Source organism: Enterococcus sp. AZ156, assembly GCF_051714165.1.
Lineage (GTDB): Bacteria > Bacillota > Bacilli > Lactobacillales > Enterococcaceae > Enterococcus_B > Enterococcus_B pernyi.
This window is the reverse complement of sequence record NZ_JBIORI010000001.1, coordinates 458640-516310: the sequence shown is the minus strand read 5'-3', so window position 1 is coordinate 516310 and position 57671 is coordinate 458640. Positions and strand designations below refer to the sequence as shown.

The window sequence follows — 57671 nt, the reverse complement described above, 5'->3', positions numbered from 1 at the left end:
ACAGTTTGCCAGATACCATTCCAATCTGATAACGGGCGATCTTGGACCTCTGAATCTTCAAAATAACCATTATAAACTGTTTTTTCTTTTTCAGTTTTCAATGTATCTTCTAATGGATTTTCAGTATCCGTAGTTTTTTGGAGCGCTTTTAAGTTTGCTTCCATGATTGAAATGTACGTTTCACCGTTATCCATTTGCTCTTTTGTCAATCCTTCTAAAGGATTCAATACTGCTAACGATACGCCTGCTTCAGTAGCTAAAGTACGAGCGATACTGTCTTTGGCATTCTCTTCAAAATAGATATATTCAATCCCATGGTCTTCAACAAATTCTTTTAACTCGGCAATTCTTGCAGCAGAAGGTTCTTCACTTGAAGAAAGACCGGCAATTGGTACTTGATTAAGACCATATTCTAGAGCTAAATAATTGAACGCAGCGTGTTGGGTCACAAATGATTTTTGTTTTGCTTGACCTAATGTTTCTTTAAAAGTGTTGTGTAGCGTTTCTAATTCTTCTAAATAAGAGGCAGCATTTTCAGTGAATGCTTCTTCTTTTTCAGGATATGCCTCAATCAATTGGTCACGAATCGTTTCTACTTGCTTCATCGCTAGATTAGGAGCTAACCAAACATGTGGATCTAATTCATGTGAATGACCGTTGTCTCCGTGATCGTGATCATGGTCGTGGTCATCCGCATGATCATCGTGATCATGGTCTTCATGATCGTGGTCTTCATCGTCATGATCGTGGTGATGGCAATGACCATCCCCAGGCAATAACAACATTCCTTCTGTTGCTTTGATTGGAAGTACATCGCCCTCTTTTAAAGTATGTTCAATTGCTGGAACCCAAGTTTCCATATTTTCATCATTATAAACAAAAACATCAGCATTTTGGATTTTTGCCATATCTCTTGCAGAAGGTTCGTAGTCATGTGAATCTGTTCCAGCTGGAATCAATAATTCAACATTTCCCTCCTCACCAACTACTTGCTTCGTAAATTCGTACATTGGATAAAATGTCGTCATTACATTCAAGTTTTCATCATTTTGTGCATTTGTATTTGTTGCAGTATCTCCTGTGCCACAACTTGCAAGGATCCCTGTCAACAGTAATCCTCCTACCACCTTGATCCAACGTTTCATTTTATTCGCTCCTTCTCATCTTCTTTCTCTATTTGATTACGATTAATAAATGCAAATCGTAATAGTTACGTTTTAGCAACAGGAATTAATTTAGCATAGAATCAAACCAACCGTCAAGCATTATTACTAAATTTATTTTATTATCGAAATTCGATTGATTTTTCAACTGTATCATTTTCTTTTTATACCCGTTTCAGATTATAATAACTTGGAGTAGGACAAGGTTGTGAAAGAAGCGTTTTGACCTGAGCAGTAAGATGGAAAATCAGAAAATAGCTTTCCATATTTTTTGATTTTTCATCTTACTGTTGAAGGTCAGCTTTTCGAACACCGTTTATTAGGTTGTGAGAAAGATGTTCAGCTCCAAGTAGTAAGACAGAATTTGAGAAAATAGCTTCTCATATTTTTCACCGTTTGGCTGACTATTAAAAAGGCTTCATTCGATCTCAATAGTTGCTTCGTGAGAATAGCCCAACCCAAAAATCAACTACTTATTTCAAGAGAAAGGAGAACTATCGTGGAAAAAAAACCGAAAGAATCTTCCCGACTGATTCGTTTTTTAGGAGGGAAAACTTCGTATTACGTTCTAGGATTACTTGTGATGATCGCGTTGGTCATTTACTTTTTCCAAAAGATTGCTTTTATATTCAAACCACTGGTTGTCATTTTTATCACGACTTTACCACCAGTCCTTTTTGCTTTGGTCTTATATTATTTATTAGAACCTTTGATCAAACGTCTCAGCAAGAAACTCTCACGTAATCTGTCAGTCATTTTAGTTTTTGTTATTATTTTATTGCTGATTGGCTTAGGAGGTGTCTGGCTATTTCCGTTTTTAGAACAGCAAGCAACCACATTGATTCAACAACTACCTGACCTATTCCAAGATTTCCAACAAACGTTGAAGGACTTTTTAGCACAGACACCATTTTCTGACTCGTTCAATCAATTCTTTGCATCGATTGATGATTTCACCGATAACTTTACTTCATTCATCGGTAACTATTGGCAGAGCGGTGCTGAAAGTCTAGGAAATCTATTCTCAGCGGTCACAACGACCTTTATCACTTTATTTACTGGTCCGATCATTGCCTTTTTCCTTTTAAAAGATCCGCACAATTTTTATCAATCGGTCTTAGGTATCGTTCCACCAAAATTTCGCACAGATTTTCGGACTTTGACTAAAATTGCGAACCAACAATTAGGTGCTTTCTTAAAAGGACAAATCATCGCTTCTTTCATTCTAGGCGCCGTTTACTGGGTAACTTTCTTATTGATTGGCTTAGAATTTGCAAGTATTCTGGCTATCGCTGCTGGTTTATTATGTATTATTCCTTATATCGGTCCATTCATCGCTTTCTTTCCGGGACTATTCATTGCTTTTCAAGATTCGACTTTCATGGCTGTAAAATTTGTGATCGTCTGGTTCGTTGTCCAGTTGCTTCACGGAGATCTTGTGGTCCCTCGTGTGATGGGTGATCGGTTACAGATCCACCCCATCACGATTTTGATTGTCTTATTAGTCATGGGAGATCTTCTAGGAATCATGGGCGTCATTTTTGGTATTCCGATCTATACATTGATCAAACTACTCGTTGTTTTTCTCTTTAGAAAATTCAAACAGCGTTACAATAAGTTTTATGGGGATCAAGGAGTTTATCAAAAAGCTGATTTTTCAGAGAAGGATTACTTTAAGTAACAAAAAAGGATAGGCGTGAGACATGAGTCCACTCCTATCTTAAAAAAACTATACGGTATTCATCGAGCAACATTTCAGAGATAAGCAAATCCCATAAATAAGCAGCAAAAGCTATTCATGCTTTTGCTGCTTATTTTTCAAACTATTCGTTTGTCACAGTCTCTACTTTCCTTGCACTAATAGTGCGACTGCTTGATAAGGCTGTAACTTCATTTCTTTTTCAACTGTCGTTGGGTAGTTACTGATCAATACTTCCGCACCTACAAATTCTTCCGGTAATTCCACCGACGTTTCTTTCGCGTAAAAATTGGTCAGAACTAATAATTTTTGATGATCGGTTTGTCTAAGATAACCATAGACTTGTGGATGCTCAGGTGCATAGGCTTTGTAGTCACCATTAGCAATCACTGGATATGTTTTTCTTAGTTGGATCAGTCTTTGGTAATAGGCAAAAATCGACTGTTCTTGCTTTTGCTCGTTTGCTACATTAATTGTTTGGTGCTTCGATGCTAAAGGTAACCAAGGTGTCCCTGACGTGAAGCCAGCTTGTGGTTCATCTGTCCACTGCATCGGTGTGCGTGAGTTATCTCGTGACTTTGCTTTAATTCGTCGAAAGGCTTCTTCTGGCGTGAATCCTTGTTCTTGTAACAGGTTATATGCGTTTAAGCTTTCAATGTCCCGGTAGTCAGAAATCGAATCGAAGTCAGGATCGATCATCCCGATTTCTTCTCCCATATAGATATACGGAGTACCTCGATTTAAATGGATCATCGTGGCCAACATCTCTGCCCCTTGTTTACGGTACTGTTCGACATCGACAAAACGATTTAAGGCACGTGGTTGGTCATGGTTATTCAAAAATAGTGCATTCCAGCCATTTCCTGCGCTCATTTCTTCTCCCCAAGTATGGAACAAACGCTTTAACTCTTCAAAATCAAATGGCGGAGTTGTCCATTTATTGCCATTTTCATAATCGACTTTCAAATGGTGGAAATTAAATACCATTGACAATTCATTTCGTTCAGGTGACGTATATAAAAGACAGTTTTCGATAGTCGTTGAACTCATTTCTCCTACCGTTATGATTTCAGGGTCTTGGCCAAACGTTTCTTTATTTAAGCGTTGTAAATACGTATGAGTAATTGGTTTATCTGTGTACTCGGCTTTCCCTTCATTTTCCGCGTTGTTTTTCAGTTCCTCGTCTTTTCCGATCACGTTGATTACATCAAAACGGAACCCTTTGACACCTTTATCCATCCAAAAACGAACAACTTTGAATAATTCTTGTTGGACTGCTTCATTACGCCAATTCAAATCAGCTTGCGTTTTATCATACAAGTGTAAATAGTACTTCCCTGTTTCGCCGAATGGCGCCCAAGCGTTTCCACCGAATTTTGATACCCAATCTGTTGGTTCATCTCTTAAAATAAAGAAATCTTGATAATACTTATCTCCAGCTAATGCTTTTTGGAACCATTCATGTTCAATAGAGACATGGTTCAATACCATATCTAGCATGATGTCGATCTGATATTTTTTTGCTTCAGCGACTAGCTCTTCAAAATCAGCCATCGTACCGAATAATGGATCGATTGCTTGATAATCAGAGATATCATACCCATTGTCTTTTTGCGGGCTTGGGTAAAAGGGGTTCAACCAAATCATATCAATGCCCAATTCATTTAAATAAGGTAATTTTTCTTTGACTCCTGGTAAATCACCAATCCCATCACCATTCGTGTCACGATATGACTTGGGATAAATCTGATAAATCACTTTTTCTGTAAACGCCATAAGCCTGTACCTCCAGCTGTTTTTTAACTTATATATACAAGTTGATAATCCAATTATATATGAAACGTAAGCGTTTGTAAATCAATGACGCTAGGAAATGTGTGCCATCATTTTCCCAGCAAATATTTTACGTTAAATCGATCATTCACGCCGCGCTCAATTCATTTAACTATTTATTTTTTTACAAATTCCTTTTTCAAGAAAATAAATTCTTTTAGTTATGTTATATTTAAGTATAGGGTCGTGATATAAATCAGCTTGTAGCATCTAAAATCGATTGAACAGTCTTCAAGTAACATGCTTTTTCCATACATACCCTAAACGATAAAAAGCCAAAAAGCGGAGGATCTCTACTATGACTTTTTTAAAACGTTCCAAATTATTTGCAACACTTGTTTTACTTAGCTTGACAGGAATCACTATTTTTATTTTTTCTAAGATCACTTTTATTTTCAGGCCACTCGAAGCGATCATGGCAAGTATCTTCTTGCCAATCTTGATTTCAGTTTTCGTATTTTATATTTTTCTTCCAATATACAATCAACTCCTCAAATATATAAAATCAAGAACGCTTGCGGTCACACTGATGATGCTACTGATTTTGTTAACTGTGTATTTGACCGTACAAGTGATTTTACCGATCATTATTTTGGAAATCAGTAAATTTATCGGTCAGGTTCCTCAAATTCTTTATGTTTTGGCAGAGAATCTAGATGGTTCCTTATTAGAAGAACGCTTGCTCCCATTTATTGATACACTGGAATTGAACCAATTGACACGTTTTGTTTTACAATTTGTTTCAGGTGCCACTTCAAGTTTAGTCAATGTATTCGAAATCGTTTCGCGCTCTGCGATCATTCTCTTTACGATTCCACTCTTACTGATTTATATGTTCAAAGATGGCGACAGGATTCCAGCTATATTGACACGCTACACGCCTAAGAAATTCCATCAGTTAGTCAGAGATTGGTGCCATGATTTCCATTTAGCAGCTTCGACCTATATTAGTGGCAAGCTTTTAGTCTGCACGTATGTAGGTGTGGGGAGTTATCTTGTTTTTAAAGTATTAGGCTTGCCAAATGCGTTATTACTTGCCTTGATTTGTGGATTGATGGATATCATTCCTTATTTTGGTCCGTTTATTGGTGCTGCACCGGCTTTACTGTACGCATTAAGTCAAGACGTTAAAACAGCCTTACTCTTAGTAGCTTTCATCACCTTGATTCAATTTGGTGAATCTTACTTGGTGTCTCCTCTAGTGATGAATAAGATGATTCATATCCATCCAATTGCGACTGTTTTTCTTTTACTTGTCGCTGGGAACTTGTTTGGCTTATTAGGAATGATCCTCGTATTGCCGACGTATACGATCATTCGGGAGATGATCCGTAGCTTTATTCGCTTTAAGAACACTACTGATACAGCTAATTCAACTCATCCAACTGAATAATCCTAGGGATAAACGGGGAAATTTACCGTTTATCCTTTTTTTGCTTTGCCCCGAGGCTCTCTTTATCTATTCTCCTCTATTTTTCAACAAAAAAACCGTTTATTGCGATCTTCTTTTTCAAGAATAAGCAATAAACGGATCAGAACTATCGTTTGATCTATTCTGTTGGTTCATCGATGAAACGTTGGACCTTCATCTTCAACTGATATTTTTTTCGTAATTCAGCAATCTCCACCATCATCTCTGATTTGTGGTGACGATCGATTGCTTCTTGATTTGTCCAGCGATCCACCAATAAGATCGATTCAGCATCTTCTAAAGGAATAAAATACTCATAACGTTCATTTCCTTCTTGCGCACGAATGCGTTCGACGATTCCTCGCTCTGTCATTTCTTGGGCAAATGCTTTTGCATTGCCTTCTTTACCGCTATATAGGATATTCACAGTAATACTCATCTTAGTCCCCCCACTCGTTATTCATTTGATTTCAATGCATCGATCATATCAATATGCTTCAATTTGAAATGAGTGACGATCATCACGATCACCGTGAATAGAATCGTCAAAGCAGCGGATAGTGTATAAGCAACCCAGGTAATAACTAACGGGAAAATCACTGATTCCATTGAAGCTTGGCGTAAGATAAAGTCGGTCAGCACATAACCGATCCCAAATCCTCCAAAAATCCCTAATAAAGTAAAGATGATATTTTCTCGAACGATGTACATCGTGACTTCTTTATCAAAAAAGCCTAATACTTTGATCGTAGAAAGTTCACGTACTCGTTCAGAGATATTGATATTCGTTAAATTGTATAAAACGATAAACGCCAATAAACCAGATAGAACGACGAAAATGATGACCACTGCATCTAAATTTGAAAGAGATTCTTCTTGGTTCTTGATCTGTGTCGAAATAAAAGAGGTATTAGTAACCGCCCCCGTTTTCAATAATTCTTCTGAGAGTGTATCCTCTTCTTCTTTCGACATCTTTTCTGTTTTGAGTAGATACGCATTGGTTGTCATTGGCTGTCCAGAAATCTCTTCATAGTACGTTGGACTCATATAGACAAAATTACCCAAATAATTTTGCAAAATGACTGCCACCGTTCCATGTAATTTTTGTTGATCGTCATCATACATTTCCACCGTATCACCGACAGATAAATCGAATAATTCGGCCGCTTTACGTGTAATCGCAAGCCCATGATCTGGTAGTTCTACCGATTGATCGTCCGTTGTTTTCAGATGGATGAACGTTTCTAATGCTTGTTCATTTTCTGGTACCATCAATGTCAAACTTTGTGATGCTTGGCCTTTTTTACGTAGTTCAATCGTTTGCGAATCAACCGCTAAACGATCAGTGATCTTCGCTTGATCATCCATTGCATCATTGATTTCTTTTTGACTCGTTTCATCAGTTTGATTGGTCGTTACGATCGCTTGATAATCAATGATTGGTCCAAACTGTTTGGCAGAAACCGAGCTAAGCGAATCCTTTAGCCCAACTCCTGCGACCATCAATCCTGCACAACCGGCAATTCCGATGATTGCCATGAACATCCGTGATTTATAACGGAAAAGATTACGATAACTGATTTTTTGGTTGAAGCTTAAACGTGACCAAAGAGGAGTAATGTATTCTAAAAGAATTCTTTTCCCTGGTTTCGGTGCTTTAGGCTGTAACAAAGCAGCTGGTCGTTCGCGTAGATCTTTGAATAGAACTAACATCGCTGCACCAAAAGCAGCAATGAAGAACGCAATAGCTGCTTGGATGATTGGTGGCCAATCATAGAAAATCACCGCACTGCCAATATCATAACGTTCGTTTGAAAGCTCAAAAATGATCCGTGGCAAAAGGTTGGTTCCTAATATCGTTCCTAAAATGATTCCGATACCTGAAGCGAGACAAGCATAAATGGCATATTTTTTGGCAATCTCCAATTTACTGTATCCTAAGGCTTTCAATGTACCGATTTCTCGTCTATTTTCTTCTACCATCCGTGTCATCGTGGTAAAAGTGATCAATGCTGCAATAAAGAAGAAAAAGACTGGAAAGACATTTGCGATGGCTGCGATGCGTTCAGCTAGATCGCCAAATTCCTGAAAGCCGACATTTTCCGATCGTTCTTGGAAAAGATAAGTTGGCTTGGCTAATTCATTGATTTTTTCTTCATTCTCCGCAATAGACGCTTCGGCCTCTGTTAGCTCCGCTTCTTTTGTTGTCAATTGTGCTTCTTGTTCTGATAATTGACTTTCTTGTTCCGCTAAAGCACTCAATGCCGGTGTTCGCTGCGGTTCAGGTAACTGCTCCAAGACTTGACGTTGTTGATCAATCTGCGTTCTCGCTGCTTCTAATTGACTTTTCGCATCAGCCACTTGTGATTTTCCGGCTGCGATTTCTTGTTTTGCAGGGGCTAAAGCATCCTTGCCCTCTTGCTTCAGCTGTTCTAAACGTTGCTGCGGTCGCTCTTCAAACAACCCTTCCAGCTTTTCGATGTTTTTTTCCATCTCTTCTTGGTATTCTTCACTGTACGTATTTAAATCGTCGACATTTGCAAAGTCGAGATATAATACGGATTGGATATCTGTTTTAAAATTATCTTGTGGGACATAGGCAAAGTAATCAATACTCCCGTTCCCTACATTTGCAAAACCTCGTTCTAAATTATTGATGAATAACGGCGAGCGGACAAAACATGTAATCTTGTACGCCGTCTCTTTCAAGTCATCTGATTCAATCGTGTAGGTGTCACCGATGCTGTATCCTTGATTTTTTGCCTTCTCATCTAGTACAAGTTCATCATCCGATTGTGGCAAGCGACCATCGATCACCGTCAACTGATTTTGTTTCATATCTGGAGCGTAAGAGAATACTTGGACAACTTCATTTTTATTGGCATTCGCGTAATATAGTTGTTTGCCCGTTTCAACGGTTACATCTGAGAGTTTTTCTGCTTCTGCAACATCTTCTTTCGTCAATCCTGCTGTCGAAACGATCTGTAGATCAGAGAGTTTACCTGCCCTGACATATTCATCCATCGTTTTTTGCATCACAGGACCAGCTGTCTTGACGCCTACATATAAGAGCGTGCCGAGTAAAATGATCAATATAATCGCGATAAAGCGGCCTTTTGATTGGCGTATTTCACGAAATCCTGCTTTGAGGTAAGTTCTATTTTTCATGGCAAACCTCCTTACCAAACAAGTTCATCGATAGATGAAGGCTGTTCATTCAATTCGACTGCACGGACTTTTGCATCGTTGATATGGATTACTCGGTCAGCGATTGGTGCTAAAGCCGAGTTATGTGTAATGATCAAAACGGTATTGCCATGTTCACGACTAGCATTTTGCAACAATTTCAATACTTGTTTTCCTGTTTCAAAATCCAATGCGCCAGTTGGTTCATCACAAAGTAATAATTTTGGGTTTTTCGCAAGCGCTCGTGCAATCGACACACGTTGTTGTTCGCCCCCTGATAATTGTGATGGGAAATTATTTAACCGGTGCGCAAGCCCAACTTGTGTCAAAACTTCTACAGGATCTAACGCATTTGGCGAAACTTCTGTTGCCAATTCAACATTTTCTTTTGCAGTTAAGTTAGGAACAAGATTATAAAATTGAAAAACAAAGCCAACATCTGTCCGGCGATAAGCCGTTAATTGTTTGTCATTGAATTGAGCAATATCTGTTTCATCAATAATGATCTGTCCCTCATCCGGTGTATCCATCCCACCTAAAATATTCAATACCGTTGATTTCCCTGCTCCACTAGGCCCAAGAATAATCACTAATTCTCCTTTTTCAATGGAGAATGAAATATCGTCATTCGCTGTAATCGTTGTTTCGCCCATCTGGTAACGCTTAAATTCATTTTTTACTTCTACATATTTCATAAAACTTCCACCTTCATTCTCCCGTTTATTTATCTATTTGGTAAATCTCTTATATTTTAACACTGAAATGAAAGGTTGTGAAAAAAACCTTTTCAAAAGAGGTCGTGAAAGGCACGTTCAGCACAGTGGCATAAGAAAGAAAAATAGAAAATGGTTCTTTCATTTTTTATTTTTTGTCTTATGTCCGAAGTGTTGCGCCTTGAACACCGTTTACAAGAGGTCGTGAGAGAAGCGATTAGTACTGAGTAATAAGAGTGGAAAAGCTAAAATGGCTTTTTCATTTTTTGATTTTTTTGGCTTATTTTATTATTGAAGTTTTACTTCTGGAATACCTTTTATTCGGTTCTAGGGTGTGCAAGATGACGAATATCACAGAATCATCATTTACTTCTTTACGTATTCATGGGAAAATGACACTAAGAAAGAGATAGGAGTATAGCAATGGCAAAGAAAAAAGTGACGATCAAAGACGTTGCGAAACATTCAGGCGTATCCATCGCAACTGTCTCACTGATCTTGAATGGCAATGAAGCAAAATTCCATCCAGATACGGTCAAAAAAGTAGTAAAAGCAAGAGACGAATTAGGTTACCAACCCGATTACATTGCACGTCAAATGATCACAAAGAAAACAAAAACCATCGGTGTTCTTGTCCCTGATATCACCAATCCTTTTTTCAATACGTTGATGCAAGGGATCGAAGACTATCTTTACCAACAAAATTTTGTCACGATTCTATGCAATGCAGATTTTGATCATCAAAAAGAAACGGATTATTTACTTGAGTTGACGCAACGTGGTGTCGACGGGTTTATTATTGCCTCTTCGGCTGTCTCAACGAAAGCCCTTCAAGTTTCTTTGAAGAAACAAGGGAAACCATTTATCGTATTAGATCAGAAAAAAGCAGAAGGTTCTAGTGATGCGGTCTTAACAGATGATTATCAAGGTGGGTACTTAGCCGGTGAGCATCTACTAGGCTTAGGTCATCAGGAAGTTGCTTTAGTCTATCCACAACAGACACCTCAAAATGTCCAAAATCGGATAGATGGTTTCTTAGCAGCGTGTAAACATGTGGATCATTCTGAGAAACAGATTCATTGGTTCCCTACTCACTTTTCAAAAAAAGGGGGCTATGAAATCGTTCCTGATTTACTTTCCTCTGCTACTACAGCGATTTTCGCATTGAATGACGAACTAGCTTTTGGTGTATATCGCGGATTAGCGGAGCATGATAAACTCATTCCCGAAGATTATAGCATCATTGGCTATGATAATATTGATATGTGTGAATACATGAAGCCTAAATTAACGACCATTGCTCAACCCATTTTAGAGTTAGGTAAAGCGACTGCTCGTTTACTCTTAGAACGCATCCAACACCCTGATAAATCATGGGAAGAACTTTTATTGCCCGTAGAGTTGATCCAACGTTCCTCAACTCAATCGATCGATCTCTCCGCCCCTCAATAACACGAATATTTGTTGCGAATCAATGATGACTGAACCTGTTATCATTGGTTTTTTAAATAATGCGTTATTTTATATTTTTATTTCTTCCATAAAAAGCCAGCAACCAAGGCTTTTTTTACGTTCGTTATTTAACGAAATGTTTTGAAGAATTGATAAATCTTTGGTAAACTTATAGTAAGTGTACTCATTTCCCCCAAAATTTGTGCCCCCACAAATGAAATAGGGTACATCAAACAATGAATGTTCAAACGAAATGAATAGCTACTTAATACTTTTGTCCAATGTTTATTTGTTTTTTATTCGTGAATCATGATTGAATATATTCACGAAATCAAGCAACTGACAGAACAGATGCAACTTTATTAGTGCAACTGTGGAAAAAGAAAAGGAGTATTTCGTTATGAAGAAAAAAACAGCAATACGCCTACTTGCAGCATCTTGGCTGATTGCTCCAACTTTGTTATCTACACAGCCTGCATTTGCTACAATCAGGCGAACACAGACATCCGAAAGCACGATCGTTGCGGAGTCACCTTCAGCTACGACCGATTCAAGTACTAATGATTCCACGCTATCAAGTTCTTCAACAGATTCTTCCGATAATCCAGAGGAATCAACGGAAGAATCGACCGAAACAGCCACTCGGACGCTATCGATTGCTCGGAATTTACGTGAAAAAATCAAATTGAAGATCGTTGATGAAGAGAAAGAAAAATCTGAGATCAAAACAAGAGAGTACACAGAAGAAGATTTTCTAGAGATTTCTAAGTCTGGCAAAGTCAAAGACTTAAAAGAAGGAACCAAAGTTACATATATGATCACACCTGAAACGAATGAACAATTAGTTTCTGTCAAAATCGAAGGTGCGCAAGAAATCGACTATACCAAACAAATTTTTACAGTCGGCGTGACTGATTTAACGATCTCCGCAAAATTTGAGTCGTCAACTTCCCCTTCTGAACCAACCTCTCCAGAAGAAGAAACGGCGGATTCTTCTGAGCCAACGCCAGTTACTCCAGATATTCCGGATAGTGGTAATAATGGCAATACTGGCAATTCGGGAAATAATGGCAACAACAACGGAAATTCAACTACAGGAAATACGACAAATCCTTCACGACCACCAAGTTCTTCAAATAATAATGGGAATACAAGTGGTTCTACAGGATCAACAAACAATAATGGCTCATCTTCAAACCAGACAACAAACACTAATCGGCCTCAGACGCCCGATCGAATTGAAAACCCAGCTTCAGAATCATCTGATTTTGTTGTAAAAACACCAATCGAAGCAATTTTACCGGCCAACACAACAAGCACCCAACAAGCACTTGTAAAAGAAGCATATCGCCAGCTGGGAAAACCATATGTTTGGGGTGCCAAAGGTCCTACGACTTTCGATTGTTCTGGTTTGACTTATTACATTTATAAAAAAGTAACTGGCCATTCGATTGGAGGTTGGACAGGGGAACAACAATATGCGGGTACACAAATCCCTGTCGAGAATGCTCAACCAGGCGATCTAGTTTTTTGGGGACCTGCTTCGGGTACTACCCATCATGTAGGTATTTATATTGGTAATGGGAATTACATCCATGCCCCTCAACCGGGTGACCATGTGCGGATCACTTCCATCAAGGATTACAGACCCGACTTTGCCTTACGTGTCAATATAGCTGGTTTACCACGAGCGACAAATTCGTTAGCTAGTTCACCGATTTTAGATGGGATCAACGATTCATTCCATTTCGCACAAAATCAAACAACAGATCAGTTTGTTGAAAAAATCGCTGAAGATGCTCGAGAAATTGGGCAAGAAGAAAATATTTATGCTTCTGTTATGATGGCACAAGCTATTCTAGAAAGTGGTTCTGGCAACAGCTTGCTTTCTCGTTCACCGAACTATAATCTTTTTGGGATCAAGGGCGCTTATAAAGGGAGTAGTATTTCCTTCAACACATTGGAACAAACGGCAGCTGGGCAAAACTATCAAATCCGTGCAGCATTTCGTAAATACCCCTCTTACAAAGAAAGCTTAAAAGACTACGCAGATTTGATCAAAAACGGCTTATCTCATAATGCTGATTTTTATAAACCAACGTGGAAATCTGAGACTAAAGATTACCGAGAAGCAACGAAGTATTTAGAAGGGCGCTATGCGACAGATCGACAATATTCTAGGAAATTGAATGCCATCATTGAAGCCTATGACTTGACGCAATACGACGAACCAAAAGAACAAGAAAAACAGGATTCTGAAACAAATGAGCGAATGGATTCCTTTGTCGTTCCTACTCGTTGGCGAAATTCTTCGTCTACTTCATCTAGAATGACCATTTCGTTATTCAATCAAAGAAACCCTTCACTTCTATATCTTTCAGAATTAAGATTTGCTTCTTTCTGGGACCTATGGCATCATTTTTCAGTGAGAGAGATCCCACAGAAACTTTCTGTAACGGTCAGAGAAACCGATCAGCCACTTGCTAGTCGCTTGAACCTTGATCGTGTCTTTCGGATGAAACAATTCTTGAGATAGCAAAAATGGACACTCTATCAAAGAACCAAAACTCAGAAGTTGATGGAATACTTCTGAGTTCTGGTTCTTTTTATGTATCTTACTCCACCTAAATGGGCGCTGGAAAGTTACATTATTGGTTAGAAAAAATATTTGGCAATCTCTGATAACCTTTCTTTCTTTTGAGGATCAATTTGATCAGCCATTTGAAGATTACTGCGTTAAGATCAATCGATGCTTCGGATATCTTGACATAATATCGTTCCTTTGATTGTATACATCGCTGTATCAAAAATTGTTTGAAATGCACCTGAGCGTTGATATTTTTCCTGTAAATATTTTGTTGCACTACTGATTGGCATGACTAAAACGGCATTGAAAATCTTGTTATAGTTGTCATTGCTAATGATGACACACGGTCGTTTTTTTTTTGCTAGTCCGTTCTCTTTTGTTGGAACCAAATCTATAAAAATAATATCCCCTTGTTTTACCATTCGATTTTCTCCTCGCCTACAGCCTCTCCAAAATCAACGATTTCTGTATCATCACTCGCATGTTCTTCCATCACAACCAACTCATTGTTCCAAAAGTCTTCATAAGCCATAATTGTTTTTTCACTAGTCCCTTTAAGTTCATCTTCAGGCGTGAATTCAAAAATAACTTTCTGATTCTCTTTCAAGCCTAATGTTTGACGCACACTCTTAGGGACAGTGATTTGATTTTTAGATGTCATTTTAGCTGAGACTTGCACTTTTTTATCCATAAGTATTCCTCTCCTTTATTTGATATACAAAAAAAGTATGGCATCCCCCACTTTTTTTGTACACATCTGTTCAGATTTTTCATTTATTTCTTTGATACTTCCTGTAACAGTAATAACAAATAAAAGCGAAGATTGGCAGCAGACTAAAAAAATAAAGTGCTTGGTTCAATGATAACTGTTGCGCCAGGACACCGCCAAGTAATGGAGAAATGAAGGAAGAAAGCCCCATATAAACACTTATAGATAGAAGTTGCCCTGAAGAAAAGATATTTTTAGGGGTAATCTCACTGATAATCATTCGACTACCGATAGTAAAAGCTGGAACAGTAAAAAACTGCAAGAAACTGGCAGCAAGCAATACTAACGGCGTTCGTGAAGTTGCATAAATCAAAAATTACAGGACCAAAAAGAAACCAGAAATAAAAATCAATCGCTCATTTTTCCATTTTGTCACCGAATGATTCAATAAAAGATACGCCGGGATTTCACAGAAAGCTTGAATCGCCCACTTTAATCCCACGAACGTATTTCCACTATCCATTAAGAGTAACTTGTCAATCACGATCGTATTATTGGCGACGATCGTTAAATATAAAAGAAAAAATAGGAACGTATAACATAAAAACTCCCCATTCTTGCACAGCTGATACATATCCGAAAGATTAAATCCCTCGTTTTTTTGTTCTTTAGGTTCCTTTGTATCGTGAGGTGTTTGAGGCACTGTTTTTGCGATGTACAAATAACTGATTAGAAAAAAGAGAAAAGGAACGAGCAGCCACTGATAATTATTATTAAAAATGAATACCGGAATACATACACTCATCACACTCCAACCTAAAGAACCTATTGCTTTGATCGACGCAAGGTTGTTTCGCATCTCTGACTCTGATAACACCCAATTATCTAGGACGGTTGCTCCTGTATTGGATAGCCCTCCTGCAATAGCCAGTACGATCAGATGCATTAGCAAGATATCTTTTCCTAACATATAAAAAGTGATTGCAAAGCATACGAATAGTACAGAAACTACCATGGCAACTTTTTTTATCTGCTTGCTTCGGTCAGAATAATAGCCAATAAAGATTTGGAAGATCATCGTGGTCACACTGTAAGAAGCCAAAAACCAGCCTCTCTGGACCGCATCATAGCCTTGTTCGGTCAAAAACGGCACGATCTGTGTCATCAAAGTAGCCATCAACGCATACTGAAAAAAATAGACGAGTTGAAATTTATTCTTTACTGCCATATCTACTTTCAAAATGATCGGCTGAAGAATCTCCTCCAGCCGACCCCTTTCATTTTTATAAGTGATACCTAGTGAAGCTCCGGCCAATAAGGAGCATTGACTTCAATCATTTCATCAAGGATCTCCTTCGCTACTTTTGCACTAGGTATCGTTTTGTTCATGATGAAGGCTTGCCATAATTTTTGATATGATTTTTGTCCCCAAGCATCGACTGCTAACTTCTCAGATGCAATTTGCTGTTCCATTAAACCTTTTTGGAAAGTAGGGATCTCACCAATCGATAGTACTTCATAACCGTCTTTCCCTACGATACAAGGCAATTCGACCATCGCATCGTGATTGAAATTAGAGATGGCACCATTATTCTCAACGATCAGAATCATGCGCTCTTTTGTATTGAATGTCAACGCGCAAGCTAGATCTGTAATAAATGAGGCATGCTCATTAGAGACAAAAAGCGTGTCTTTAGCTGTTTGGTTATTAATAATCCGCTGGCATTCTTCAAAAACGATTTTCTCCCGTCCATCAATGATTTCATTCGCTCTTGTATACTGTTTATCGGCATGAGCAACCGTTTCATCAGCCATCAAATAATATTTTAGATACGTATTGGATAAAAAGGTCGGCTCAATTTCATGTAACTCTTTGGCTGCTAACATGGTTTCCAACCAGCTTGTTTCTTTGTGTTGGCCTTGTTGTGTTTGTTCTGTATAGCCATATTTTTTTACATGGGTGCTTATTTTCGGCAGCAAGTCATTACCGTCATGGTCTTTGATACTTGTCCACCAACCAAAGTGATTCAAGCCAAAATAAGACGTTTCAAAATCTTTTCGATCCCGTAGCCCAATCACTCGAGCCATGATATCTTCTAAACAAACGGGCATGTCACAAATATTGATGATTTTTGAATTGGGACGAAACCTTCTTGTTGCTTCTGCGACCACTGCTGCTGGATTAGAATAATTCAATAACCAAGCATCCGGTGAATACATTTCCATATAGTCGACTAGTTCTAAGACTGGCCCGATCGAGCGCAACCCATAAGCAAGTCCCCCTGGTCCGCATGTTTCTTGACCTACAACATTATGCTTAAATGGAATTTTTTCATCTTGTTCCCTCATGGCATATTTTCCAACTCTTAGTTGTGCCATGACGATATCAACATCTGTAAAAGCCTCTTTAGGATCTGTTGAATAATCAAATTCGATTTCTGGCGCTCGTTCTGCGAGGATGATCGCGCATGCTTTTGCTATAACTGCTTGTCTTTGTTCATCATTATCATAAAATTTAATTTTTCTGACTGGAAATCGTTCTCGGTCTTCTATTAACATCATCACTAATGAAGGTGTATATGTGCTCCCTCCACCGGCGATCAAGATTGAACTTTTTTTCTTATTCATAATTATCCTCCTCTTATTTTACGATCAATTCTTCAAATGATTCTCTCACTCTTGGAACAGTTAACCCAACAATGATTTGGATACCACCATTTCCAGGATTGACAAGTCCTGAAGCCCCAGCTTCCTGAAAATCAATAGGACTGGCTACTTTACTTGTATCTTTCACGGTAAGTCGTAACCGTGTGGCACAATTCGTCACATCCAGTACATTCTCTTTTCCACCTACTAACACTAGATAGGCTTGTGCTTGTCTAGCATGTTTAGGTAGGTTTTTCTCTTGTTCATCTTGTTGTGTCTTCTTTTTGTTTTCGTAATCAGCTTTTGAATAAAGTTGTATCTCTGATACATCCTCTTCACGTCCTGGAGTTTTTAAATTGAATTTTTTGATCATGAAGGTAAATACTAAGAACCAGATCGCAGTAAATGTAAGTCCGATCATGATTTGGGTGAGGTAGGTCGAACCATGAAAATTCCAAAGAGGCAACCAATTTAATCCTAACCAATTGATCAATCCACCACCAAAATCACCAACGACGCCGAAAGCGTAAGAAACCGTAGCAATGGACGCATCTAATAGCGCATGGACACCCCATAAAGCTGGAGCAACAAATAAGAACGTAAACTCAATAGGTTCAGTGATTCCCGTCAAAATCGCAGTTAATGCAGCTGGGGCGATCAATGCAATAACTTTCTTCTTTTTCTCTGGATGAGCGGCTTGAATAATGGCTAAGCTTAAGCCGGCTGTTCCAAATACTTTTGACATACCCGATAAAGAAAAACCCCCAAAAGGATAAAGTTCTTTAAGCGAAAGTGCACTTGTTTGGAATTCGCCGATATTTGATGCCCAATAAGCAGCCATCCCCCCTTCAACTACCGCACTATCATAAGCAAATGGGGCGTACACAAAATGATGTAAGCCAGTTGGAATAAGGATTTTCTGTAAAAATTGATAGATGAATACACCAAAATTTCCTGAATTGATAAAAAATCCTTGCATGCTTCTCATTCCTTCTTGGATGATAGGCCATACGACACACATCAAAAGTGCTAGAGGAATCATAACAAAAAAAGCGATCATCGTAACGAAAACAGAACCACTAAAAATCGTCAACATCTCTGGTAATTCTTTTTCATAAAAGCGATTATGCAAATAAACCACAATACCTGAGATCAACAATGCTCCGATCATGCCCGTATCTAAAGTAATGATTCCAGCAATCGATGTTAACCCAGAACCAACGGCTGTTCCTTGAGATAGATCCACGGCGAAAGTATTTGGCCATAACGTTAAAATTGCATTGACGAAATAATTGAAAGCAATATAGGTCACTAATGCTTCCATCGTTGCTCGAGCTGCATATTTTTTAGCTAAACTGATTGGTAATCCGACCACAAATAAAAGCGGTAATTGAAAAAATGGTGTCCAGCCACCGGCTGCTACAACATTCCAGAACTTATACCAGAGTGTATCAGGCGCAGCAATATCTCCCATGATCGTTTGATTGGAAAGAAGTAAAGAAAAACCAATAACGATACCAAAAAAAGAAAATAGCATGACAGGTGCTAACATTGCTCCACCAAATCTTTGAATTTTTTTCATCATAGTTTTTTAGTCCTTCATATTTTTTAGTAAGCGCTTTACCGATTCTTAGTTTACTATTAAAATGGATTCCTGAAACACTTTAAGATGATTTAAAAATTCCTCACAGGAAAAAGGTTTTTGTCACAAAATTTGTGAATCGTCACATCCTATCTTCGAGAATAAAACCAGAGGTCCGGTAGTAGTTAATCAAATAAACGGTACATGAAGGCGTATCTTAATAGTGAGGTGAGAACAAGAAGGACACACGCAATTGGAAAATCCTCCAAGTAAACCAAAGGGTGAGTGAAGGCAGTCTACCAACCAAAAATTGACTGATAAAGAATTGGTTATTGAGTTAGGTAACAAAGATTTAGCAGTTGTATCACCTTGCAAGGTCTATGAAAATAGCAATAAAACTAACAAGATTGAGAAACGTTTCCGTCGATTACAGCGTGAACTCTCTCAAAAATATCAAATGAAAAAGGGGGAAACTGATTTGTCAAAACCTGTAATATCTATAAATTAGAATCGAACATTCAATCGATCCATCAAAAAAATAACCACTATTCGTCAGATCCATATTCACAGATGACCAAACAAGCGTAGTAGAAACATGGTTCTGAAAACTTTAATGATGAGTTCTAACGATTTATAGATTTTTGGCAATGATGAAAACAGATGTTACAAGACCGAATTACGACGTTTCAGTCAAGGTTGACTGAAAATGATTTTCTTATCTGGTCCTATATCACAAATCACAAAAAAAATTCTTTAACAATGTCTATTAACGAACTGGCGAAACAATGCAACGTTTCTCGCACAACAATCATGCGGTTTTGCCAAAAATTAGGGTTTGATGGTTTCTCAGAATTCAAATATCATCTAAAAAATGAACTTACACAGGAAAATGTGCGTCTATCCGAGTTTGAGGAGGAAATCTTGGAAAATCATATCCAAACAATTGAGAACCTCAAGAAAAAAGATTTCACTGATCTATGTACAATGATGGCTAATGCGAATCGGATTTTCATCTATGGATCAGGTGATATACAAACGCTAGTTTCAAGTTATATGAAATTGCTTTTCGTACACAACGGATTGATACTCTATGACTTCGGTGCCGTTTCGATCAACAAACAGTTTTACCAAATCATTCAGCCAGAAGACTTAGTTCTGTTGATCACGCTAAATGGTGAGTCTCCTGAAGTCGTCAAATTAGCGAAGCAACTGAAGCAACGAAATATCCAGACAATTGGTATCACAAAACTTAGGAACTCAACTGTCTCAAAACTTTGTGATGAAACGATTTTCTTCTTGAATCCAGAACTACAAGATCAAGAAGATATCCTTACACCTTTTGAAACAACTTCAACACTTTTTTTCGTGATCGAATATTTTTTGTTGAAATATGATGCTTGGCAAAAACAAACAAATAAAAGTTCCTAAAAAACGCATCTCTTTCGTGCCAATTTGGCTTTTAAAGAGATGCGCTTTTTATGTATTGGGTTCTGTCTCTCTCACTGCCTTTTGATCGAACCGTCCTTTACTCGATCAAGGTAACGGTAATCGCCGAGGTAGTGCCGTAATATCGCATGATCCAGATAAATACTTTTTAGAATAGCGTTGACTTCCCTCTCTAAGTAATCCTTATCAAATTCAAACTTTGAATAAAGATGATCAAAGATCAAACGTTTATTTTTTTCTTTTCTAGGGATTTATTGCAGTTGCCCATCTTTGAAAAATCTAGCCAGTTCACTCATAACCGATATCCTTCCATCGTATCCAGTAATCTTTTCTCTATTTGATCATGCTTCAAGCAAATTTTATCGAAGGCAACAGAAAAAGCGAGAAGGAGTTTTTTCTACAAACCATCTTCTCGCTCTTTATCAAGCTCAACTTATTCTTTTTTGTTCAAAACGATGCCTGTGTACAGCCAAGTAGTTACAACATAGTAGATAAAGTAGAGAACAAAGAATATTGTAAATGGTATCCATAAGTTGTGATATGGATCATCCATCAAAACAGTAAACATTTGAAGTCCAAATAATACATGGATGGCTCCTAGAATCCCTGGTGCTAAGAAGAGAATACCGATTTCTCGACGAATCGATTGTTTTAACAATGCTTGACGAGCACCGATCTTACCGAGCATCTCGTAACGAACGACATCACTCTTGCTACCTGAGAGGATCTTGAACATCAAGCAACTTGCTAACATTGTCAAGAAGGCGATCCCTAAAAAGAAGCCCATGAATTCAAAGCCTGAGAACATACCATTGATCATTTGGTACGCATCATATTTTTGCGTGAAACTAAACATTCCATCTTTTAATGATTCATTATTTTTATTGTTTTCTGCTACCAGATCACCAATTTGTTCAATACTCTCATGGAAATCTTTTGCTTGGATCAGTTGCATACTGGTTTGTGGAAGATTTAATTGAGCAAATTCTTCTGCTGGCAGTAATTTGATTTCTTTTTCTCGTTGTTCTGGCAATTCGTAATAGCGCAACTCATCTTGATAGTTTAAGTTTGTCGCTAATTCTTCTGCGGTTACTTTTTTCGTTTTGACGTTTCTTTCCCCAGTGTTAGGTGTTTGATTTTCCATGATCAAAAATGGATCTTGTTCAAACTCACTATAGTTATAGTACACTGTTTTTTCGTCTTCTTTTTGTTGATAGACCGCGTTGATCGTTGGTGAAAGTTTCGCCACTTTAGATTGATCGATCAATTCTGATTGATTCAATACTAGATCATAATTCGATACTTCATTCGTCAACTGAGTGATCTGGTTTTTAAAGCCTAGACCGACTGTTAATGCACCTAAAGCTAATGCGAGTAACATCGCAACCATTGAAAGCATTTGTGTGTATTCACGAATACGGAAGCTTAACTGTGATAACGTAAAGTTGTTCAGTTTTTTCATCGAAAGATTTTCTGTTTTCTTCAATAGTTTAAGGAAGAAAATGATGACCGAATGGAAAATAAAATACGTTCCTAAAACGATTGTAACTAACGCGACGGCGATTCCCATCAACTGATAGGTTCCGATATTTGCCATCATATAATAACCGACACCGATAAAAATGATTCCTAAAACTACTTCAAGGAAAAACAAGAATTTATGTTGTTTCATCTGCGCAGGTGTTTGATCCGCACGTAGTAAAGTCAAAATTGGTTTTTTGACAATCGAGAATGCATTGACAAACGCTGCTAATAAGAATAGTACGATGAAAAACAGCAAAGTAATCAATAATCCATTCATATTGAACGGTGTAAAATGAGTAATTTTAATATTTAACTGGGCAACTAATAGTCGATGGACGACGCTTGTTAAACCAATACCTAGCGCTGAACCAACCAAAGTAGCGACTGTTCCTACTATCAAGGTCTCAGAGAAAATCATTTGGGCAATTTTCCGGCCTTTTGCTCCTAGCATCATAAACATCGCATAATCTTTTTGTCGCATCGTCATCAAAAATGAGTTGGCATAAAGAATGTAAACAAATGTGATGATCCCCAATAATACCGACCCAAAGCGAAAGATAAAGACTGTCATCGCTAAAGTGGAATTATTGTTCAAAAAATCGGTGTTGCTGGCCATTGACTCGAACATATAAAAGATGGCTGAAGCCATGACTAAACCGGAAAATAGAACAATATAGTCTCTTAACCGACTCTTGATCCCAGTAAGTGATAATTTCCAAAGCATGTTCAGTTTCCCCCTTACTGTTCTAGATTACCTAGAATCGTTAATATTTGACGATAAAAGTCTGAACGACTTTGTTCTCCGCGTTTAACTTCCTGATGGATCACGCCATCTTTAATAAATAAGATTCGTTGACAGTAACTTGCTGAAAAAGCATCATGTGTCACCAACAGAATCGAAACCTTATCATTTGTATTCAATTCTTCCATCGTATCTAATAGGTCTTTCGCACTTTTTGAATCCAACGCACCAGTTGGTTCATCCCCTAATAGAATCGTTGGTTGCGTAACTAGTGCCCGGGCTGCTGCTACCCGTTGTTTTTGTCCACCTGAGATTTTTGCGGGGTAGCTGTCTAATATGTGACTGATTGATAAGCGTTCAGCCACCGCATTGACTTTTTTCTTGATTTCTTTTGGTTTCACGCCTTGTAAAGAAAGCGGAACTGCAATATTTTCTTGTGCAGTCAAGTTCTCTAAAAGATTGAAATCTTGGAAGATAAAGCCGATTTCTTTTGCTCGAAAATCGGCTAACTGATTTCCTTTCAACTTCGTGACATCTGCTTGGTTGATATGGATCGTGCCACTTGTTGGTTTATCTAATGTTGATAAGATATTCAATAAGGTTGATTTACCTGATCCAGAAGCCCCCATGATACCAATGAATTCGCCTTTTTCCACACTAAAACTGATACCGTTCAATGCTTGTGTCTGTTTCTCATTACTTTTTCCGTAAACTTTTGTTACGTTCTTGATTTCTACGATTTTATCCATTATTGACCGTTCCTTTACTTAATTTTTCTTGTGCTGCTGATGGAATGTCTTTTGCCTGTACTTCCTCATAAGACGTCACGCCTTTATTTTTATTCCAAGTCACTTTCAAAAATGCATCTTTTCTTAATGGTCGTTCTTGAAAACCATTGAAGTCCATTGTTTTTTCTTTACCTTCTTTATTAAACCCAGGTAGTTCATAACGATAACTGATGATTTCTTGTCCACCGTCAGCGTGATCCACCTGTTTCTCACCATCCGTTGTGATTTGAACATAGTAGCTTTCACCACCCATGATCAAATGATCTGCTAAACGGTAGCCACCAAAAGCGATGATGATAAATGCTCCCAACCCAATCAATAATTTTTTCATTGTGACTCCTTCTTTCCTGTTCTGATAAATTAAGTATAGTCAAGTATCCGTGAAAATTCCTTTCTTTTTACTATCAAAACTCTTTCATTATTGTCATATGTCCCATAAAAAAAAAGAATCTGGAGGTGTAAGCCACTCCAAATTCCTTTTTATTGATTCAAACCGATATTCGTTGGAGAAAGCATTCCACTGACGAATGCTTTCCTCATTCAGCTATTTTTCTTTGTTATTACCTGTATTGATCACTGGTTGTGTGCCTTTATCAGTAATGATCGATACAAGTAGATTGTTGATCAACTGGATCTTTCGATCATCGGTAAAGGTGATATCCTGACCTGCTTCGATTTGTTCCAGAGCCATTTGTGTCATCGTCACTGCGCCTTCAACAATGGTTTGACGGGCAGATAAAATGGCTTTGGCTTGTTGCCGTTGTAACATCGCGCTGGCAATTTCTGTTGCATAAGCCAAGTGATTCAATCTCGTCTCTAAAACTTCGACCCCCGCCACCGATAAACGTTCTTGTAATTCCTTTGCCAATTCATCTGAAATCGCAGTGGTATTTCCACGTAAAGTAAGATCATCCTCGTTGAATGTATCATATGGATATTGACTGGCGATATGACGAATGGCGGTTTCACTTTGGATTTCAACAAATTGATGATAGTTTGCTACATCAAAAAGCGCCTTAGCTGTATCTACTACTTTAAAAACGACGACAGCGGAAATCTCGATTGGATTTCCATCTAAGTCATTGACCTTCAACAGCGAACTATTGAAGTTTCGAACTTTTAACGACAAGTTGATTTTTTGTGCAAAAGGAATCGTTAAGAAAAAACCGCTCTCACGAATCGTTCCGATGTATTGCCCAAAAAAGACGATTGCCTTTGCTTGGTTGGGGCTGACTACTGTCAGTCCGCTGATTGCTAAGAAAACGAGCAACCACAAGAAAATCCCAACAATTGAAAATCCAACTAAAAATCGAGCAACCCCTATGAAAAATAATAAGATTCCTACGACAAACATTAGAAGAATAATAAATAGCCCTATATAGCCATTGATAGTGAAAGCCTTTTTTTCTTTCATTTACTCACTCCTAATTTTCTTGGTTCTATTCTGTTTTTTTACGAATCCTTGCCATGGCTCCTTCTAGTTCCAATTCTTTGTCTTCCGTGATATACCAACCGTTTTCGTGTACGCCACCTGATGCTTCTGGCAAATATTCTAATCGTGTACGGACCCACTGTTTTGTTTCAGTAAAATAGTCTTCTACTAAGATCTCTAGGTCCATACCGGCGGATAATTCAAGATTCTCACGAACCGACTTGAAGACAAATCGCTCACTTGTTTGATCGTATTTTAAAATACCCGTATCGATGATTGGCAGTGAATAATAATCTAATTCTTTTTTCACTTTCAGTAGATGTTTGAACATTTCGTTGTACACTTGTTCAAGTTGTCGACCTTCGGAATTATTTGGATATTGGATCGTTACCCTTTCTTTGTCTGTATCATAATACTTGGTACTCAGTTCTGTTAAAAAATGATGCAATTTCCCTAATTCACTTTTCAATTCTTCCCGCTTGATTTCCTCTGTTTTCATTCAATATTCACCCTATTTTCCCCATATATGTACGTTTTTCCCTTTCCTTATTCTACTATATTATTGAATGATAGGCGATGATATTTCATGTAAAATAAATAAAAAAGCGTATAATTCCTTATTCCATAAAGAATTATACGCTTCTTCAACTATTTATTCGTTATTTAGAAAAAGACAGTCTTGACTGTTCAACGATTAATCATACTCGCCGTAATCTTCATCATCCATCGGAGGCTCGTCATAATCTTCATTCGTCAAGTTCACTTGACTATTATGAGCAGTTACTTTGAGATCTTTGTTTCCTTGATTGTACGTCTTGGTTGTCAAAGATTCATAATTTTTGTTGATATAAGAATCCCCTTCTAATGTCACAGCTAATCCTTGCTCTTGGTTGTTATAAAAATCAATACTACTATTATGAAGTGTGACTTCGCCTTTGATTGATTTTTCGTTATCGTTAAAAATGATACTGCCATCACTTGTAGCTAATTTGACTTTATCTATCGAAAACTCCTGTAAATCTAGTGAGCCCATTTGATTTTCAACAGTAAGAAGTTCCCCACTTACTTCATTGATCGACGTCCAAGTATTTGCTAAATTCAAGTTGATTTTCTTACTACTGAATTCATCTAAAAACAATTCATTGTTTTTCCCTTCAATCACTAATTCTTTTAAGAAAATGGTTTTAGGGATCGTGATCTTCAACATCGAACGTGTGTCTGTCATATTGATCATCACTGCCGGTGTTTGACCATCAGCTGAAATATCCAATGTGTGATCTTCCAGATTGATTTTTGGTTTTTGCGTTTTGTCATGAGACGTTTCAACCTCAAAGTTCACGCCTCGTTGGATCATGATATTTTGGTGATCTGCTCGTACAACGATTTTTTCAATTTTTTCAGACGAAAAATCTTTTGTTTCACGAGTCATTTCTATTATTCTTGGACCACCTTCCCAAGTCAGACTCGTTTGGGCACCAGAGGCATAACTTAATCCTGCCGTCAAGCCACCGATGATCATCAGTCCTAAACCTATCCCCAAGATATATTTTAATTTCATTTTTTACACCCCACTATTCGTCGTATGGATCGCTCGTTTCGTAATAAACCGGCGTCCTACCCACTTGACAAAGTTCATCATCATTTGGAATAACCATTTAGTTCCTTTTAACAGTAATGGTGCAAAGAAGACAGCACCTCCTGTGGCAAGTAACCCTAGTCCTACAAAGAACAGCCCACTAGCAATCGATTGTTGCAAGACAGCAACACCTGAAATGATCGAAAATAAACCTGCTCCTAAAATACTGATACATACGACATAGATTCCAATGATCACGCCAATTAAGCCAAGCAGAATACCAAAAATCGCTAGAATAAACGCTAATGCTAAAGGAATCAATAAAGGTGATGCACACAACCCAATGACGATCATCCAAATCAAACGGATTTTCCGTTTAGGACTTTGGCTGTATTCTGATTCATCGTCGTCTTGTTCCGAGTAATAATTGATTTTCAGTTTCAGGGCAAATTGCTTTGGTGAGCCATATTCATCCACGACTTCTTCTACTGTTTTGCCAGAATCCAAGAAGTATTCTTCATAATACTGAATAATATCAAAGCGATCATCTTCAGGTATTTCTTGAAGTTCGTCCAACACATCATCTAAATATTCATTCATTCGTATTCTCCTCCAGTAATCGGTTTAAGGAATCTCGAAACACGATCCATTTATCAATGATTTCTTCTAAATGTTGACGTCCTTTCGGAGTTAAGCGGTAATATCGGCGATTTCTACCTTCGAATGGTTCGTCGTATGTTTCTAAGTATTCTTCTTTTTTTAATCTGCGTAAAACAGGATACATCGTTGATTCACTGACAGATAAACTTTCTTGGACGATCTTCGTTAATGCGTAACCGTACATGTCTTCTCTGCTTAAAGCTGCTAAAACCGTACCATCGAGTAAAACTGTTGGGACTTGGATATGCATTACTTCACCTTCTTTATAGTTTGCAATATTTTATATTTACCAATATTATATCACGTATAATATTGTTTGCAAGTAAAATTCACAATCATACCCACTAATTACTTCAATATTCGCGAAAACAACGCTAAATATCATAAAAATTCTGCTTACAAAAAAGGAACAAAGACCGTAATGATTTCTGGTCTTTGTTCCTTTTGAATACTTTCTTATTATCCTCTTACCTACAACAAAGTAAACACGATAAAACTTAATACAAAACCTAGAAAAACGGCAAGAGAGAAACGGATCACTTCTTTTTTATTCCTACTCAACCACGTTTCATTCATCTTTTGTTCCACTCCATTCTAAAATAGTCAGTTGCTAATTTGGATAAACAGAGGTGACATGATTGTATTGCTGTGCATGTTTATTGGCAGCAGAAACAGCTGTACTAGCAAATAGATGCCACTCACTATTATACCCGCATGTATGGCATTTCCAATAATAACCGATACCACGATCGGTTTGTTTTTCATCCTCTGCACTTGAACTTGCCACAAGTGTACTTAAGACCGAATCCTGTTTCAATAATACTGTGGGAGTACCATGAGAATGAGTTGTTTCCTCTGCAATGGCTATGGGATTGGCTCCGCTCAGTCCAACACTTAACGTCAAAAGTCCGAGCAATAAAACTACTTGTTTTTTCATTTTCTATCATTCCTCCAATAACGGTTATTAGAAAAATATACGAATACTCTCTTATGTACGACATGACTTCGTACACTTTTCCATCTTTATATTACTTGAAAAATACACCTTAGAACGATTAAATCAGAAGTGGCGTTTTTTTCTTTGTTTTTGTTGGTTTATTGCTCCTATAGATCATTAACTGTTCATTTCCCTGGATCTTATTCCACCGGATAAGTTAGCGACGTGTTTTCTTTGTCTAATTGAATGATGACAGTCGTACCTACTTTTGAGATACTGTTATAACTGATTTTTCCATGATGCAACTCAACGATTTTTTTGACTAGTGATAAGCCCAGCCCGTTCCCAGAAAATTGACGGCTGGATTCCCCTTGATAAAATTTCTCAAAGAGTCGTGCTTGTGTTTCTTGATCCATTCCCACGCCAGAATCTGTCACTTCAACGATTACTTGAGTGGCATTTTGTGTTAGGCGAATCTTGATTTTCCCTTGTGGTTGATTGTACTTGATGGCATTGTCCATGAGATTCAGCCAGACTTGATATAGAAATTCTTCATTACCGACAAAGTTGACACTTTCCAGATCGATCTCCAGTTGAAGGTGTTCTTGCTCCCATTTAGGTTGTAAAAAAACAATCACTTCACGAATCTGTTCATCTAAACGAAAAGGGCGCTTTTCTAATTTGATTCGCTGATTTTCTAATTTATTCAATTTCAGTGTGTTCTCTGTCAATTGCGAAAGCTGAGTGATGCTCTCAATGATCCGTTGCAAGAAAACCTGCTTTTCTTCTTCTGAAATGTTAGGCGCCTGCAATAACTGGACGTATCCTTGGATCGTGGCAAGAGGCGTCTTAAATTCATGAGAAACATTGGAAACAAAGTCATTTCGTAACGTTTCGATACTACTCAATTCTTGGACCATCACGTTGAAATCTTTATATAGTTGCTGCACCTCTTCGACTTTTTGTTGCTCATCCATCCGAATCGAAAAATCGCCAGTTGCTACTTTGCTCATATTGGTTCGTAAATCACTGATCGGCAGCAAGATCCGCCGACCGACAAAGATCGAGATCCCTGTGCCCACCATCATACTAAATCCTGCAAAAACGACTAAAGGAAACCATGTCGCTTGTTGCTCTGAAGCAGGGACTGTTTTGTGTGACAGCAAGAAAATAAAACCTAAGAAACACAACAAAGTAACTAAAATGGAAATAAACACAATGCAAGCAAAATAAATCCATAATTGTGAAAAGATTTTTTTACGCATCAAATCACCGCCTTATAGCCTAAGCCACGAACTGTTATGATCTGAAAATCATCATTTTCAATAAAACGCGTGCGTAATCGTTTGATATGCACATCAATCGTCCGTTCTTCCGTATTGGTATCCAACCCCCATATATCATCCATTAATTGTTGTCGTGTAAAAATCTTATTTGGATAAGAAAGTAGTTTGTACAATAATTGAAATTCTTTTTGTGGAAGTAAGATGGCTTGATCCTGCTTGATCACTTCATATGTTTCTTGGTTCAAGCTAGTTTGTCCAATGTTCAATTGATGGCTATGATTGATTTTCGCTCGCCGTAACAAGGCCTCTACCCGCAACACCATTTCATTGACATCTACTGGTTTCGTCATATAGTCATCCGTTCCCAGTTGAAACCCCTTCTTTTTATCTTCAAAATCTGCTTTCGCTGTGATGATCAACACAGGTGTTTCTACGCGACTGCTTCGTAAAGTTTCCAACAGTTCATACCCATCCATCACAGGCATCATAATATCTGTGATGATCACATCCACTTGAGTACTCTCTAATTGCTTCAAAGCTTCGGTCCCATTTGCGACTGCGAAAACCAAAAAACCAGCGCGTTCTAAAACGGATTGATAAAGTTGTTGCAAACGCTCATCATCTTCTACTAGTAATATTCGATTCATCATTTCTCCTCATGTAATTATTTGAAAAATTTCAGTTTTTTTTCTGATTGTTCATATTCAGTTAACATTCATTCATTATACTACGTTCGTTGTTCTGTTATACTTATTAGTATAACGAATATTTCAAACGGAAAGAAGGGTGACAATGTTACAATTAAAAGAGATAAAGAAATATTATAAAGTTGGTGAAACAACGACAAAAGCATTAGACGGCGTATCCGTCGCTTTTAGAAAAAAAGAATTTGTAGCCATTTTAGGCCCAAGTGGATCTGGTAAAACAACCATGTTGAACGTGATCGGCGGCTTGGATAATTATGACTCTGGCGATATGGTCATCAACGGGAAGTCCACAAAAGATTTTAAAGACAGCGATTGGGATGCTTATCGTAATAATTCCATCGGTTTTGTTTTCCAAAGTTATAACTTGATCGGGCATTTAGGAATCATTGAAAATGTTGAACTTGGCATGACATTAAGTGGTGTCTCTAAAGATGAAAAACGGAAAAAAGCGGAGGAATCATTGCGTCGTGTTGGATTGACCGACCACATGCACAAAAAACCCAATCAATTATCTGGTGGACAAATGCAACGTGTCGCAATTGCACGTGCTTTAGCCAATGACCCTGACATCCTTTTATGTGATGAGCCAACCGGTGCTTTAGACACAGAAACAAGTGTCCAAATCATGAAGTTGATTGAAGAACTATCCAATGAGAAACTAGTGATCATGGTCACACATAACCCTGAGTTGGCACATGAATATGCCGATCGGATCATTGAGTTCTCAGATGGAAAAATCGTTTCTGATTCTAATCCACATATCGAACGTCCAAAAGATGATCAATTTAATCTACGTCGGACAAAGATGAGCTTTTGGACCGCATTAAAATTATCTTTCAATAATATTCGCACAAAAAAAGGCCGGACATTTTTGACTTCCTTTGCTTCAAGTATCGGGATTATTGGGATTGCGATCGTATTAGCCCTATCTACAGGATTCCAAAAACAAATTGATCAAACACAGTCAGAAACGATGGCTCGTTTTCCAATTACGATTTCCAAAGTCACCACTAGTCCTCCTTCTGAATCGGATGGCTTGAGTTCCAACACAGCCGAATATCCAGATACAAAAACTGTTACCGCAAAAATCAGCGATGAAGACCGTGCACAACATACGAATAATATTGACCAAGAATATGTTGATTATGTAACGAGTATCGATCCTGATTTAAGTAATAATATTGGTTTTACCCGCACGACTGGTATCAATTTATTAAGAGATGTTGACGGCAAAGTACAGCCTGTTAGCTTTTCGAATCAAAACCCAGATACTGAATCACTGTCCTTCTCAAGTGCGATGTCTTCCATGACTGGCGTAGGTGTTTCTAGTTTCCCAACACAACTAGACGACCAAAAAGACAATTTCTTAGAATCAAATTACTCATTACTTTCTGGTAGTTATCCGACCTCTGCAAATGATGTCGTATTGATCGTGGATGGTAATAACAATACCAACATCAATGCGTTGAAAAATTTAGGCTTTGATGTGAAAGACGGCGAAACGCTTGATTTTGACAAGATCGTCGGAACAACTTTCAAATTAGTGAACAATGATACGTACTATACAAAATTACCGACAGGAAACTTCATTCCTAATACGGATTACCAAGCGATGTACGAAGATGCCTCCAGAGAGGTTAAGATTTCTGGTATTCTACGGGTCAAATCTTCTTCTACGATGAATCTGTTATCTCCGGGTATTGCTTACAGCGACCAATTGACAACAGAAATCGTCAATGAAAACAAAAATTCTGAAATCGTTCAAGCGCAAAAAGACAGCGATATGAACGTATTGACGACCGAAAAAGTAGATGACTCAGCAAAACAAACGCTGATCAGCTATTTAGGTGGAGACAGCTTACCTTCAAGCATCATGATCTATCCAAATAATTTTGGCGATAAAGAAGAGATTCTAAACTATTTAGATGAATTCAACAAAGGAAAATCAGATGAAGATAAAATCATCTATTCTGATTTAGCTGGAACAATGACCGAATTGACTGGTGGATTGATGGATGCCATCACGTATGTCCTGATTGCTTTTGCTGGTATTTCACTTGTAACAAGTATGATCATGATCAGCATCATCACTTATACTTCTGTGATCGAACGGACGAAGGAAATCGGTGTCTTGAAAGCATTAGGTGCGCGTAAGAAAGATATCACGCGGGTATTCGATGCAGAGACTTGTATCTTAGGGATTTCTTCTGGTTTACTAGGGGTCTTGATTGCTTGGCTAGCGACTTTCCCAATCAATAGTCTCTTGTACAATATGACTGATTTAGAAAATGTTGCTCAACTAAATCCTGTACACGCCTTGATTTTGATTGTTGTATCAACGATCTTAACGATGTTAGGCGGACACATCCCAGCTCGTATGGCAGCGAAGAAAGATGCAGCGATTGCTTTAAGAGCAGAATAGTAAAATATAATAGAAAAAAACACAGTTGGTTTTGATATCACTTGTCAAAACCAACTGTGTTTTTGCTTTATTCTTTTGTTCGTACTATGTAGCTCGCGGTTTCTAAAAATGGCCTATATATCTACATATCAAATGAAATAAGTTGATTCTTCCTAAGATAAATTGATTCTCAACCACCCGATCTCTAAATAGGGAAAGAAAAATTTTTAAGAAATCTTTGTGCAATATCAAAAAAAGCTTCTTCCTCTAATGTATCAATGTATTTAACATTTCTTTTAGCTTTTTCGGTATAGTCAAGAGAGAATACTTGAAGCGTATTTACTTTGCTTCTCTTTACTTCATCTAGCTTGAACTTATCGCTTTGAATAGGCACAAGAAATGGTCTATTTTTATCACTTGTAGTAATTGGGCATACGATAATTAAATTCGTTGCTAAATTGTACGCATCCTTACTCATAATTAAAGCCGGTCGTCTCTTCTTAACTTCATAACCTTTTGACGGTTCAAAGTAAAAAAGAACGATATCTCGTTGACGTGGCTTATAGCTCATCTAGTTCTCCTCCATGTGGCATATAATCAACCCCTAATTCTGGTAAATAAAATTCGCCTTCTTTAGCAGATTCAAAAAAAATCTTCAACTTTTGGAATTAAAGCAACCGTGCCATTTTCTTTTTTTATAATATTAAATTCTTCACCTTCTTTTATGCCTAACTTTGCAGGAAGTGTAATCACAAGGGAATTCCCTTGTTTTCTTGTTTTTGTTGAAATCATAAGTCATTCCTCCTTTCTTTTACGAACTTTCTATCCTCTACTCTCTAAATACGTAAAAATCTAATTTTTCTTCATTCCTACTTACATAAAAAAAATAGTGGATAAAGTATGTTGTCGAATACTTCATCCACTATTTTTATCATATTATTAAACTATTTACTTCTTCACTTCTGCGATTAATTTTGCCAATGCTTGTTTTTGATAAGCTGTCGCTAAGTCTTTTGATACTTGTTGTTGTTCTTCTTGAGACATCGCTTGATTTTGGGCAATGGCTTTCATCAAGCCTTCTTTGACAAATTTTTGTGCATCGGCTTCCATCGTGCTTTTTTGTTCTTCGACACGTTTTGCCAACTCAGAAGCTTGGTCAGTACTTAATTCGATCCAATCATTCGGAAGTTTGAACGTATTGACCCGGCGTTCATATTCATGGTTATTATCCGCTAAGTTGAACCAGAATTTGTATTGGTCATTTTTATAAACCCAATAAGTTGTTTCACTGACTTTTTCTGCTTTGCCATCCGTTTGTTGAACCTTATTTGTTTCATTTTTTGTGCCAGTAGCTTTTGGTTCTTTTTGCTTGTCATCTGTTCGATATAAGTAGACTTTTTCTGTCCCATCTCCTAGTGACTGATAAAGCAACATATTTACATCTGACTGATCCGCACTGGAAACGAGCGGAGTCGTTTTTGTTTCTGTCACTTCTTCCATCCCAAAATGATTCGTGATATTTTCTACGATCAGTCCTAACGAGAGAACAAACAGTAAGCCAAAGACGAGTGAAAGAAGTGTTTGCCACATTTTTTTGGCAAACACATTCGTCAAAGCAAAAGCAATGACACTGGCAATCAATACGAAAATAATCATGCGTTATCCCCCACTTCCACCACTACTGGTTCTTTTCTTTTTAAGAAGAAAGCAATCGCAAAGCCGATCAAGCCGAATATGATTGCGACAAAGAAGGCTGCATGGTAACCAGATAAAGTCGCGTTGATTGCTTGATCTTTATAGGCTAAAGGTGTACTTTTCAACACAGCATCCGTTGGTAGATTGTCTTTCGTAACATTTGTCAACACACTGATCAAAATCGCAGTTCCGATTGAACTTGCAATTTGGCGGAAGGTATTGTTCACTGCTGTTCCGTGGCTGATCAAGTTGTTAGGTAAAGCATTCATTCCTGATGTTGTCACCGGCATCATGACCATCGAGATCCCAAACATTCGGATCGCATAAAGAATGACGATATACAAAACAGGTGTCGTTTCAGTCAAGAAGGCAAAAGGTGCTGTAGCTGCTGTTAGGATGAACATCCCAACAATCGCAAGACGTTTTGCCCCGTGTTTATCAAAAATCGCACCAGTGATCGGCATCATGGCACCCATGATCAATGCACCAGGAAGCAACATCAAGCCAGAGTGGAATGCCGATTCTCCACGAATATTTTGAATATACAATGGCACAACCATTTCCGCACCGACCATCGCCATATTCGTTACGCCAGCTAAAATCGCTGCAATCGTAAAGGTTGGTGATTTAAAAACGCGCAACTCTAAGAATGGATGTTCTAAATGTAATTGACGCCAAGCAAATGCGGCGATGAAAAGCACACCAACGATCAAGAAGCTGATTACTTTCGTACTTCCCCAACCGGCGTCTCCTACGCTTGAAAATCCGTATAGCAAACTACCAAATCCAATTGTTGAAAGAATGGCAGAGAAAATATCGATACTTGGATTGGATAAAGGAATCACACTCTTCATCAAAAAGAACGCAAGTACTAAAACAAGAACGACGATGGGAATAACCATTCCAAATAAATCGCGCCAATGATAGTTATCAATGATATAACCAGATAGTGTTGGGCCTAATGCTGGGGCTAATCCGATAACGATCCCAGACATTCCCATAGCAGAACCTCTTTTTTCTGGTGGGAAGATCGATAGCATGATATTTTGCAATAATGGCATAGATACCCCTACACCACACGCTTGGATCAAACGTCCAATCAGTAGCGTACTAAAGTTAGGAGCAGTAAAACAGGTAATCGTTCCAATCAAAAAAATCGTCATAGCTGACAGATATAATTTTCTAGAACTAAATTTATTGATCAACCAAGCAGTAATCGGAATCATGATCCCGTTCACTAGTAAAAAGCCTGTTGTCAACCATTGCACATCAGAAGCTGAAATATCAAAAGCTTTCATCAATGCTGGAAAAGCAGTTGTCAATAAGGTCTGATTCAAGACCGTACAAAATGTCCCAATCAATAACACGACAACTAATAGTGTACGATTATATGGTTTTCCGTAAATATCTACGGGTTGATTCTTACTCATATTTCTCCTTCTTTCTGAATGTTTTCTGAAATCACTAAGATACTTTATTCCTATTTTTAACTTTTGTCAACCTACTTGACATGATAGTCAACAAAAGTATAATTAAGGGAACGACCAACAAAGGAGTGTGACGAATGGTGGGAGCTTCACTTAAACAATTATTGGAAAATGACCATTTATTAGTAGGCATTAGTGAATTGAGTGAGATCGTCGGAGTTTCACCACGACAATTGAGATACTGGGAACAAAAAGGCTTTATCCAATCCGTTACTGCTGACGCGAATTGTTCAAGAAAATACCGATTACCGACAGTGGTCAAAGTTGAGATCATCAAGAAATTTTTAGATGAAGGGTACACGTTGACCAAAGCCGCTGAAAAAGCTCAGGAACGTTTAAACAAAATGCACCATGTCCGAAAAGTTTTCTCAAAGTCCATCAAAGACATCCAATTGATTGATGAACGTTATACACTCCTTTTAATTGGCGACTTCAATGATCTGGAACAGCTATGTATTATTCATGACGAAGAAACGGATGAACTATCTTATAAGATCCTTCCAGCAGATGAAACGATCGATCCTAAAAAAGTACTGGAAAAATAAGAAAAGATCGCAGTTTTTTTTTACTCCATTAGAACTTGTAGCCGACTTGCTACAGTTAAATAAAAAAGCCACCACGAGGTCTAGACAGAAGTGTTCAGCCTCGAGAAATAAGGCGCCATCCACGAAAATTGTTTTTCAAATTTTTGTGGTTGTCGCCTTTTTAAGTTGTTTGTCATAAACTTTCCATTTATTTTCTTATTTCTTGTTCCAATACTTGTGTCAACCAATTGATATATTCGGTTTCTCGATTGATTGCGTGAGACAAGATCAGATAATGACCATAATTTTCATGTTGGTCTTTTTCTGTCGGGAAAATCACTTGTTGTCGGGCGAATAAATGCTGTCTTTTTTCTTCATGAAGCTCCTTTTGCTGTTCAAGAATCTCAATCCATGTTGGATCATTGATATCTTTCACAAAATAAAGTTTCAAGACAAATTCGTCTCGATTGACTGGAAGTTCATTTGGCGAGGTATGGATCCATTCGTTTAACAAAACACGCCCTTCTTCAGTCAACTGATAAATTTTCTTTTCTAGCTTGACTCCAGTGATTCCTACTTCATGTTTGATGATTCCTAGTTCTTCCATTTTGGCCAGTTCAGGATAGATCTGACTATGCTTTGCCTGCCAGAATTCACCGATTTCATTTTTGAATGCTTGATTCAATTCATACCCCGTTTGATTTTTTTTGCTCAGTAATCCCAGTAATATATAGCGTAATGTATTTTTTCTAGCCATCAAAATTTCCTCCTTGACATTCTCTCAAAATCATTCTATCATAATCACGTAATCAAAAACATGTAAATTATTACATGTTTTAATTTAAAGGGAGATGTTTTACATGAAACAATTCAAAAACTTAGAAGATTTTATTGGAACTCACTTTATCTATACGTATGATAATGGTTGGGAATATGAATGGTATGCAAAAAATGACCACACCGTTGACTATCGTATTCATGGCGGAATGGTCAAAGGGCGTTGGGTCAAAGATCAAAAAGCAGATATTGTAAAATTAACAGATGGTGTTTTTAAAATCACTTGGACTGAACCAACTGGTACAGACGTTGCTTTAGACTTTATGCCAAATGAGAAAAAACTCCATGGCACGATTTTCTTCCCTAAATGGGTCGAAGAACATCCAGAGATCACTGTCACTTTCCAAAACGAACATATTGCGGAAATGGAAGCTGCTCGTGAAAAATATGAAACATATCCAAAACTAGTCGTTCCAGAATTTGCGACAATTACTTATATGGGTGATGCGGGTGTTGATAATGAAGATGTAATTAGCGAAGAACCTTATGAAGGAATGCCAAAAGACATTCGTGAAGGTCGTTACTTCGATGAAAACTACCGTCGTATCAATAAATAATCACTCTACCTCACTCGTATAAAATCAAAAGCCACTCCTTCAATTGATGAAGACCAGTGGCTTTTTGATCATTATAAACGGAGGCTTTTGTTTCTACCCTTTATTTTATTGTAAATAAATGTGGTCATTTAACTTTTCCAATTGATTTCTTTATGATTTACATAAATAATTTCATGTTATTTTCAATTTTTTTCTAATTCCTTGCCTCTCTTTTCATTAACCTTTATGATAAGTTTAGTTATTATATGAAAAGGAGCCAAACAGTTGAAAAAATATAGACCATATTTTTTGATTTTTATTTTCGCAATTATTTTCGTATTGCCAAATATATTATCACACAAATTGATCATCGGGGCTGATGCGCCATTTCATTACAATCGTTTTTATGATGCAGCCCAACAAATTATTCACGGAGACTTACACTACTTCCCATCGATGTATGGCTTTCAACAAAGCGGTCGGATCGTCAATGCAATCTACGGTCCCTTATTCTCATACTTTCAAGGGTTGATCGTACTCGTTGCTAGAAGTTGGTATCATTACCAGATTTTATCGAATTTTATCCTCTTCCTTATCGCAGGTTGGTCCATGTTGACTTTGTTGCGTTATGTAAAAGTACGTGAATGGGTAAGTGTACCGGTTTCAGTCCTGTTCATGACGACCTATTCGATCCAATATTGGGCTGTTAATCAAGGTTTTACGAGCTGGGGAACAGTATTTTATCCTTTATGTATGATCCCGCTCGTTGATTTCATCGTGCATAAAAAATTCCCTGTACTTAAAGTAACTGCAGCGATTGCATTGATGACGCAGATCCATCTGCTATCTTCTGTGATGCTAGTATTGATGTATATTCCTTTTTATGGGTATTATTTCTTCACACAAACCAACAAGGGAAAAGCTCTTTTACAATTAGGGAAATCAATTTTGCTTTACTTTATCCTAACGGCAAACATCTGGGTAGGTATGGCGATGGTTTACAGTGGGAATGAGATTCTTCCACCTTTCGTCAATCGACGCATGACAGAGAAATCAATCAATCTTGAGGGAAGTTACTGGTTGAATTATCCGAAAATCCTACCTGTCGTTTTATTTGCTGGATTTTTATGTTTCTTATTGTTCCGAAAAAGAGAAGAACTGTTTCCAAAACTTTTGTTACGCACAAGTGTTGTGTTCTTCTTACTTTCAACCAGCCTGATCCCTTGGAATACATTAGTTGAAAACGAAGTGCCATTTATTAGCTTGATTCAGTTTCCATTTCGTTTCTTTGTCCCATTTACCTTGCTTTTCTTACTTTACTTTGCAATCGTCGCCAATCGTTGGGAAAACAAAACCTGGTTACGGATAGCTGCGACCTTACTGATCCTGATCAGTTCTGTTCAGACCATCCAAAACTTATACCGTCACCTCAATAAATGGGAAGATGAAACCTTCGTCAGTCGTCATACGTATTTGTTCGATACACCTGATGAAGCAAGAAAAACCTTCTACAGTCGTGATATGTCCAAAAGTTTATTTGTTTTCCAGAAAACTACGCCAGATTATTTGCCGATCTATAAACAAACAAAGGCAAATAAATACGATCGATACAATGAAGAAATCCTGGAAAATGAAACAACATTCATTAAATCACATCCTGATGGTCGGTTGAGTATCAAATGGAAAAATACCGGTGAACCGACTGTTCATGTGCCAGTTATCGTGTATGATCGAACCGTCTTGATGCAAAATGGACAGAAATTGACGGATTTTGAATTGACCGATATCGGGACACCGATCGTCAAACAGCATAATGGCATCAACGAGATCATTCTCTATTACGACCTTCCCGTCTATTTCTACTTCGTTGTTGCTGCGACTATTGCCGGTTGGCTATCCTTTTTAGGCATCTATCTTTCACAAAAGTTTAATTTTAGAAAAGAAAAAAATGTGAAAATCAGCTAGGCTATCATTTTTTTAGATTATACGTAACATCTATCATATATGTATAAGAATAAGCGAGGCTATGACAGATTGACTGTCATAGCCTCGCTTATTCTTATAAATTTGAGAGTAGATAATTTATCCTTTCTCAGCAGACATTCTCTTGGTTAATCGTTATATGAAACGTAAGTAAGTGGGTATGAAAAATCCTATGACTTGTCAGCTCTTATTCGTTCGCTTTATCTTGATCAATCCAATCTTTCTCCTCATCAAACTTATTTGAGTGAATCCAACTACGGCAAAAAGCACCTATCTTATAGATCCATTTCTACAGACACTCCAAAATGATCACTAACGACCGGGCCATTCGTCCCATCAAAGACGCGCGTATACGTACTGACTTTACTCTCAGTCGGAACGAAAATATAGTCGATTCGCAGTGCTTCTGTATTGTTTTCCCAGCCATCGATTTTTTTCTCGATCGTGGCTTCTTCAGATTTTTGTTCGGCTAAAACATATGAATCTTTGATGTTCAATTGGTTATCTTCATTAACTAAGCGATACCCTTCCTCACCTACTGGATTATTAAAATCACCCATCAACAAGCAAGGTATTTGATAAGTTAGGAGTTCTTTCTGTAAGAATTGCCACTCGTAGGCAAAGCCCGTTTCTATATCTGACCACCAAGAGAAATGACAGCTTGCGACAACGATTGGTTGATTGTCAATAACTGTTTTGGCAACAAGGACCATGCGGGTACGGTAGTTTTCTTTTTCTTTTGTTTCAGACACTATGTATGCCCGACTATCCAAAGGAGCCTTTGATAAAATAGCGTTTCCTTCTTCATACTTGTCATAACCAATATGACTCATTTCCCAACTCCAAAAATAGGATTCTCCTGCTTCTGCCAGTCGTCGGATCAAGCAATAAGCGAAATTATCTTTGTGGATTGGGGTCTGATTCGTTACTGGACAAAAACCGACTAGCTCTTGTTCATTTACGATCTTTGTTTCAATCAGTTGATTGACCTCTTGCAAAGCAATGACATCATAGCGCTCAGTTAAAATCTTGTCTGCAAGGTCTTGTAGTTTAGTTACTGGTTCTTCTTCCAACCAACTATGTGTATTCAACGTCATTATTTTCATTTTTTTGGAACCTCTTTTCTATTTTTACATAAAAATCAGAGACTGTTACGTCAGCGCTGATTATTGAAGAAATCTCTCCTCAATCGTCTCGCTTTTTCGTCACAATCTCTGATCACTTCTTTTATTTATTATAGCTTGATTTTTCCGATTTCTGTACCCATTTCAACAGAACCAAGTGTAGTGATCGCAATTTCTTTCACTTTATCATCCGTGAAAACAACCATGATCGTTGTATCTTTTCCTTGTTCTTTGACTTTTGCAAGATCCATGCGTGCAATCGGCATGCCTGGTGTGACTTCTTGTCCTTCTTTCACAGATACTTCAAATGCGGGTTGCGCCATTTGGACAGTATCGATTCCCATGTGGATCAGTACTTCTGCGCCTTCAGCTGTTTCCATCCCGATGGCGTGTTTCGTTGGGAATACGCTAACGATTTTACCCGCTACTGGAGCAGTGATCGTATCTGTTTCAGGAATGACTGCAAAACCGTCACCCATCATTTTTTGTGAGAATACTGGATCATTGACCGCTGCTAAAGCAATCACTTCTCCTTTGGCTACTGCGTACAATTCTTTTTCGATCCCTAATGCTGCTGTCGCTGTTTCTTTTTCCATCACGACTTCTTTGATTTGTGGTTCAGGAATATCTGCGCCTGATTGCAACAAATCTTCAATATCTGATTTTAACACATCTGCTTTTGGCCCATAAACTGCTTGGACACCATTGTCTTTGACGATCAAGCCCATTGCGCCAGCACGTTTCCACGCGTCTTCTGAACCAACTCTACCTCGATCTGCCACTGTTACACGTAAACGCGTCATACAAGCATCCACGTCTTTGATATTTTCTTTTCCACCTAATAAATGGATGATTTGGATAATTTGTTGATCCGCCGCTCCTGTTGTCGTGCCAGTTGTTGTTTCTTCACTGTCACTATCATAGTTCCCGTTACGTCCTGGTGTCGCAAAGTTGAATTTCTTGATCAAGAAGTTTGCTAAGAAATAAGTGACTACGCCAAAGAGAATGACACAGATGACGAAGTTGATCAAATCGCCGCCAAGTCCTGCTTTGATCCCTAATGGTGTTCGCGTCAATAATTCGATATTCCCGAAGGAGTGGACACGCAACGGTAAGATATCCGCCATCGCAAAAGCTGCTCCTTGGATCACTGCATAGATTGCATACAGTGGAACTGCCGCAAACATAAACATAAATTCTAGTGGTTCTGTTACCCCTGTTAAAAAGACAGCTAAAGCAGCTGAGAAATACATGGATTTGTATTTTGCTTTTTTGTCTGGATCGACATTGCGATACATCGCAAGCGCCATCCCCATCAAAATACCAGAAGAACCAATCATTTGACCGACTTTGAAACGTGCCGGTGTCCAATTGTTCAAGACGAATTCATACTGTGCCATGTCTCCTGCACCTCGCAGGTTCACTAAGTCAGTTGCCCAAGCTAACCATAGTGGATCTTGACCAAATACTTGTGTACCGGCTTGTGCGCCAGATAAAATCTCATATGTTCCACCTAATTGCGTATAGTTGATTGGAATCGTCAACATGTGGTGTAAACCAAAAGGTAGTAATAACCGTTCTAATGTTCCATATAAAAATGGTGCTAAAATTGGTGCGCTATCTTGCGATTGTGCAATCCATAAACCAAAGTTGTTGATTCCTGCTTGAATAGCTGGCCAAACTGCTGCCAAAATAAGAGCTACGATCGTTGACCAAAGAATCACTACAAAAGGAACAAATCGTTTCCCATTAAAGAAAGAAAGTGCATCTGGTAATTTACGGTAGTTATAGTATTTGTTATAAGCCATCGCACCGACGAACCCAGCGATGATCCCTACGAATACCCCCATGTTCAATGCAGGAGCTTCTAAGACACTCGTAAAGAATCCTTTCACCATGATTCGTGTACCGAACAACGTATGTGTGAAGGCGTCTTCGTTTGCTAACATCTCTGTTGTGACCCCGAAGATTGCTCCTGTGATCCGATTGATCAAAACAAACGAGATTCCGGCAGCGAATGCACCACCTGCTCGTTCTTTTGCCCAACTACCACCTATCGCTAATGCAAATAATAAATGCAAGTTCCCAATAATTGCCCAACCAATACTTTCAAGAACGCCACCCGTAGTGACAAGTGCTGCCATGTTCGGGTTGATCAATGGGATCGATTTCCCGATACTGATCATTAAACCAGCAGCTGGCATAACTGCTACAACGACCATTAAAGCCTTTCCAAATTTCTGCCAAAAATCAAAACTAAACATTTTCTTCAATTTCTATCTCTCCTTTACGCAATCGGTTTCGTTAATCCGTATTATAGAGGTAATTCCTTTTTTTGTAAATGCTTTATTTTTATTTTATTTATTTTTTTATCCAAAAGTATGATACAGCTAATATAATAAGAACTATAAAGAAATATTAGGGCAATGATGCTTTCTATCCCCTTGCGAAGTGTTCGCCAATAAAAAAGATTGAGTATTTATCAGTTTACTATTGACTGACGCAACCGGTTGCGTTTATTATAAACCTAAGAAATGAAACATTTAGGAGGAGAATCATGAAACAAATCAAACGCTTATTCCAGATCGACCCTTGGAAAATCAGCACAACAACATTAGATAAAGAAAACTTACGTTTACAAGAGTCATTGACAAGTATTGGGAACGGCTACATGGGAATGCGTGGAAACTTCGAAGAAACGTACTCTGGCGATCATCACCAAGGCACTTATTTAGCCGGTATCTGGTACCCTGACAAAACTCTTGTAGGTTGGTGGAAAAACGGCTATCCTGAATACTTTGGAAAAGTCATCAATGCAGTCAACTTTATTGCAATGGATATTTACATCAACGACCAATTGATTGACTTAGCTTCACTAGATCCAGAAGATTTCTCTTGGGAATTAGATATGAAAAACGGGGTCTTGTCTCGTCAGTTTACGATTACGACAGCTACAAATAAAGTCCGTTTCTCATTTGAACGTTTCTTGAGTATTGTTAAAAGCGAAGCGGCTTATATTCGTGTAAAGGTTGAATTGATCGCCGGCTCTGCCACTGTAAAATTTGTTTCGAAACTGGATGGAAATGTCCAAAATGAAGATAGTAACTACGATGAGCATTTCTGGAATCAGACCGACCGTGGCATAAAAGACTCGATCGGTTATTTGACAACGAAGACCATTCCTAATGCATTTGACATTGAGCAATTCACCGTCACTGCAGGCATGCGTCATTTTATCAACGGCAAAGAAACAACACCTATATTTGAAGAACAAACATTAGCGTTACAAGGTGTATTCTCGTATGATCTAACACCAAATGATCCTGTGGTCGTGGATAAAGAAGTCTTGGTTTTGACAAGTCGTGATATCCCTGAAGCACAACAAGTGGCAACACTTATGGATGAATTTGATCAGTTAACTACTCATTATGATGAAGCCAAAAAAGAACAAACGACTGCTTGGGCAAAACGTTGGGAATTGGCTGACGTAGTGATCGAAGGCGACGATGAAGCGCAACAAGGCATCCGTTTCAATCTTTTCCAATTGTTCTCTACTTATTACGGAGAAGACGAACGGTTGAACATTGGACCAAAAGGCTTCACTGGCGAAAAATACGGTGGTGCGACATACTGGGACACAGAAGCTTACGCCGTGCCATTATATCTAGCATTAGCTGACCCAGAAGTCACAAAAAATTTATTGAAATACCGTCACAATCAGTTACCACAAGCCATCCACAATGCCCAACAACAAGGATTGAAAGGCGCGCTTTATCCAATGGTGACCTTTACAGGTGTCGAGTGCCACAATGAGTGGGAAATCACCTTTGAAGAGATCCATCGTAACGGTGCGATTGCTTACGCGATCTACAATTATACAAATTATACCGGCGATACCTCTTATCTGAAAAATGAAGGACTTGAAGTATTGGCTGAGATTGCTCGTTTCTGGGCGGATCGTGTCCATTACTCCAAACGTCAAAACAAGTATATGATCCACGGTGTGACTGGTCCGAATGAATACGAAAACAATATCAATAACAATTGGTACACGAACACGATTGCTGCTTGGGTCCTTCGTTATACTCGTGAAAATTATTTAGCGTTCAAAGAAGAAACAACAATTGAAATCAGCGAAGAAGAATTAGCAAAATGGGCAGATATTGTCGAAAACATGTACTACCCGATCGATGAGGAACAAGGAATTTTTGTCCAACATGATACATTCCTAGACAAAGATTTGATGCCAGTTTCGGATTTACCACTTAGCGAATTGCCATTGAACCAAAAATGGTCTTGGGATAAGATCTTGCGTTCTTGCTTCATTAAACAAGCGGATGTGTTACAAGGCATCTATTTCTTCAATGAAGAATTTACCAAAGAAGAAAAACAGCGGAACTTTGATTTCTATGAGCCGATGACCGTTCACGAATCTTCTCTTTCTCCAAGTATCCACGCGATTTTAGCTGCTGAACTTGGCTTGGAAGAAAAAGCGGTCGAAATGTACCAACGTACTGCTCGCTTAGATTTGGATAACTATAACAATGATACGGAAGATGGTTTGCACATCACGTCAATGACAGGTAGTTGGCTAGCGATCGTTCAAGGTTTTGCACAAATGAAAACCGCCCATGGCGAATTATCTTTTGCACCATTTTTACCAAACACATGGAATGCCTATTCTTTCCATATCAATTACCGCGGTCGCTTGATTTTCATCGCTGTTTCTGATGAACAAGTCACCTTTACATTACTGAATGGTGAGGCACTGGAATTGACTGTGTATGGACAAGCACAAGAGCTAACAGATCAATTGACGATTCCATTAAGAAAGGACGATGCACATGTTTAAAGGTGTCCTATTTGATTTAGACGGTGTCATCACCGACACAGCAGAATTCCATTATCGCGCCTGGAAAAAACTTGGTGAAGAAATCGGGATTTCAATCGACCGAAATTTCAACGAACAATTAAAAGGAGTCAGCCGAGAAGATTCATTAACATTGCTTCTTGCTTATGGCAAGAAAGAAAATGACTTTTCAAACGAAGAATTCGCTGCTTTAGCTAAACGTAAAAATGAGTATTATCTAGAAATGATCCAAGAAATCACGCCAACAGACGTATTTCCGGGTATTGTTCCTTTATTAACAGAATTAAAGAAAGCTGGCATCAAGATCGCCTTGGCTTCTGCTAGTAAAAACGGACCATTATTACTAGATAAAATGCAACTAACAGATTACTTTGATGCGATTGCTGATCCTAGCAAAGTAGCAAGTGGCAAACCCGCCCCTGATATCTTTTTATTAGCAGCCAAAGAAATCGGATTCGAGGCGACTGATTGTTTAGGTATTGAAGATGCAAAAGCAGGCATCCAAGCGATCATCGCAAGTGGTGCTTATCCTGTAGGAGTTGGACGCAAGGAAGATCTTGGGGAGGACATTCCGATCGTCGCTGATACGTCTTCGTTAACACTCGACTATCTACAACACGTTTGGCGCAAAGATGTCTGAACCAAGCATCTCTGTCCTCCCCATCAAACAAACAAATCTAAAAAAAATCACATTGAAGAACGACGAGCTAGAAGTCGTTCTTCTCAATTATGGCGCTCGCTTGCATCAAATATTCACAGCAGATAGATTTGGACAAATGGAAAATATCTTACTCTCTTACGACAATCTTCAAGATGTTTTATCTGATTATAGTTTTTTCGGTGCAACGGTTGGTCCAGTGGCAGGTAGGATCAGAAATGGTGAATGGGGCCCTCACCAACTAGAAAAAAATAATGGCAACCATCATATCCACGGCGGAACAAACGGCTGGTCCTTTCAGTTTTGGGAGGTAGAAGTATTCAAATCACCTCAAGCAGTGGGTGTCGTCTTTTATTTAAAAGATACATTTTCAGGTTATCCTGGACCAATCACCGCGACTGTGACCTATCAATTAGAAGGAAATAGACTAGTGATGATCACTAAAGCTAACAGTGTAGTAGAAACGATTTGCAACCCGACAAACCATGCCTATTTCAATCTATCTGGAAATGGAAAACGTGATATTGATTCCCATCAACTCCAGATTCAATTAGATAGCTTGTTACTTTTGGATCATGACAAATTACCTACAGGGGAAACACTAGACAAAGCGGACTTACCCATCAATTTTCAAGAACCAAATACACTGACAGAGATTTTATCCAAGTATCCTTCAGGTCTTGATGACGTTTTTTTATTAAATACGCCTAAACTCACCAAAAATAGCTTAACTTTATCAGAAGAAGCTTCCGGTCGCCAAATGAATATAGCAACTACGAACAAAAGTATGGTATTATTTTCTACAACTGGGTTCGATGCAGATTTACAGATCAACGGTCAAAACATGCATTCTCATTTTGGCTTAGCGATCGAACCACAAGAAATACCAGATATCGTTCATTTCCCGGAGTTTGGCTCGATTACGCTACGCCCTGGACAAGAACGTGTCAGCCAAACAACTTATGAATTTAGTACATTCACTTAACCAGTTTTATTTAACTTGGTTTCAACAAGACGATGGACGATGAAAAAGAAAGGTGATTTAACTTATGGCAATTACAGTGAAAGATGTTGCAAAAAAAGCAGGCGTAGCGACATCTACTGTTTCTCGCGTGATCAACGACCATCCAAGTATTTCCGAAACAACGAAAAAGAAAGTACGAAAAATCATGGATGAACTAGGATATGTCCCCAATATCACAGCGAGAAATCTTGGTAAACGTGTATCAAGCGCTGTAGGTGTCATTCTTCCACCACTCGATTCCAAAGAGCGTCTTGGCAACCCGTTTTATTTAGAAATCATGGAAGCAATCAACGAAGAAGCACGACATCACGGTGTGACAACAGCTATTGCTACCGCAAAAAGTTTCGACGTCTTATTAGAGAACGTTCAGCGGATGCATTTACAAAAACAAGTTGATGGTTTTATCCTAGTCTACTCCGATAGTGACGATCCAGTCATCGATTATCTTTATGAACAACAGATTCCGTTCACACTGATCGGACAACCATACCATCATGAGAACGAAATCATCTACATTGATAACGACAATCAACTGTTAGGAAAGCAAGCCACCGAATTTTTGATCGATAATGGCCATAAAAATATTCTTTTCGTGACCAATACAACACATGAAAGTTTATACTTTGAACGCTATTTCGGTTATCAAAAAGCGATGATGTTAGCAGGACTGAACGCCCATCCAAGTGTGACCTTGGAACAGGCTGAAGATTACTTGGATTTTGACACGATCTTAAAAAAAGCTGAAGCGACAGCGCTAGTTGTTATCGATGATATTTTTGCTTTACGCACGATGCAACTCGCCCAAATGTATGGCTATATCATCCCGGAAACCCTTTCGATGATCAGCTTCAATAACTCGATTTTTTCTACATTGATGCATCCTTACTTAACAAGTATCGACATCGATATCTCTGAGTTAGGTCGAGTCGCGATGCAAAAATTACAAGAACTGATCCATGAAGAAGTTAGCAATGGTGTACGTTTAGTGATCCCCCATCGTTTGATCAAACGCGAAACGGTCGTTCCATTGAAAGAAGAATAGGGCATCCATTCCTAGGCAAAGCAAACAAAAATAGCAAAGCATCTTGTCTTCGGACAAAAGATACTTTGCTATTTATTTTACTAGTAATCAACTGATCCACTAACGATAAGTCCACATTTGTATTTAACTAGAAATAAGCAAAAAAAGAAATCTCTTCTATTCTTTCTAAAAATCTCTTAAAATGTGGTTAAAGAGGCATGCATTAACATGCCCCATGTAGTCCGTTCAAAGCAGATAGCATCGATAGAGCATTAGAGCACGTCTACTTCGCCAAAAGTTGAGACGACTCTATTTTTTGCTCTTGATTTTTTAAGAAAAACAACGAGCCCAGGATATGAGTTATCTTGCATCCCCTAGAACCGAATAAACGGTGTTCCAGAAGTAACTCCTTCAGAAATAAGCGTGAAACCCCAAAAATTTGAAGAACAATTTTCGGGGTTTCACGCTTATTTCTCGGAGCTGAACACTTCTGTCACAACCTCGTTGTTTTATATTCTCTAAGAGGGAGTCCCCCCACTATTCTTTTAAGTCTGCTTCAACTTCAGTCAACCAAGTTGCTTTCTTCACGCGATTGATGATCAGCGGAATAACGAACATCACGATTGCGATGACCGCAACAAGCAATGCATCCGCTAATGTTGAAGTTCCTAACGTTGAAACAACAACGGCGATAATTGCCAACATCAGCATACAGCTAACCAGCCACGCAAAGCCATTTCCTTTTTTACCGATTCGATAAGGACGAGGCAATTCTGGATGGCTATTTCTCATTTTCACTAAAGATATGGCGATCAAGAGATATACGATGCAATAAATCACTGTTGTTGCATTCGTCAATGTAAGAAAGACCGCACTTACATCATCCATGACGCCATAAAGTAACGCAAAGAGGGAAATAACTACTGATTGCGTCAATACCACATTTCTTGAAACACCATATTCATTTTCTTTATGGAAGCCAAATTTTGGTGGCAAGAATCCTTCACGTGCTACTTGGATGATCGTTTTAGAAGGTCCAGTTACCCAAGCAGACAATTGTAATAACACACCAATAAAGACCATAAAGCTGAAGATATTACCGATGATCGTTGGCAATCCTAAAATATCACAATAGATCAATACTGGTTGTGTGATGTTTGCCAATTCCATTCTTCCTTCTGGTACGACATTTGCAACAAACAAGGCGTTGATGACATTCAATAAAACTAGTCCGATCAATGCAATAAAGACCCCTTTAGTATAGTTCTTCGTTGCATCTTTCAAACGAGGCATATACACTGAGCTCATTTCGATTCCCACAAAAATAAATGTGATCCCTGCCAAATATTTCAATGAATCACTGTGTTGTAGATCAGGCAATGCTTTCGACCATGAAAAATCCCCCAAATAGCCGTTTGAAACAAGTCCCACTTTGAAAAACGCTAATATCCCCAAAACAAACATGATCACCACAGGAATATAAACACCCAACCAAACACCAATATTCCCACCAACTTTCGCCATGTCAAACTTCAAGTTGAGCAAGGTAATGATCCAGTAAATGACCAAGATACACCCTAAAACGAAGTAGTGATTGTTGCCAAGAGCGGCGTTCCCAAACGTATTCCCTAACAATGGACCTAAGGTAGAAGCGACCATGACCATTCCTGGGAACATTTGCACCCAAAGCAACCATGCAACGACAAATCCCCATTTACTACCTAGAGCTGTTTTGACCCAAAGTTGCGGGCCTCCTTCTTGCGGCAGCATCGTTGATAATTCACCAGAAATCATTGAAATGGGTCCAGCAAAAAACAAGACGGCAAAAATCGTGTAAAAAATCAATGTCCAACCAACAGCTGACAATGTTGGGATACTACGAACAGTGGCACATAGCGCCATGGTCAAACCAATGAATGTCCCTAGCCCCATTTTACTTACTTGAGCTTTACTCAATTTTGACACTCTCCTTATTAAGAAATAAATAGGCGTGTCTTTGAAACTTTTCATTAACAGCAAATAAAAGCAAACGTATGGTCAACTTGTGCTTTGAGTATTTTTTGCTTGGATCATCAAGCTTCAAAGGCACTCCAACATGAAAGATTTGATAAGAGAAAGGAGGCTCATTCTTTATTCGTTTCGAACGAGAAATGAGCGCTCATTCTACTTGCTTTCTCTTCACTCATCATAATATTTACGTTTATTTTGTTTCGTTTGCCACTAACTGATCTGCATAGATTTTTTCTAATTTACTTTGAAGCGCTGCTTTGATTTTTTCTGCATATTCTTCAAAATGTTCTGCTTTATTCATATACGGCGTCATGACACTGGCACGTAAGACTGTGACTTTTCCAGCACGTTCCCATTCTTCCTCTGTAAATCCTAATTGTTTTACAAATTGAAGTGGGCTATTGCCATAATCTGGAATTGCAAAGTCTGTATGAGATGTCAAGAATTCATTGCCATAGATGCTTCCTTTGACATAAGAAGAATAGTCATACACATCATGGTTCAACTGATTCATCGCTACCAGATCGTCATTCCCTTTTTCTTTGAATACATAATCAACCATATTGAAATCTGGATAAGTCAATGGATGAACTTCGATTTCTTTATCGCCCACTTTGAAGGTTAAATTGTTCAAGAAGTGGAAGAAACGATGTGCGCCTTCAATCGATGCTCCCATCAATTTACCATAACCAGTCACATTAAGCGGTAGTACGTGATGCGCTGCCCAAACACTTGCGGCAGTTGCTCCGGCTTTTGATCCTTCCAAAATATAGGCACCAAGCAATGCTGGGATATCTGCTCCTTTTTCAAATACATAGGTTGCAAAGTAAGAGATCACATCACGCATACGAATGTCTTGGATCACGATACCTCCAGCAGAGTAAGGAACATAGCCCATTTTATGTGGATCAATCGTCACTGATTCTGCTTCTTCAATTGCTTGATATGCACGGTGTACTTCTTCTAAAAGATAATCTTTATTTTCTGTGAAGACATGATGTTTTGCGTGTACTTCTTTTAATTGATCAAATGGGATGAATTCATTGTTCTCATCAAGGAAGATCGCACGTCCGTAACCACCATAAGCTGCATCTACGTGTAGGTAGAAATAAATGCCTTCTTTTTCTAGCTTGCGACGTAATTCAACGATTTTATCGATTTCATCGATTGCCCCTTCTTCAGTAGAACCAACGACACCAACGACACCTAAAACCGGTGTTTGTTCAGCAGCCAATTCACGAATGATTGTTTCAAGTTCCTTGATGTCCATGCGGTAGTTGTGATCCACAGGCACTGGAATCACTTGATCTAGTCCGACACCAATGATGTCTGCTGCTTTCAACCATGAATAGTGTTTTGTTTGTGGGACTAACCATTTACCTAATTGTTGAAGATGTTTTCCACTGCGTGCAGAATGTGCTTTGATCTCATCGATTTTTTCTGGCACTTGATCTAACAGATCAATGATTTCCCGAGTTGAAAGATTCATCAATTCCCAATCTGTTTGACCTGAAACCAATTCAGGTGCCACTTCTTTCATTGCAAGTGGCAATGATTTGATGTTGCGCGCATACCAAAGACCTTCTAAATTTGCTAATGAGCCATCTGCAACGATATGGCCCCAGCCATTTTTGTACCCCATCAATGTAGCAAATTCCATTCCGACTTCTTCTTCCATTTGACTTGTTGCTGGAGAAGATTCATATGCGACGTTATTTCCATTCCATAGCATCGCAAAATTATAGGCTAATAATGATGGCATCAATGTTTCAGAGTTCATATGACCCCAATAACGACCTGCATTATGCCATGGGACAGAGTGTGTACGCATCCGCGTAGAGATTTCAGCTAACACGTCTTTTGTTTTATTGATCGTGTGCGCGAAGCTTTCACTGCTTTTTTCTTCCGGCGTAATGATCGGCATATCTTGTGGCATATAATTTTGACGCCATCCTAAGTGCTCGTCCACTAATTCATTTAACAAAGCTTTATAGATTTGGCCATTCTCTGCTTTGTCTCCAATGAATAGTGCATTCAAATTTAAATCATTTACCTTTGATTCCATTTAGAAACCCTCCTAAAATAATTTTTTAAATTTTGTCGAGGCTTAGATTACACCTGTTTTTTATTTCTGTAAATATCACTTTTCCTATTTTTCTCATTTCATTTTAATGTTTTTAATTGTTTGAATTGTTGGTACAATTGATAAAAATTAAAAAAAGGAGGGAATTTACAAATGTAAATTCTCTCCTCATGATTGTATTAACGACAACCGGCGTAACTATTAGGATAAGTTTCAAAAATTGGAATTTTGTAATGGAATAGACCTTTTACAAGGTAAAAAATTACTAAATTCTAATCAACTACTTTGGCCAAAAAGTAGCGTTTTTTCCCTTTTCTGATCACTACGAATTTACCATCAAATTCTGTAGCTGGATCAATGACAAAATTTAAATCGGTTACGCGATCACCGTTAATACTTATAGCTCCGTTCGACACATCTTCACGCGCTTGACGTTTTGATGGCTCGATTTTTGTGGAAACAAGTAGTTCCACGATATTTTCAGGGATACTTGAAATCTCTACATTCGGCATGTTTCCAAAGCCTTGTTCGATTTCTGACGCATTTAGTTCTTTGATATTTCCAGAGAACAATGCAGCTGTGATTTTTTGCGCTTCTTGTAAGTCTTCTTCGCTGTGGACAAAACGTGTCACTTCTTCTGCCAAACGGCGTTGTGCTTCACGTTTTTCAGGTTCTGTCTCCACTTTTTTCGCTAATTCATTGATTTCTTCTTGTGATAAGAAAGTAAAGAATTTCAAGTATTTCACAACATCCCGATCATCTTGATTCAACCAGAATTGGTAGAATTCGTAAGGGGATGTTTTTTCAGGGTCTAGCCAGATTGCACCACCGGCAGTTTTTCCGAACTTTGTTCCATCTGCTTTTAGCATTAATGGGATCGTCAACCCAAAGGCTTCCGCTTCTGGTCCTTCCAATTTACGGATCAGATCTAAACCAGCAGTGATGTTTCCCCATTGGTCAGCTCCACCGATCTGTAATTGCACATCGTATGTTCTGTGTAAGTGCAAGAAGTCGATCGATTGCAAGATTTGGTAAGTAAATTCGGTAAATGAAATTCCGACTTCCAAACGACTTGCCACGATATCTTTCGCTAACATCGTATTGATGTTGAAGTTTTTTCCGTAGTCTCTTAAAAATTCTAATAAAGAAATATTTGATAACCAGTCATAGTTGTTCACAAATGTAATATTGGCATCTTTCCCAAAAAGTTTGCGCATTTGGTTCGATAATGCATCCACATTATGTTGGACTTGTTCCATCGTTTGTAAAACACGTTCGCTTGTCCGTCCACTTGGATCACCGATCGTTCCAGTTCCTCCACCAATCAGGATGTATGGATGATGCCCTGCTAATTGGAATCTTTTCATCATCATGAACGGGATCAAATGCCCAATATGCATCGAATCTCCTGTTGGATCGACACCACAGTAAAGCGAGATACTCTTTTCTTCAACAAGCTCGCGAAGTCTTTCTTCGTTGGTTTGTTGGTTAATGGCATCACGCCAAGTTAATTCATCAATAATATTCATAACATTTCCCTCCATATCTTTTTTTATGAAAGCAGGTCCCTGCCAGCATGTCATTTATTACCGGGCAGACAACAAAAAAATCCCTTGACAATCAAGTCAAGGGACGAAAATTCGCGGTACCACCCAAATTATATGTTTGTTTTCCAAACATATCTCTCTAACATTTAACGCTGTCGCGTGGCTTCATGCCATAGACTCCTAAAATGTAATTCGCGCTAAAGCATGTACTAGTTCACAGCAACCACTAGCTTTCTGAAACATTGGCTTTATCCACTACTTCGTTTTATTCATCGTCTAATTCCTTATTCATCTATCTCCTATCTTAGAACGCACTGTTTTTTTTGTCAACAAAAAAATTTTTCTTGATCATTCGAACGACAAAAAATAACATCGTTTTTTAATCTTGAACTAAGCGGAAATCGATTGAATTGAAGAAGCCTTTATTGATTCCATTGCTCAATCTGTTGAAAAATGTTCTTCTTATTGCACGCACCATTTTTTCTTTAATTACATAATTGTCGTTACGTTAATAACTCAAACAGCCTCTCATGCCCGCATCACAAATTCAATTGGCGTAGAAGTCCCTCCGATCATCAAGTCAGCCAATGTACAAGACACTCCAGGCATCTATCAAGCAACGATCGGCACGACCATCATGTCTTCAGTAGAAAAAGAGATCACAGTCACTGTCGTCGATAAACTTGAAGACTGTCCGACTTATGGTATTTATCAATTAACTGCTGAGGATGTAACGGTTCCGGTGGGGCAAGTAGATGAAGCAGCTACCCTTCAAGCAACAAATGCGCAAGCGCTGACTTCTGGCGGCTCTCCAGTAGATGTTGTGATCAAGAAATCAAATGTAGTGAATGATACCCCTGGTACGTATCAAATCGTTTTAGGGATCAAAGAAGAACCAAAGATCCGTAAGACAGTCCAAGTCACAGTTACTAATGACGCAGGGAACGAGCAAGAAAATCTTTACTTTGTCGACGCATCGGATGCTACTGTCTCGATCGACCAATTGGACGAACAAACGTTGATCATCATGACTGATGCCAAGGCAACTGATATTTTAGGACATTCCTTGCCTGTAGAAATCAAACACTCCACAATCAAGTTTGAGCCAGGAAATTACACTGTTACATTCGGTCTCAAAGGAGACTCAAGTTTATTTACTAAAACTGTCAATCTTACCGTCACTTCGGATAACTACGTTCCTTCCAGATTCTTTTTGCAAGCATTCGATGCAACTGTCCAATTAGGTCAAACGGATGACCTCTCACTGATCCAAGCAACCGGCGCAAATGCCGTGACTCTCCTTGGGCAAAAGGCAAATGTTTACGTGAAGCATTCCTCGATTGAAGCAAACAAAATTGGCGAATTTGCCGTGACATTTGGCGTAACAGAAGATCCAAGAGTCGAAAAAACGGTAACAGTCTCAGTGGTTGATGAAATCAATCGTCCAGAATTGGGCGGTGGCATTGGGAATATCTAACAAACAACCACTTGTCTCACCTTAAACAGGATAAAGGACGGACCAAAAAATAATGGTTTTAAAAAAGGCGTCATCCACATAAGGTTAAAACCACTGTGGATCGCGCCTGATTTATCGAGGTTAGATCCTTCTATCCAACTTTTTTTATATTTCGTCGATTATTTCTAATAACGTAGTAAACAAGATGGCACTAGATGCCGCACCAGGATCAATATGTCCGATTGAACGTTCACCTAAATAAGAAGCACGTCCTTTTTTCGCGACTAATCCTGCTGTGTGTTCTTTTGCCTGCTCAATTACTTCTTTCGTAAGATTCCCTGCGGTTAGTGCTTCAGCTACAGGGAACCAAACATCTAACATGGTTTTATCTTCTTGTTCCGCTTTTCCTCTTGCTTGGATGCCGTTCGCTCCTTCACGGATGAACTCACCTAATTGTTCTTGTGAATCGATCTGCTCTACTCCTTTTGTTGCTTTCATCAAATTCATAAACGCAGAACCGTAAAGAGGACCCGAGGCGCCTCCTACTTTGGAAATCATTGCCATAGAAAACATCTTGAAGGTATCACTGATAGTGTCAGGTGCCTCCTGTTGAAAAGCTGCTTCATAGGCTGTCACACCTCTTCCCATATTATTCCCATGATCCCCATCGCCAATGGGGGTATCTAAATCACTTAGGTACGCTTTTTTCTCTTTGATCTCTTCAGCAAAGCGGTTAAGCCAAGCTTGGATCTCTTTTACCGTCAACTTCATTTTTTCATCATCCTTTACCATGCAATCGTTTCTACGTGACTTGTTAAAGCTTCTTTCCAAGTGGTTTCTGTTAAGTCAACCATTGTTAATGATAGTCCCTGCATATCCAATGAAGTCATCAAATCACCGACTTTATGGAAAGTAACATCCACCTGTTCTTCATTCAACAACGTCAACACATCATTCATGAATACAAATTGTTCCATCAATGGTGTACCACCCATCCCATTCACTAAGACACCGACTTCTTTTGGTTTTTCAGTATATTCACTCAAAATTTTCGTGACTAACTCTTTCGCTAACAATTTAGAGGGTTGCAGTTTTTCTCGACGATAACCTGGTTCGCCATGAATCCCTACACCGTATTCGATTTCGTCTTCATTTAGGTCAAAGCCAGGCTTCCCTACTTCTGGGACAGTCGCAGCCCGTAATGCGACACCAATTGTTTTGGTCGCAGCAACCACTCGCTCTCCTAATTCCTTCAGTTGAGTCAAGCTCGCGCCATTTTTGGCAGCATCTCCTAAAATCTTATGGACAAGAATAGTCCCCGCTACGCCACGCTTCCCTGCCGTATACGTGCTGTTTTCTACCGCGATGTCATCATCGACCACTACTTCTTCGACGTCAATTTCATCCATAGCAGCTAACTCTTTTGCCATTTCAAAATTCAATATATCTCCAGTATAGTTTTTGATGATCAATAACACACCTTGTCCTTGGTCCGCTTCTTTGATCGCTAGTTGGATTTGATCAGGTGTCGGTGAGGTAAAAACATCCCCCAAAACTGCTGCACTTAACATACCATCTCCAACAAAACCTGCGTGAGCTGGTTCATGTCCACTACCACCTCCAGAAACTAACCCGACTTGTTCGTTCAACTGATTTTTCGCAATTACACGAGAATCTTCTACACGATGTACTAGCTCTGGATAACTCTTTACGATCCCTTCTAGCATTTCTTCTACGATATCCCCAGGTTCGTTCATGATTTTTTTCAATTTACATCCACCCTTTCTTCCCTGCTTGTCGTGCTTCTTCTATGATTTGTTCGATATTGTCGGTTGTCCCTGCTGTAATAGCAGCTGCAAAGGCTCCTTCTACTAAGGGGGCATCCACCAAGTAGTAGTTTTTTTGTTGGGCTTCCTCCAATAAATCTTTTGCCAATTCTGAATTCATCACTGCGCTACCAAGATCAGCAAAGACAAAATAAGCAGCTGAATCGGCTGATTGATTGACGGCATCAACGATCTTCATCGGATCAGAACCGAGTTCTCCCTCTTCGATTCCGCCAAGTGATAATACTTCTACGTCATCGGTTTGTTGCATTTGTTCAATCATCTCTTTGATGCCGTCTGTGACCTTCTTACTATGAGAAAGCAATAAGATACTTTTCTTCAACGAATTCCCCTCCTTCAGTTTAGCACCCTTTTCGTAAGGGTTTTCTTTATACTGTATTAAGTATATATCAACTCCTATGGGTAATGGAAATAATGCGATATAATGAACGATAGTTTTTTTATTTATGTGAAGATAAAGATAGGACTAAAAAGAGATATTTGCTATAC

General features: G+C 38.5%; 49 protein-coding genes, 2 pseudogenes and 1 other annotated feature (1 of these 52 only partly in view). Of the genes and pseudogenes, 15 read left to right on the top strand and 36 right to left on the bottom strand.

The window, feature by feature from the left end; all coding sequences use genetic code 11:
- Positions 1–1145: the 5' portion of a zinc ABC transporter substrate-binding protein AdcA gene (locus IGJ95_RS02540; protein ID WP_153829898.1), read on the bottom strand. The gene continues 460 nt to the left of window position 1, outside the view; 1145 of the gene's 1605 nt are visible here — the first part of the coding sequence; its start codon is at positions 1143–1145; the stop codon falls past the left edge of the window.
- A 517-nt stretch (positions 1146–1662) separates the two neighbouring features.
- Here IGJ95_RS02540 and IGJ95_RS02535 point away from each other — a divergent pair.
- A complete protein-coding gene (locus IGJ95_RS02535) occupies positions 1663–2844 on the top strand; it encodes an AI-2E family transporter (RefSeq protein ID WP_010736350.1) in 1182 nt (393 codons plus the stop codon).
- A 162-nt stretch (positions 2845–3006) separates the two neighbouring features.
- Here IGJ95_RS02535 and treC read toward each other — a convergent pair whose 3' ends face one another.
- Positions 3007–4638 carry an alpha,alpha-phosphotrehalase gene (gene treC, locus IGJ95_RS02530; protein ID WP_023519084.1) on the bottom strand — a complete coding sequence of 544 codons (1632 nt, stop codon included), beginning with the start codon at positions 4636–4638 and terminating at the stop codon, positions 3007–3009.
- 355 nt (positions 4639–4993) lie between these two features.
- On the opposite strand from treC, the gene IGJ95_RS02525 reads away from it, so the two are divergent.
- Entirely contained in the window at positions 4994–6088 is a 1095-nt protein-coding gene (locus tag IGJ95_RS02525) for an AI-2E family transporter (RefSeq protein ID WP_019723357.1), read from the top strand.
- Between the two features lie 157 nt (positions 6089–6245).
- Here the strand turns inward: IGJ95_RS02525 and IGJ95_RS02520 are convergent, their stop codons facing one another.
- Genes IGJ95_RS02520 through IGJ95_RS02510 form a run of 3 tightly spaced genes read right to left on the bottom strand, consistent with a single transcriptional unit; the run spans position 6246 to position 9987 of the window.
- Entirely contained in the window at positions 6246–6545 is a 300-nt protein-coding gene (locus IGJ95_RS02520) for an antibiotic biosynthesis monooxygenase family protein (RefSeq protein ID WP_010736353.1), read from the bottom strand.
- 17 nt (positions 6546–6562) lie between these two features.
- Positions 6563–9274: an ABC transporter permease gene (locus IGJ95_RS02515; protein WP_153829899.1), complete on the bottom strand. Its 2712-nt coding sequence runs from the start codon at positions 9272–9274 to the stop codon at positions 6563–6565.
- Between the two features lie 11 nt (positions 9275–9285).
- A complete protein-coding gene (locus tag IGJ95_RS02510) occupies positions 9286–9987 on the bottom strand; it encodes an ABC transporter ATP-binding protein (protein WP_010736355.1) in 702 nt (233 codons plus the stop codon).
- Between the two features lie 441 nt (positions 9988–10428).
- Here IGJ95_RS02510 and rbsR point away from each other — a divergent pair, with 441 nt between their 5' ends.
- On the top strand, positions 10429–11457 hold the full coding sequence (rbsR, locus tag IGJ95_RS02505; RefSeq protein WP_023519081.1) for a ribose utilization transcriptional repressor RbsR: 1029 nt from the start codon (positions 10429–10431) through the stop codon (positions 11455–11457).
- Positions 11458–11857: 400 nt separating this feature from the next.
- Complete coding sequence (locus IGJ95_RS02500) at positions 11858–13993, top strand: glucosaminidase domain-containing protein (RefSeq protein WP_010736357.1); 2136 nt, start codon at positions 11858–11860, stop codon at positions 13991–13993.
- A 206-nt stretch (positions 13994–14199) separates the two neighbouring features.
- Here IGJ95_RS02500 and IGJ95_RS02495 read toward each other — a convergent pair whose 3' ends face one another.
- The 6 genes from IGJ95_RS02495 to IGJ95_RS02470 form a co-directional block, all read right to left on the bottom strand.
- Positions 14200–14466 carry a type II toxin-antitoxin system PemK/MazF family toxin gene (locus tag IGJ95_RS02495; protein WP_224434499.1) on the bottom strand — a complete coding sequence of 89 codons (267 nt, stop codon included), beginning with the start codon at positions 14464–14466 and terminating at the stop codon, positions 14200–14202.
- Positions 14460–14735, bottom strand: a complete 276-nt coding sequence (locus IGJ95_RS02490) for an AbrB/MazE/SpoVT family DNA-binding domain-containing protein (protein WP_153829901.1) — start codon at positions 14733–14735, stop codon at positions 14460–14462. Before IGJ95_RS02490 ends, IGJ95_RS02495 begins: the two co-directional genes overlap by 7 nt.
- Before the next feature lie 79 nt (positions 14736–14814).
- Positions 14815–15126 (bottom strand): hypothetical protein, encoded by a 312-nt coding sequence (locus IGJ95_RS02485; protein WP_438761404.1) that lies wholly within the window; start codon positions 15124–15126, stop codon positions 14815–14817.
- Positions 15127–15129: 3 nt separating this feature from the next.
- Positions 15130–15981: an MFS transporter gene (locus IGJ95_RS02480; RefSeq protein WP_438761402.1), complete on the bottom strand. Its 852-nt coding sequence runs from the start codon at positions 15979–15981 to the stop codon at positions 15130–15132.
- Between the two features lie 68 nt (positions 15982–16049).
- Positions 16050–17381 carry a 6-phospho-alpha-glucosidase gene (locus tag IGJ95_RS02475; RefSeq protein ID WP_153829903.1) on the bottom strand — a complete coding sequence of 444 codons (1332 nt, stop codon included), beginning with the start codon at positions 17379–17381 and terminating at the stop codon, positions 16050–16052.
- A 13-nt stretch (positions 17382–17394) separates the two neighbouring features.
- On the bottom strand, positions 17395–18984 hold the full coding sequence (locus tag IGJ95_RS02470) for an alpha-glucoside-specific PTS transporter subunit IIBC (protein WP_023519076.1): 1590 nt from the start codon (positions 18982–18984) through the stop codon (positions 17395–17397).
- 657 nt (positions 18985–19641) lie between these two features.
- On the opposite strand from IGJ95_RS02470, the pseudogene IGJ95_RS02465 reads away from it, so the two are divergent.
- Both IGJ95_RS02465 and IGJ95_RS02460 read left to right on the top strand, forming a co-directional pair.
- Positions 19642–19854 (top strand): annotated as a pseudogene (locus IGJ95_RS02465) (MurR/RpiR family transcriptional regulator); the annotation flags it as partial.
- A gap of 48 nt (positions 19855–19902) precedes the next feature.
- Positions 19903–20409 carry a MurR/RpiR family transcriptional regulator gene (locus IGJ95_RS02460; RefSeq protein WP_023519074.1) on the top strand — a complete coding sequence of 169 codons (507 nt, stop codon included), beginning with the start codon at positions 19903–19905 and terminating at the stop codon, positions 20407–20409.
- 71 nt (positions 20410–20480) lie between these two features.
- On the opposite strand, the gene IGJ95_RS02455 is transcribed toward IGJ95_RS02460, so the two are convergent.
- The 12 genes from IGJ95_RS02455 to IGJ95_RS02400 all read right to left on the bottom strand — a co-directional run bounded on the left by IGJ95_RS02455 (position 20481) and on the right by IGJ95_RS02400 (position 30019).
- Positions 20481–20651 carry a DUF2087 domain-containing protein gene (locus IGJ95_RS02455; protein WP_228760894.1) on the bottom strand — a complete coding sequence of 57 codons (171 nt, stop codon included), beginning with the start codon at positions 20649–20651 and terminating at the stop codon, positions 20481–20483.
- A gap of 209 nt (positions 20652–20860) precedes the next feature.
- The gene (locus tag IGJ95_RS02450; RefSeq protein ID WP_071866601.1) at positions 20861–22675 is read right to left on the bottom strand and encodes an FtsX-like permease family protein; all 1815 of its coding nucleotides are present in this window, start codon (positions 22673–22675) and stop codon (positions 20861–20863) included.
- Between the two features lie 14 nt (positions 22676–22689).
- Positions 22690–23442 (bottom strand): ABC transporter ATP-binding protein, encoded by a 753-nt coding sequence (locus tag IGJ95_RS02445; protein ID WP_023519072.1) that lies wholly within the window; start codon positions 23440–23442, stop codon positions 22690–22692.
- Positions 23435–23812, bottom strand: a complete 378-nt coding sequence (locus IGJ95_RS02440) for a YxeA family protein (protein ID WP_019722992.1) — start codon at positions 23810–23812, stop codon at positions 23435–23437. The genes IGJ95_RS02445 and IGJ95_RS02440 overlap by 8 nt, the downstream gene beginning before the upstream one ends.
- A gap of 213 nt (positions 23813–24025) precedes the next feature.
- Positions 24026–24895, bottom strand: coding sequence for an SPFH domain-containing protein (locus IGJ95_RS02435; RefSeq protein WP_023519071.1), 870 nt, complete (start codon positions 24893–24895; stop codon positions 24026–24028).
- A 25-nt stretch (positions 24896–24920) separates the two neighbouring features.
- Positions 24921–25412 (bottom strand): DUF5348 domain-containing protein, encoded by a 492-nt coding sequence (locus tag IGJ95_RS02430; RefSeq protein ID WP_010736368.1) that lies wholly within the window; start codon positions 25410–25412, stop codon positions 24921–24923.
- Positions 25413–25607: 195 nt separating this feature from the next.
- Positions 25608–26471: a DUF4097 family beta strand repeat-containing protein gene (locus IGJ95_RS02425; protein ID WP_023519070.1), complete on the bottom strand. Its 864-nt coding sequence runs from the start codon at positions 26469–26471 to the stop codon at positions 25608–25610.
- A 3-nt stretch (positions 26472–26474) separates the two neighbouring features.
- On the bottom strand, positions 26475–27089 hold the full coding sequence (locus tag IGJ95_RS02420; RefSeq protein WP_010736370.1) for a DUF1700 domain-containing protein: 615 nt from the start codon (positions 27087–27089) through the stop codon (positions 26475–26477).
- Positions 27082–27399, bottom strand: a complete 318-nt coding sequence (locus IGJ95_RS02415) for a PadR family transcriptional regulator (RefSeq protein ID WP_010736371.1) — start codon at positions 27397–27399, stop codon at positions 27082–27084. Before IGJ95_RS02415 ends, IGJ95_RS02420 begins: the two co-directional genes overlap by 8 nt.
- A gap of 360 nt (positions 27400–27759) precedes the next feature.
- On the bottom strand, positions 27760–28086 hold the full coding sequence (locus IGJ95_RS02410; RefSeq protein WP_062805720.1) for a hypothetical protein: 327 nt from the start codon (positions 28084–28086) through the stop codon (positions 27760–27762).
- A 200-nt stretch (positions 28087–28286) separates the two neighbouring features.
- Complete coding sequence (locus IGJ95_RS02405; protein ID WP_010736373.1) at positions 28287–29351, bottom strand: HAMP domain-containing sensor histidine kinase; 1065 nt, start codon at positions 29349–29351, stop codon at positions 28287–28289.
- The gene (locus IGJ95_RS02400) at positions 29351–30019 is read right to left on the bottom strand and encodes a response regulator transcription factor (protein ID WP_010736374.1); all 669 of its coding nucleotides are present in this window, start codon (positions 30017–30019) and stop codon (positions 29351–29353) included. Before IGJ95_RS02400 ends, IGJ95_RS02405 begins: the two co-directional genes overlap by 1 nt.
- Before the next feature lie 145 nt (positions 30020–30164).
- Here IGJ95_RS02400 and IGJ95_RS02395 point away from each other — a divergent pair, with 145 nt between their 5' ends.
- Positions 30165–32501 (top strand): ABC transporter ATP-binding protein/permease, encoded by a 2337-nt coding sequence (locus tag IGJ95_RS02395; RefSeq protein WP_023519067.1) that lies wholly within the window; start codon positions 30165–30167, stop codon positions 32499–32501.
- Positions 32502–32685: 184 nt separating this feature from the next.
- Here the strand turns inward: IGJ95_RS02395 and IGJ95_RS02390 are convergent, their stop codons facing one another.
- The 4 genes and pseudogenes from IGJ95_RS02390 to IGJ95_RS02375 form a co-directional block, all read right to left on the bottom strand.
- Positions 32686–33051 carry a type II toxin-antitoxin system PemK/MazF family toxin gene (locus tag IGJ95_RS02390; protein ID WP_010736376.1) on the bottom strand — a complete coding sequence of 122 codons (366 nt, stop codon included), beginning with the start codon at positions 33049–33051 and terminating at the stop codon, positions 32686–32688.
- Positions 33041–33272 (bottom strand): annotated as a pseudogene (mazE, locus tag IGJ95_RS02385) (type II toxin-antitoxin system PemI/MazE family antitoxin). Before mazE ends, IGJ95_RS02390 begins: the two are co-directional and overlap by 11 nt.
- A 156-nt stretch (positions 33273–33428) precedes the next feature.
- Positions 33429–34136, bottom strand: coding sequence for a DUF4811 domain-containing protein (locus tag IGJ95_RS02380; protein WP_153829904.1), 708 nt, complete (start codon positions 34134–34136; stop codon positions 33429–33431).
- Positions 34133–35605 carry an MDR family MFS transporter gene (locus tag IGJ95_RS02375; protein WP_153829905.1) on the bottom strand — a complete coding sequence of 491 codons (1473 nt, stop codon included), beginning with the start codon at positions 35603–35605 and terminating at the stop codon, positions 34133–34135. Before IGJ95_RS02375 ends, IGJ95_RS02380 begins: the two co-directional genes overlap by 4 nt.
- Before the next feature lie 134 nt (positions 35606–35739).
- On the opposite strand from IGJ95_RS02375, the gene IGJ95_RS02370 reads away from it, so the two are divergent.
- Positions 35740–36207: a MerR family transcriptional regulator gene (locus IGJ95_RS02370; protein WP_010736380.1), complete on the top strand. Its 468-nt coding sequence runs from the start codon at positions 35740–35742 to the stop codon at positions 36205–36207.
- A 187-nt stretch (positions 36208–36394) separates the two neighbouring features.
- On the opposite strand, the gene IGJ95_RS02365 is transcribed toward IGJ95_RS02370, so the two are convergent.
- Positions 36395–36943, bottom strand: a complete 549-nt coding sequence (locus IGJ95_RS02365) for a PadR family transcriptional regulator (RefSeq protein WP_010736381.1) — start codon at positions 36941–36943, stop codon at positions 36395–36397.
- A gap of 103 nt (positions 36944–37046) precedes the next feature.
- On the opposite strand from IGJ95_RS02365, the gene IGJ95_RS02360 reads away from it, so the two are divergent.
- Both IGJ95_RS02360 and IGJ95_RS02355 read left to right on the top strand, forming a co-directional pair.
- The gene (locus IGJ95_RS02360; RefSeq protein ID WP_010736382.1) at positions 37047–37580 is read left to right on the top strand and encodes a phenolic acid decarboxylase; all 534 of its coding nucleotides are present in this window, start codon (positions 37047–37049) and stop codon (positions 37578–37580) included.
- A gap of 264 nt (positions 37581–37844) precedes the next feature.
- Positions 37845–39524 (top strand): hypothetical protein, encoded by a 1680-nt coding sequence (locus IGJ95_RS02355; RefSeq protein ID WP_023519064.1) that lies wholly within the window; start codon positions 37845–37847, stop codon positions 39522–39524.
- 293 nt (positions 39525–39817) lie between these two features.
- Here IGJ95_RS02355 and IGJ95_RS02350 read toward each other — a convergent pair whose 3' ends face one another.
- Together IGJ95_RS02350 and IGJ95_RS02345 are read right to left on the bottom strand one after the other, a co-directional pair.
- Positions 39818–40648 carry an endonuclease/exonuclease/phosphatase family protein gene (locus IGJ95_RS02350; RefSeq protein WP_010736384.1) on the bottom strand — a complete coding sequence of 277 codons (831 nt, stop codon included), beginning with the start codon at positions 40646–40648 and terminating at the stop codon, positions 39818–39820.
- A gap of 128 nt (positions 40649–40776) precedes the next feature.
- Positions 40777–42939 carry a PTS transporter subunit IIBC gene (locus IGJ95_RS02345; RefSeq protein ID WP_071866599.1) on the bottom strand — a complete coding sequence of 721 codons (2163 nt, stop codon included), beginning with the start codon at positions 42937–42939 and terminating at the stop codon, positions 40777–40779.
- Between the two features lie 284 nt (positions 42940–43223).
- Here IGJ95_RS02345 and IGJ95_RS02340 point away from each other — a divergent pair, with 284 nt between their 5' ends.
- The 4 genes from IGJ95_RS02340 to IGJ95_RS02325 all read left to right on the top strand — a co-directional run bounded on the left by IGJ95_RS02340 (position 43224) and on the right by IGJ95_RS02325 (position 48260).
- Positions 43224–45518, top strand: a complete 2295-nt coding sequence (locus IGJ95_RS02340; RefSeq protein WP_438761399.1) for a glycoside hydrolase family 65 protein — start codon at positions 43224–43226, stop codon at positions 45516–45518.
- The gene (pgmB, locus tag IGJ95_RS02335) at positions 45511–46176 is read left to right on the top strand and encodes a beta-phosphoglucomutase (protein WP_010736387.1); all 666 of its coding nucleotides are present in this window, start codon (positions 45511–45513) and stop codon (positions 46174–46176) included. The genes IGJ95_RS02340 and pgmB overlap by 8 nt, the downstream gene beginning before the upstream one ends.
- A complete protein-coding gene (locus IGJ95_RS02330; RefSeq protein ID WP_010736388.1) occupies positions 46169–47179 on the top strand; it encodes an aldose epimerase family protein in 1011 nt (336 codons plus the stop codon). Before pgmB ends, IGJ95_RS02330 begins: the two co-directional genes overlap by 8 nt.
- A gap of 64 nt (positions 47180–47243) precedes the next feature.
- Positions 47244–48260, top strand: coding sequence for a LacI family DNA-binding transcriptional regulator (locus tag IGJ95_RS02325; protein WP_023519060.1), 1017 nt, complete (start codon positions 47244–47246; stop codon positions 48258–48260).
- A gap of 516 nt (positions 48261–48776) precedes the next feature.
- On the opposite strand, the gene tyrP is transcribed toward IGJ95_RS02325, so the two are convergent.
- From tyrP to tyrS, 3 genes are all read right to left on the bottom strand, one after another.
- Positions 48777–50195 (bottom strand): tyrosine-tyramine antiporter, encoded by a 1419-nt coding sequence (gene tyrP / locus IGJ95_RS02320; RefSeq protein ID WP_062805731.1) that lies wholly within the window; start codon positions 50193–50195, stop codon positions 48777–48779.
- Between the two features lie 244 nt (positions 50196–50439).
- On the bottom strand, positions 50440–52314 hold the full coding sequence (gene tdc / locus IGJ95_RS02315; RefSeq protein ID WP_010736392.1) for a tyrosine decarboxylase: 1875 nt from the start codon (positions 52312–52314) through the stop codon (positions 50440–50442).
- A gap of 290 nt (positions 52315–52604) precedes the next feature.
- Positions 52605–53861: a tyrosine--tRNA ligase gene (tyrS, locus tag IGJ95_RS02310; protein ID WP_153829908.1), complete on the bottom strand. Its 1257-nt coding sequence runs from the start codon at positions 53859–53861 to the stop codon at positions 52605–52607.
- A gap of 96 nt (positions 53862–53957) precedes the next feature.
- Positions 53958–54161: a binding site (T-box leader), on the bottom strand.
- Between the two features lie 355 nt (positions 54162–54516).
- On the opposite strand from tyrS, the gene IGJ95_RS02305 reads away from it, so the two are divergent.
- Positions 54517–55356, top strand: a complete 840-nt coding sequence (locus IGJ95_RS02305; protein WP_153829909.1) for a hypothetical protein — start codon at positions 54517–54519, stop codon at positions 55354–55356.
- 144 nt (positions 55357–55500) lie between these two features.
- Here the strand turns inward: IGJ95_RS02305 and dhaL are convergent, their stop codons facing one another.
- The 3 genes from dhaL to dhaM are packed head-to-tail and all read right to left on the bottom strand — an operon-like array spanning position 55501 to position 57504.
- Positions 55501–56106: a dihydroxyacetone kinase subunit DhaL gene (dhaL, locus tag IGJ95_RS02300; protein ID WP_010736395.1), complete on the bottom strand. Its 606-nt coding sequence runs from the start codon at positions 56104–56106 to the stop codon at positions 55501–55503.
- 14 nt (positions 56107–56120) lie between these two features.
- Entirely contained in the window at positions 56121–57104 is a 984-nt protein-coding gene (dhaK, locus tag IGJ95_RS02295) for a dihydroxyacetone kinase subunit DhaK (RefSeq protein WP_010736396.1), read from the bottom strand.
- A 1-nt stretch (position 57105) separates the two neighbouring features.
- Positions 57106–57504 carry a dihydroxyacetone kinase phosphoryl donor subunit DhaM gene (gene dhaM / locus IGJ95_RS02290; protein WP_010736397.1) on the bottom strand — a complete coding sequence of 133 codons (399 nt, stop codon included), beginning with the start codon at positions 57502–57504 and terminating at the stop codon, positions 57106–57108.
- Between the last annotated feature and the right edge of the window lie 167 nt (positions 57505–57671).

Bases quoted from the DNA above. Each gene is read 5' to 3' on its own strand.
- treC (WP_023519084.1), bottom strand. From the start codon at position 4,638: ATGGCGTTTACAGAAAAAGTGATTTATCAGATTTATCCCAAGTCATAT.
- IGJ95_RS02525 (WP_019723357.1), top strand. From the start codon at position 4,994: ATGACTTTTTTAAAACGTTCCAAATTATTTGCAACACTTGTTTTACTT.
- IGJ95_RS02520 (WP_010736353.1), bottom strand. From the start codon at position 6,545: ATGAGTATTACTGTGAATATCCTATATAGCGGTAAAGAAGGCAATGCA.
- IGJ95_RS02515 (WP_153829899.1), bottom strand. From the start codon at position 9,274: ATGAAAAATAGAACTTACCTCAAAGCAGGATTTCGTGAAATACGCCAA.
- IGJ95_RS02510 (WP_010736355.1), bottom strand. From the start codon at position 9,987: ATGAAATATGTAGAAGTAAAAAATGAATTTAAGCGTTACCAGATGGGC.
- rbsR (WP_023519081.1), top strand. From the start codon at position 10,429: ATGGCAAAGAAAAAAGTGACGATCAAAGACGTTGCGAAACATTCAGGC.
- IGJ95_RS02500 (WP_010736357.1), top strand. From the start codon at position 11,858: ATGAAGAAAAAAACAGCAATACGCCTACTTGCAGCATCTTGGCTGATT.
- IGJ95_RS02495 (WP_224434499.1), bottom strand. From the start codon at position 14,466: ATGGTAAAACAAGGGGATATTATTTTTATAGATTTGGTTCCAACAAAA.
- IGJ95_RS02490 (WP_153829901.1), bottom strand. From the start codon at position 14,735: ATGGATAAAAAAGTGCAAGTCTCAGCTAAAATGACATCTAAAAATCAA.
- IGJ95_RS02480 (WP_438761402.1), bottom strand. From the start codon at position 15,981: ATGGCAGTAAAGAATAAATTTCAACTCGTCTATTTTTTTCAGTATGCG.
- IGJ95_RS02475 (WP_153829903.1), bottom strand. From the start codon at position 17,381: ATGAATAAGAAAAAAAGTTCAATCTTGATCGCCGGTGGAGGGAGCACA.
- IGJ95_RS02470 (WP_023519076.1), bottom strand. From the start codon at position 18,984: ATGATGAAAAAAATTCAAAGATTTGGTGGAGCAATGTTAGCACCTGTC.
- IGJ95_RS02450 (WP_071866601.1), bottom strand. From the start codon at position 22,675: ATGCTTTGGAAATTATCACTTACTGGGATCAAGAGTCGGTTAAGAGAC.
- IGJ95_RS02445 (WP_023519072.1), bottom strand. From the start codon at position 23,442: ATGGATAAAATCGTAGAAATCAAGAACGTAACAAAAGTTTACGGAAAA.
- IGJ95_RS02440 (WP_019722992.1), bottom strand. From the start codon at position 23,812: ATGAAAAAATTATTGATTGGGTTGGGAGCATTTATCATCATCGCTTTT.
- IGJ95_RS02435 (WP_023519071.1), bottom strand. From the start codon at position 24,895: ATGAAAGAAAAAAAGGCTTTCACTATCAATGGCTATATAGGGCTATTT.
- IGJ95_RS02430 (WP_010736368.1), bottom strand. From the start codon at position 25,412: ATGAAAACAGAGGAAATCAAGCGGGAAGAATTGAAAAGTGAATTAGGG.
- IGJ95_RS02425 (WP_023519070.1), bottom strand. From the start codon at position 26,471: ATGAAATTAAAATATATCTTGGGGATAGGTTTAGGACTGATGATCATC.
- IGJ95_RS02420 (WP_010736370.1), bottom strand. From the start codon at position 27,089: ATGAATGAATATTTAGATGATGTGTTGGACGAACTTCAAGAAATACCT.
- IGJ95_RS02415 (WP_010736371.1), bottom strand. From the start codon at position 27,399: ATGCATATCCAAGTCCCAACAGTTTTACTCGATGGTACGGTTTTAGCA.
- IGJ95_RS02410 (WP_062805720.1), bottom strand. From the start codon at position 28,086: ATGAAAAAACAAGTAGTTTTATTGCTCGGACTTTTGACGTTAAGTGTT.
- IGJ95_RS02405 (WP_010736373.1), bottom strand. From the start codon at position 29,351: ATGCGTAAAAAAATCTTTTCACAATTATGGATTTATTTTGCTTGCATT.
- IGJ95_RS02400 (WP_010736374.1), bottom strand. From the start codon at position 30,019: ATGAATCGAATATTACTAGTAGAAGATGATGAGCGTTTGCAACAACTT.
- IGJ95_RS02395 (WP_023519067.1), top strand. From the start codon at position 30,165: ATGTTACAATTAAAAGAGATAAAGAAATATTATAAAGTTGGTGAAACA.
- IGJ95_RS02390 (WP_010736376.1), bottom strand. From the start codon at position 33,051: ATGAGCTATAAGCCACGTCAACGAGATATCGTTCTTTTTTACTTTGAA.
- IGJ95_RS02380 (WP_153829904.1), bottom strand. From the start codon at position 34,136: ATGATTATTTTCGTATTGATTGCCAGTGTCATTGCTTTTGCTTTGACG.
- IGJ95_RS02375 (WP_153829905.1), bottom strand. From the start codon at position 35,605: ATGAGTAAGAATCAACCCGTAGATATTTACGGAAAACCATATAATCGT.
- IGJ95_RS02370 (WP_010736380.1), top strand. From the start codon at position 35,740: ATGGTGGGAGCTTCACTTAAACAATTATTGGAAAATGACCATTTATTA.
- IGJ95_RS02365 (WP_010736381.1), bottom strand. From the start codon at position 36,943: ATGGCTAGAAAAAATACATTACGCTATATATTACTGGGATTACTGAGC.
- IGJ95_RS02360 (WP_010736382.1), top strand. From the start codon at position 37,047: ATGAAACAATTCAAAAACTTAGAAGATTTTATTGGAACTCACTTTATC.
- IGJ95_RS02350 (WP_010736384.1), bottom strand. From the start codon at position 40,648: ATGAAAATAATGACGTTGAATACACATAGTTGGTTGGAAGAAGAACCA.
- IGJ95_RS02340 (WP_438761399.1), top strand. From the start codon at position 43,224: ATGAAACAAATCAAACGCTTATTCCAGATCGACCCTTGGAAAATCAGC.
- pgmB (WP_010736387.1), top strand. From the start codon at position 45,511: ATGTTTAAAGGTGTCCTATTTGATTTAGACGGTGTCATCACCGACACA.
- IGJ95_RS02330 (WP_010736388.1), top strand. From the start codon at position 46,169: ATGTCTGAACCAAGCATCTCTGTCCTCCCCATCAAACAAACAAATCTA.
- IGJ95_RS02325 (WP_023519060.1), top strand. From the start codon at position 47,244: ATGGCAATTACAGTGAAAGATGTTGCAAAAAAAGCAGGCGTAGCGACA.
- tdc (WP_010736392.1), bottom strand. From the start codon at position 52,314: ATGGAATCAAAGGTAAATGATTTAAATTTGAATGCACTATTCATTGGA.
- tyrS (WP_153829908.1), bottom strand. From the start codon at position 53,861: ATGAATATTATTGATGAATTAACTTGGCGTGATGCCATTAACCAACAA.
- IGJ95_RS02305 (WP_153829909.1), top strand. From the start codon at position 54,517: ATGTCTTCAGTAGAAAAAGAGATCACAGTCACTGTCGTCGATAAACTT.
- dhaL (WP_010736395.1), bottom strand. From the start codon at position 56,106: ATGAAGTTGACGGTAAAAGAGATCCAAGCTTGGCTTAACCGCTTTGCT.